Genomic DNA, 57,600 nt, shown 5'->3' with positions numbered 1-57,600 from the left:
GTCGGAACCGTCGAAATGGGCGAAGCCATCCTTACCGAGTTCAAGGCTCTTTCGGCCTGACCTTCGAAGGGCGCGCCCCCGGCGGGCGGCGCTTTTTTTCGGCACCTCCGGAGCGATCCGGAGGTGTTTTGCGTTCAGCAGTCTTGAATTTGGCCGCCGAGCCGTCACATGCAGGCAAATCCGGCGCGAGCCATGGGTATGGAGAAGGGGCCGGGCCACGTCGAGGCGCCTTTGCGCATGCAGACCGTTTGGAAAGGCAATCATGAATCGACCGCTCGCATCAACCGGATGGATCCTCGTGACGACGTTGGTCCTCGTGCTCGCCTTCATCCCGTTCGATCCGGTTCTCTCGACGCGGGCGCAGGCGCTGCCCGAGACCATCGTCGCCTTCAACCGCATGATTACCGACTTCGGCACCTTCGGCTGGATGATCTATCTCTCCGGCCTGGTGCTTGCAGTCGCCTTCATTCTGCGGCGTGCGGTTCGCCAGGCACCGCTTCAACGCAGGGTCCGCACCGTGCGCAACCTTGCCGCCTATTTCTTCCTGACGATCGGCACCGCGAGCGTGCTCGTGCATGCGCTGAAGTTCCTGATCGGGCGGGCTAGGCCCGAGCTTCTGGTCGATCTCGGCGCCTACAGCCTGACGCCGTTTACCGGCGACAATCTGTTCGAGAGCTTTCCATCTGGCCATTCGACGGCAGCCGGCGCCTTCTTCGGCGTCTTTGCCATACTGTTGCCGAAGCTGCGGTGGTTCTTTTTCGCCTTGGCGCTGGTGATCGGGATCTCGCGCGTCATCGTCGGCGCCCACTACCCGAGCGACGTCGCCGCCGGGCTGCTACTCGGCCTCTGGACATCGCTGATGGTGGCGTTTCTTTTTGCCAAGCGCGGCTGGCTTTTCCACGCCGACGAGGGCGGCTGGCCCATCCCCAAACGCTCAGGTTCCCGCCCATAAAAAAGCCGGCGCGGAAGACCGCGCCGGAGTCAGGAGAGCCGTGATGCCTCTCGGGGAAGTTTTTAGTCCATCGCGTGGATGTCGCGATCCTTGGTTTCCGGCAGGAACAGCATGCCGATGACCAAGGTGATGCCCGCAAAGATGATCGGGTACCAGAGACCGTAGTAGATATCGCCTTGGGCCGCGCTCATCGCGAAGGCCGTTGCCGGCAGCAGACCACCGAACCAACCGTTGCCGATGTGGTAGGGCAGGGACATGCCGGTGTAGCGGATGCGGGTCGGGAACATTTCGACCAGCAGGGCTGCGATCGGGCCGTAGACCATCGTTACGTAGATGACGAGAACGGTGAGAACCGCAATGATCGTCGTCCAGTTGACGTTGGCGGGATCCGCCGTCATCGCAAAGGTGCCACCGCCGGCAATCGTATAGACGGCCATTTCGGTTGCGGTGCCGACTTCGTCCTTCGTCAACAGCTTGTCGGAGACGAGCTTGTCGGCCGGAACCACGGTCTTTTCACCACCGCGAACGGCAACAGCATCAAGGGCGAGTTCCGGGTTGGCGGCAACGAAGCCGTCGAGCTTGGAGTCCGGAACCTTTGTTGCACCACGAACCAGCGGATAGCCGGCACCCTGGAGAGCCATGTTGGTCTGCTTTTCAAAGGTGGAGTTGGCAGCCTTGGCACCATCGCCTGCGGCAACGGCGTCGTAGCTGTTGATCGTCGTTTCGCCGATCTTGACCGTTGCCGGTGTACCGGCAGCTCCTGCCGTGACGACGTCATAGGGCACCGAGTTCTTGGTGAGGAACGCGGTTGCGATGTCGCACGAGGTCGTGAACTTCGCCGTGCCGGTCGGGTTGAACTGGAACTTGCAGTCGCCAGGTGCGGCAGTCACGGTTGCCCGAACCGATGCCTGGGCCTGAGCAAGTGCCGGGTTACCGGCCCATGTCAGCGCCTTGAACAGCGGGAAGTAGGTCAACATGGCCAGCAGCAGGCCCGCCATGATGATCGGCTTGCGGCCGATCTTGTCGGAAAGCCAGCCGAAGAACACGAAGAAGCCGGTACCGAGCAGCAGCGAAATGGCAACCATGATGTTGGCCGACTGGCCATCCACCTTGAGCACGCCCGTCAGGAAGAACAGGGCGTAGAACTGGCCCGAGTACCAGACGACGGCCTGGCCGACGACGGCGCCGAACAGGGCCAGAAGCGCAATCTTGGCGTTCTTCCACTGGCCGAAGGCTTCCGACAGCGGTGCCTTGGAGCCCTTGCCCTCTTCCTTCATCTTCTTGAAGGCCGGGGATTCGTTCATCTTCAGGCGGATCCAGACGGAAATGCCGAGAAGCACGCACGACAGCAGGAACGGAATGCGCCAGCCCCAGGCGGCAAAGGCTTCCTTGCCGAGAGCGAACTGCACGAGCAGGATCACCACCAGCGACAGGAACAGACCGAGCGTCGCCGTGGTCTGAATCCAGGAGGTGAAGTAGCCGCGCCGCCCATGCGGCGCATGCTCGGCCACATAGGTTGCAGCACCGCCATATTCACCGCCGAGCGCCAGGCCCTGCAGCATGCGCAGAACGATGAGCAGGATCGGAGCGGCGATACCGATCTGGGCAGCGCCGGGCAGGATGCCGACCAGGAAGGTCGAAAGACCCATGATCAGGATCGTCACGAGGAAGGTGTACTTGCGGCCGACGAGGTCACCCAGGCGACCGAAGACCAGAGCGCCGAACGGACGAACCAGAAAGCCAGCGGCGAACGCCAGAAGCGCGAAGATGTTCCGCGTCGTTTCCGGGTAGGAACTGAAGAAGGTCGCGCCGATGTAAACGGCAAGCGAACCGTAGAGATAGAAATCGTACCATTCGAACACGGTACCAAGCGACGAGGCGAAGATGACCTTCTTCTCCTCGCCGGTCATCGGACGCGTTTTTGCGTCGTCCGCAGTCGCGACATTTGCCATTTTGTTTATCCTCCACTCCAAAACAGCCCATTGGAGCGCCCATTGGCTGGTCCGGACATTCCTCCCAAGAACGTCCGAACGTGGTGCGCCTGATCACAGGATGTCAGAAAAAAAGGGCCCTAGGCAGGGATGCTTTGGGCTTATGACTTTCGTCTAAGAAACGGCGGCCCTCAGGCACGAAGCGCTGCCGCCGGCGATTGCCGGTACGCCAGCACGGCCGGCAGGACAGCGAGGACGGCGGCGAAAGCGAGAATGACGGAGACAAGAAATCCATCCCCCGCCGCAAACATCACCGGCATGGCAACACCGCTTTCGCCGGAAAGATATCCGGCTATGAATTTGGCGGCACAGAAGCCAAGCGCGAAACCGATCAGCACGCCCGCGGCGATCAACGCAAACAGTTCGCTCCAGACGATGATAAACACCGCCGTGCGCGGCGCGCCGAAGGCCCGCAGCGCCCCGATCTGCCGCCGGCGCTGGCCGACATGCAGGATGGTGACGAGGAGGATCGCGGCTGCGACCAGAACCTGAGCGCCTGAAGTCACCCCAACGAGCACCCGCTTGGCGTCGCCGAGCGTGGCATAGAGGTTCGTCAGCACCTCGCCGGGAAAGACCGCCAGCGTCGTGGTGTTCCGGTAGTCCTGGCGAAGTTTGTAGGCGTCGGCGATCGATTTCGGTTTGACGAGGATGGCGGGCAGGCCGGGCGTCGCGTGGCTCCAGTCTTCATCGAGCGCCGCATTGGCATCGATAGCGGGATGGTCCGCCGCGGCACCGGATGCCGCCTCATCGTGGTCGTGGTGTCCGTCAGCGTCGTCGTGTTCGGTTTCCATTCCATGCAGCGCCCAGACCGCCTGCATCGGTACCAGAATGGCCCGGTCCCAGGCGGTATCCGTCGGCTTGAGCCGTCCGACGATGCGATAGGCGAGTTCCGTGTGGGCGTGGCCGCCGAGCTCGGCGAGGCCGTGGGTGGGCTTGACGGCATAGCCGAGCGGCAGGTCGACCGCAGCACCGGCCACTGCTTCGCCGAGGGTGGCAAAGACACGCCCTTCGGTAAGCTGTTCGAGCTGGCCGATCAGTGCGGTGGACGTACCGACAACGGCATGGCCACCAAAACTGTCGCCGAAGCCGACGGGCGCTGCTGAGGCGACGCGCGGATCGGCAAGAAGGCGAGGGAGAACCCCTCCGTCCACCAAGGGTAGCGGCGAAGGCTGCAGGAAGATCGAGGAGAGAACAAGCTGCGTCTCGCTACCGGGGGCACCGATCACGAGATCGAACTTGTCGGCGGCACGGGCGCTGCCGAGCCGAAGGGCGCGCTCCTGCATGGTGACGGCAACGCCGAGCGCCGTTGCCAGCGCAATCAGCAGAACGACGACGAGCGAACCCGCCCACAGACGCCGCAGATCCGCAAGGACAAAGCCGATCATGCCGCACGCTCCTCGATCAACCGATCTTCGACGATACGCCCGGCGGCAAGCCGAATGCGACGGTCCAATCGTCGAGTAAGCGCCAGATCGTGTGTCGCAACGATCAGTGTGCAGCCATTTTCGCTTGAAAGCTCGAGCAGCAACTCGCAGACGGCATCGCCCGCTTCGCTGTCGAGACTGGCGGTCGGCTCGTCGGCGATCACCACGCCCGGCCTGCGCAACAAGGCACGGGCAATCGCCACGCGCTGCATCTCGCCACGCGACATGGTCTCGATCATCTGTTTCGGCCGGGCAAGCCCGACGCGCAGCAGCAGATCCTGCGCACGGGCACGGATATCACGGGTCATGGCACCGGAAAGCCTTGCCGGCAACAGAACGTTTTCGAGTGCGCTGAGACCGGGAAAGAGATGGAAATCCTGCAGGACGAGACCGATATTGGCACCGCGCCAGCGATCGCGGCCGCCTTCGGAGAGCCCACAGATATCGACGTCTCCCCAACGGATGCGGCCCTGTCCGACCCGCTCCAGGCCGGTCAGGATGCTGATCAGCGTACTCTTGCCGGACCCCGACGCACCGGTGAGCGCCACGCGGCTGCCGGCGGCGATGCTGAGGCTGTCGATTGCAAGCGCCGCGGCAGCCAGTCCGGGAAAGCGCACATCGATCCCTTGAAGCTGAAGACCAAGCATCGGCTAGACCGTATAAAATTCAGATGAGCGCAGGCGCAGCAGGCTGACGAAGCCGGTCTCCGGATCGGTCCAGGAGCCGACCTCCAGCGTCCCACGCACCTCGATCGTCTGGCCGGGCGGCACGAAGGTCTGCTTCTCGCCGAGGTAGACGACGACGATGTTGTCCGGCCAGTCGGAATCCGACGAACAGAACGGACAAAGCGCCATCGGAATTTCCGTCAGGACGAAGAACGCCGCCTCGGCTTTCAGCGGCGGCGCCATGAAGCCGCGCATGCGCACCTCCTGGCCGGCAAGGCTCTTCACCTTCCGCGAGAATTCCAGGCCGAGCACGCTGACCTTGCCATAGAGTTCATCGAAGGTGAGGCTGGCATCGGCGCGCGCAACGCGCCGGTCGATTGCAACAGCCGCGCCGGCAGCCAGCCCCAGCAGGGCGCGTCGACTCAAGGAGAGTGGGGTCGGTAAAGACATCGTCTTATAGCCATTTGGTATCCCGGCAGCACATGAACATCGGCAGGGAAAGACGTCAGCGCAAAACCTTCTCCCCGCTTCCGGGGAGAAGGCAAATCTTTGGACGATCAGTTTGTCTGCTTCACGCCGAGAGCAAGCGCGTCGACGAGAACGCGGTAGACGTCGCTCTGCTCCATGTAGCCTCTGAAGGCTTCGCTGCCGGGGCCTTCCGACTGCAGCACGACGTCATCGACCGTGTGCTGGCCGGTGCTTTCGTCCTTCGGCAGGATGCCGACGCGCAACACGGCGCCCGGCATGTCCTTGTAGGCTTCGTTTGCGACATACTCGTCCTTCTCGTTCTTCACCGCCGGCTCGAACGGGCCATCCAGCTTGGGGCTGAAGGTTTCGTAGTAGTCGGGGAAGTTGGAGACGAACATGGCGAGGCGGCGGCTCGCATCGATCTTGTCGGGGAAGCCGTCCTTGTTCGCGTCGGTGTAGTTCGGGAAGCCGGCCGAAGAGCCCGTCTTGACCTTGTCGCGGCCTTCCTTGCCCTCGACGGTATCGTCGATGATGCCGAGCAACGAGACGCCATGGGTATGGTCACCGGTGACGACAACAAGCGTATCCGGGTTGTTCTTGGCAAATTCGCGGGCAACGCCGATCGCCTGGTCGAACTCGATGGTCTCGACCACGGCGCGTTCCATATCGAGCGGATGGCTCATCTTGTCGATCGAGGCGCCCTCGACCATCAGGAAGAAGCCGTTCTCGTTCTTCGACAGCCGGTCAAGCGCCGTCTTCGTCATGTCGACCAGACCCGGCTGGCCTGGGAACTTTTCGGCCGTGCCCTTCTTCAGGAACTCGCGGTCGAGCGTCACGTCCATGTTGCCGGTGTGGAACAGGCCGAGAAGCTTGCCGTCGGCGGGCGCATTGGCCAGTTCGGTCTTGTCGGTGGCAAGCGCGTAGCCGGCGTCCTGGAAAAGCTTGATGTAGTCCTGGTTGTCCTTGCGCTTGGAACCGGGCGTTTCCTTGCCGAGGAAATAGGCCGATCCGCCGCCAAGAATGACTTCCGGCTTGATGTCGTAGATCATGCCGACGATCTCGGCCTTGTCGTTGCGATTGCGGGTGTGGGAGACGACGGCGGCCGGCGTCGCATCCTCGATTTCCGAGGTGGTCACGAGGCCGATTGACTTCTGCGTCTGGCGACGCAGCGCCTCGGCAATGGTTTCGACGCGCGGATCATCAAGGCTGTCGGGGGTGCGGTCGCCATAAACGCCGACGGCGTTGATCACGGTCTTGTGGCCGGTCATGTAGGCCGACATGGTGTTGGCGCTGTCCGTATCGATCGAGTTGGTGGCGGACGTGCCAATGAAGGCCATGCGCTCGAGATCGTCCATGTTGAGGCGGCCATTGGCCTTCCCCTCGGTCATGCCCTTCGACATGATGCGCGCAGCGGTGCGGTGGGCGACCGAGAGACCATCGCCAAGCAGGAAGATGACGTTCTTGGCCTTCGGCTGTTCGGCCGTGGCAAAGACGTCCCACGTCACCGACTTTGTCTGTTCGCCGGCCGTCACCTCGACCTTATAGCTGCCCGGCGCGCCGATGACGGCGTTGCGCAACACGAGGGCCGATCCGAGTTCCTTGTCTTCCTTGCCCTTTTCCATCGCGACATAGGTGGCCTCGGAGCCGAGCGCTGCCTTGTAATCCTCACCGTTCACGGTCACCTTGATGTCTTCAGCCTTGACCGCACCCTTGAGCTCGACCTTGAAGTCGAACGGCGAACCGGCAAGAATCGTCGCGCGATCAATTGGATAGACGTCCGCAGCCTGGGCTGACTGGGCCAAAACCGTTGTGGCAAAGAGGGTTACAAGAAGCGTGCGCATGGCGATCGTCCCTTTGAGGTATCGGATGGCGCGGTCCTAACGCCCGGCGATGACAGCGACATGACATAACGATCACGTTTGCGAGGCGCGGAGCATCGTACGCTTGACTCGCCGATAGAAACAATTATTAGGAGCCTCGGAAAGGAAGGCATTCCATGCTTCGCCGCGAACATAACTTCGCTGACAGCAGCATCCTGGCAGAAATCGCCGGGCAGGATATGCGTTTCCCAGCTTCCTTCAAAACAACGGCCAAAACGACGACGAAAACCGTCTGACGTCTCTGGCCCTCCGCTCTCTCCCCGGTTTGGCCGGGGACAGGAACCCTCGCGGCGGATCGCGCGGTTTCCCCCTCCACCCGACGAGGAGAGACAGAAAAGAGAGCTTAGATCATGGGTTTCAAGATTGCAGTCGCAGGCGCTACCGGCAATGTCGGCCGGGAGATGCTGAACATCCTTTCGGAACGCGGCTTTCCCGCCGATGAAGTGGTCGCCCTTGCGTCCGCCCGTTCCCAGGGCACGGAAGTTTCCTTCGGCGACAAGACGCTCAAGGTCAAGAACCTCGAAAACTACGACTTCTCCGACACCGATATCTGCCTGATGTCGGCCGGCGGCGCGGTTTCGCTGAAGTATTCGCCGAAGATCGGCCAGCAGGGTTGCGTCGTCATCGACAACTCTTCGGCCTGGCGTTACGATTCCGAAGTGCCGCTGATCGTGCCGGAAGTGAACCCGGACGCGATCTCGCTCTTCACCAAGAAGAACATCATCGCCAACCCGAATTGCTCGACCGCCCAGCTCGTCGTCGCGCTGAAGCCGTTGCACGACCACGCCAAGATCAAGCGCGTCGTCGTCTCGACCTACCAGTCGGTTTCCGGCGCCGGCAAGGACGGCATGGACGAACTCTTCAACCAGACCCGTGCGGTGTTCGTCGCCGACCCGATCGAATCGAAGAAGTTCACCAAGCGCATCGCCTTCAACGTCATTCCGCACATCGACGTCTTCATGGAAGACGGCTACACCAAGGAAGAGTGGAAGGTTCTGGCCGAGACCAAGAAGATGCTCGATCCGAAGATCAAGGTGACCTGCACGGCCGTGCGCGTTCCTGTCTTCATCGGCCATTCGGAATCGGTCAACATCGAGTTCGAAAACGAGATCACCGCTGACGAGGCACGCGATATCCTGCGCGAAGCGCCGGGTTGCCTTGTTGTCGACAAGCACGAAAACGGCGGCTACGTCACGCCTTACGAGTGCGCCGGCGAAGACGCCACCTACATCTCGCGCATCCGCGAAGACGCAACCGTCGAGAACGGCCTCAACATCTGGGTCGTTTCCGACAACCTGCGCAAGGGTGCGGCACTCAACGCGATCCAGATCGCCGAGCTGCTCGTCAACCGCGGCCTGATCCGCGCCAAGAAGCAGGCCGCCTGAACAAACAGACGGTAAGACACAAATAAGAACCCCGCCTGGCCCGTTATCGGCCTGCGGGGTTTGCTGTTTCACGGATCCGTGTGAAGATTTGATCGGATTCACGTGAAACCGTTAGGTATTTTCCGCCATTGAGTGGCGGGTGACAGAGCCGGCAAAGGCTGGCATCTTTGTAACGGCAACCAGATTCGGGCAATCACGGGGTTTTTCATGCACACGGCAAAGTGCGTAGCGATTGGGCTTGCGGCCCTGATTTCAACGGCGGTGCTTCCGGCGACCGCTTCCGCCGCACAGTGCGGCAACGACGGCAGCGGCTTTTCCGCCTGGATGACGCAGTTCAAGCAGGAGGCCGCCGGCAACGGCATCAGCCCCGCAGTCTTGAACAAGGCGCTCTCGAACGTCTCCTACAACAAGGCGACGATCCGCGCCGACCGCGGCCAGAAGAGCTTCAAGCTCTCGCTCAGCCAGTTCATGCAGAAGCGTGGCGGCCAGACGATCATTTCGCGCGGCAAGAAGATGAAGGCCCAGAACGCCGCGCTCTTCAACAGCATCGAGCGGCGCTATGGCGTGCCGGCCGGTCCGCTGATTGCCATCTGGGGCATGGAAACCGGCTTCGGCGGCTTCATGGGCAAGGAGCACACGCTCTCTGCCGTTTCGACGCTTGCCTATGACTGCCGTCGCTCCGACTACTTCACCAACCAGCTCTACGCGGCGCTCCAGCTCGTCCAGCGCGGCGATCTGAGCCCAGACGCCCGCGGCGCTGCCCATGGCGAAATCGGACAGACCCAGTTCCTTCCGGCAAACGTCTTGAAGTACGGCGTCGATGGCGACGGCAACGGCCATGTGGACATGGTCCGCTCGAAAGCCGACGCGCTCGCTTCGACCGCAAACTTCCTGCGTGGCCACGGCTGGCAGCCGGGCGCCGGATACCAGCAGGGACAGGCGAATTTCGCCGCAATCCAGGGCTGGAACGCCGCCAGCGTCTACCAGCAGGCGATTGCCATCATCGGCGCCGAAATCGACGGCGACTGATCGCGACCATTACAAGACTTGCAGATTGAGAAGCCCGGTTCGAAAGGACCGGGCTTCTTGCTTTGGCTGCTATCACATGCCCGGGCGGGCAAAATCACCGGTCTTCGGATCCATCACCCAGAGCTCACCGGTCGAAATATCGAACCATGCGCCATGCAGGTTGAGCTTGCCCTTGGTCTCGAGAATCTGGACGCAAGGGAACGTGCGCAGATTGGCGATCGAGTTGCGGATGGACACGCGCTCCAACGCCCGCTGCCGCTCGGCCTGGGTCATCACTTCGTTGCTCTGGATCTGCTCGGCCGAGGGTTTCAGCAGGTGCATCCAGCGGCCGATGAAATCACCCGGCGACAGAGGCTCGGCATCGAGATCGAGTGCCGCCTTGATGCCGCCACAGCGCCCATGGCCCATGACGACGATGTCGCTGACGCGCAGCGACTGCACGGCAAATTCCAGGGCGGCGGATGTCGAATGATAATGGCCGTCCGGCTCGTAGGGCGGCATCAGATTGGCGACGTTGCGCACGACGAAAAGTTCGCCCGGGCCGCTGTCGAAGATCGTCTCCGGTGCTGCGCGGGAGTCGCAACAGGCAATGACCATGGTCTTGGGCTTCTGCCCGCTGTCCGCCAATGTCTTGTAGCGCTGCTGCTGTTCGCTGAAGCGGCCATTCATGAAGTTATGATAGCCGTTCAGAAGGTGGTCCGGAAAACGCTGCATATCCATCGGTTACCCCGCTGTTGTCGAGAGTTCAATCCACCAAGCCATCCAACGGCAAGCCGTGAACAGCTTCTTCTATTTCCGGCGCATCTGGCTTGGATGCAGCAGACGCCGCATCTGCACCATCGCCATCGGCGTCGAGAGGCTCGACGCATCCTGTTCGAGCGTCAGTTCGTCGGCGCCGCGCTTGACCGTGCGCGCAATGATTTCAAAGACGCTGGCCGTGGCCATCTGCAGTGCACGCTCCTCCGAAAGCCCTTCGAGCAATCGCGCCAGGAACACCGCCGTCAGCAGATCGCCCGTACCGTTCGGCGGGTTCTCGATCAGCCGATGTTCGGCAAGCAGCGCATGGTTGCCGGAGAGATAGAGGTTTCCAGTGCCGCCGTTCATCATCGGGATCGCCGAGGTGACCAGCATGCGCGATGGGCCGAGCCCGAGCGCTGCGTCGAGGATGGCTGCGTTGGTCTCGAGCGCAGCGCCGGCAAGCCAGGCCAGTTCGAAGCGGTTGGGCGTGGCGAGACTTGCAAGCGGCAGCAGCCGGTCACGGATGGCAGTCGCCGTCGCTTCTGGCACGTAGAGGCCTTCGGCGTCGCCGATAACGGGGTCGCAGGCATAGACGAGATCGGGGTTGCGGGCGCGAAGCGCAGTCACCAGCCGGGCAACGCCGTCCGCCTGTCCCGCCGAACCGAGATAGCCTGAGAGCACCGCCCGAACCTCGCCGGCCCAGGGCGCCTGCGCCAGATCGTCGATCACCGAGTGGAATTCGGCATCGGGGATGGTGATACGGGTCGAGCGGCCATGGCCGGGATGCCAGGGCAGAATGACAGTCGGCAGGGCCCATACGGGATGACCAAGCGTCTCCAGGGCGAAGACAACCGCCCGATTGCCAACGGTACCGCGCACCACGTGACTAGAAATGACGATGACGGCACCAGGCAAGGAGGGCATTTCGGGCATCGGCCAGTCCAATCCTTCGATTTGACCTCTGATCACCGACTGTCACCGCCATGTCAACAGGCTATGGCAGAGAGGTTCCGCACGAGCCGCTGGCGTTTTCGTGCTTTTTCATCGAAATTCGAGCAATTTTCGCCAATTTGCCTTCGATTTAAATGGATTTAAGCTGTTTTCACGTGAGATTCTCCGATTTTGGGCTCGTTTTTGCCGAAATCGTCATAAAAAGCGGTCGCCATTAGCCATGGTTCTGATAGGGTCTAGCCTATCATGAATGGGAGAAACTTCATGGGCGTGAAATACAATCCGAAGCGGGACAGACACATCGACGCAGCGAAGGCGGCCGCCATCAAACTGGGCACCGACGCGCTGGCGCCGGAGATCCTCTTCGGCGGGGCCAGCAACGACGACCTCGACCTTTATTCGGCGGACATGCTGGCACTGACGGCGGCCCATGCGAGAAGTGAACTCGCACGCTGGGACGGCGGAAAACCTCAGGTTTCGGTCGAAACCGTGCCCGGCGTCGCGCCTGGCGGTACCGAGGTTTCGATCATCGCCGTCACCGAACACAACATGCCGTTTCTCTATGATTCGGTCATGGGCGAGGTGACGAGCACCCACCGCGACATCCATCTCGCGATCCATCCCATTCTGGTCCAGGAGCCGGGCAAGCCCGTCAAGCTGTTCGATCCGGACGAACCGAGCGACCCGGCGCACCGGGTCAGCCATATCCAGATCCACCTGGACAAGTTGACGCCGGTCGAGGCGCAGTCGCTGAGCAACCGTATCCGCGACGTTCTGGAGCAGGTTCATCAGGCCGTGCACGACTGGCCCGCGATGACGACGCTGCTCGATCAGGCGATGCAGGAACTTGAGGACTACAATGCCTCGCGCAAGAAGAGCGACCGCGACGAAGCGCTCGCCTTCCTCCGCTGGCTCCGGGACAACAACTTCACCTTCCTCGGCATGCGCGAGTACACCTATTCGGGCAAGGGCGGGAAGGCCTCCGTCGAGCGCGGCACGGGCAGGGGCCTCGGCATCCTTTCCAACCCCGATGTGCGCGTGCTGCGCCAGGGCAAGGACGCGGTTCTGACCACGCCGGAGATTTTGGCCTTCCTCGAAAGCCCGGATTTCCTGATCGTCACCAAGGCGAATGTGAAATCGGTGGTGCACCGCCGTGCCTATATGGACTACATCGGCGTCAAGCGTTTCGATGCCGACGGCAATGTCGCCGGCGAGCTGCGCATCGTCGGCCTGTTCACCTCATCGGCCTATACCCGCCAGGCGGCCGAAATCCCGTTGCTGCGCCACAAGATCGAGAAGATCGTCGACCACTTCGGCTACGATCCGCAGAGCCACTCCGGCAAGATGCTGGACAACACGCTCGAATCCTACCCGCGTGACGATCTCTTCCAGATCGACGTCGGCCTGCTCGCCGCCTTCTGCGAACAGATCAACGAGCTGGGCGACCGCCCGCGCATCCGCGTTCTGCCGCGCATCGACCATTTCGACCGCTTCGTCTCGGTCATCGTCTTCGTGCCGCGCGAACAATATGATTCCGACGTGCGCGAAAAGATCGGCGACTATCTGAAGACGGCCTATGACGGTCGCGTTTCGGCCTACTATCCGGCCTTCCCGGAAGGTGGCTTGGCGCGCGTGCACTTCATCATCGGTCGCACCAGCGGCAAGACCCCGCGCATCCCGCAGGCCAAGCTCGAAGAGGCCGTGCGCGGCATCGTCACGCGCTGGATCGACCGGTTCGACCTGCTTGCCCGCAAGGACGGCATCGAACTCGATGTCGACGGCGCCTACCAGTCGTTCTTCACGCCGGCCGAAGCCTATGCGGACCTCGCTGACATCGCTGCCTGCAAGGCGGAAGATCCGATCCGGATCTCGTTCTACAACTACAACCGCCCGGTCAACCGACCGGATACGGCCGAGCTGAAGATCTTCCATGCCGGCGAGCCCGTATCGCTGTCGCGCCGCGTGCCGCTGCTCGAAAATCTTGGCTTCCGTGTCATCAGCGAACAGACCTACGACCTCAATGTCGGCAAGCATGGCGAGGACAAGCACCGCGTCGTGCTGCACGACATGGAACTGGTCCATCGCGACGGTCTTGCGCTCAATCTCGACAAGTCGGGTGCAGCACTCGAGGAAGCCTTCCTCGCTGCCTGGAACGGCACGATCGAGGACGACAACTTCAACCGGCTCATCCTGCTTTCGGGTCTCAACGCCCGTGAAGTGACGGTGCTGCGCGCCTATGCCCGCTACCTTCGCCAGGCCGGCATCACCTATTCGCAAGGCTATATCGCTGATACGCTGAACAAATATCCGGCGATTGCCGCCGATATCTTCAAGCTGTTCGTCACCCGCATGGATCCGACGCTCGAAGAAAAGCCGCGCGCCAAGAAGTGCAACGCCCTGAGCGCCTCGATCGAAACCGCGCTGTCGTCGGTTCCGAGCCTCGACGAGGACCGGATTCTGCGCCGCTACGTCAACGCCATCGAGGCGACGCTCAGGACCAACTACTTCCAGAAGGATGCCGACGGAAAGCCGCGCGCGGTGCTTGCCCTCAAGCTTGACCCCAAGCAGCTCGAGGGCCTGCCCGAGCCGCGTCCGTTCCGCGAAATCTTCGTCTACGGCACCGAAGTCGAAGGCGTGCACCTGCGCTTCGGCAAGGTCGCCCGTGGCGGTCTTCGCTGGTCCGATCGGGCCCAAGATTACCGCACCGAAGTCCTGGGCCTGGTGAAGGCCCAGCAGGTCAAGAATGCCGTCATCGTCCCCGTCGGCGCCAAGGGTGGCTTCTATCCGAAGCAACTGCCGGTCGGCGGCAACCGCGACGAAGTGTTCAAGACCGGTACCGAGGCCTACAAGACCTTCATCCGCACCATGCTGTCGGTCACCGACAACATCGTCGGCCAGGATGTCGTGCCGCCGGCCGACACGCTGCGCCGCGACGGTGACGATCCCTATTTCGTCGTCGCCGCCGACAAGGGCACGGCGACCTTCTCCGACACTGCCAACGGTCTGGCGCAGGAAGCGGGCTTCTGGCTGGACGACGCGTTTGCTTCCGGCGGATCGGCCGGTTACGACCACAAGAAGATGGGCATCACCGCCCGCGGCGCCTGGGAAACTGCCAAGCGCCACTTCCGCGAGATGGACATCGACATCCAGACGACCCCCTTCACCGTCGCCGGCGTCGGCGACATGTCGGGCGACGTCTTCGGCAACGGCATGCTGCTTTCGGAAAAGATCCGGCTGCTTGCAGCCTTCGACCACCGCGACATCTTCATCGATCCCAATCCGGATACCGACGTGTCCTTCGCCGAGCGCAAACGCATGTTCGCGCTGCCGCGTTCGAGCTGGCAGGACTATGATCGCAAGACGCTGTCGGAAGGCGGCATGATCATCTCGCGCGCCGAAAAGTCCGTGACGCTGACGCCGGAAGCGATGGTGGCGATCGGGATCGACAAGCAAAAGGCGACGCCGTTCGAGATCATGAATGCGATCCTGAAAAGCCAGGTCGATCTCCTCTGGTTCGGCGGTATCGGCACCTATGTGCGCGGCAGCAACGAGACGGATGCCGAAGTCGGCGACCGTGCCAATGACGCGATCCGTGTGGCAGCAGAAGAGGTCCGCGCCCGCGTCATCGGCGAGGGCGCAAACCTCGGCGTCACCCAGAAGGGTCGTATTGGCTTCGGCCTTAACGGCGGTCGCTGCAACTCCGACGCCATCGACAACTCGGCGGGCGTCAACTCGTCCGACGTCGAGGTCAACATCAAGATCGCCCTGGCGTCTGCCATGCGCGACGGGCGCCTGACCCGGCCGAAGCGCAACACGCTGCTGGCGTCGATGACAGAGGAAGTCGGCCACCTGGTGCTGCGCAACAACTACGAGCAGTCCCTGGCGATCTCGCTGACCGCCATGCAGGGTGCAGGCAACCGCACGACGCTTGGCCGACTGATGACGCGGCTGGAAGCCGACGGCCATCTAAACCGCAAGGTCGAGACGCTGCCGACCGACCAGGCGATGACCGAGCGCTACCAGGCGGGCAAGCCCTTGACCCGTGCGGAAATCGGCGTGCTGCTCTCCTACTCCAAGCTGGTTCTGTTCGACGAGCTGATCGCCAGCGAGCTTCCCGACGACCCGTATTTCACGGCGACGCTGGAACGCTACTTCCCCGGCAAGATGCGCAAGACCTATGCCGGCGACATCCATGGCCACCGGCTGCGCCGCGAGATCATCGCGACGGTGCTGGCCAACGAGGTCATCAACCGTGGCGGACCTGCCTTCGTCTCGACCTTGACGGATGCGACCGGCTTCCTCTCGGCCGACGTCGTCAAGGCGGCTGTTCTGGCGCTCGACGGCTTCGATCTGCCGCGGATCTATGACGAGATCGACGCACTCGACAACAAGATTGGCGGCGGCCTGCAGAATGTCCTTTATCAGGAAGTCGGCCGCATCTTCACGCTCGTGACCGAGCGGGCGCTGCGCACCCACGCCGCAACCGGCTCCGTCTCCGAGGCCGTATCGCGGCTGCGCGACGGCCTTCAAAAGCTGCGCGGCACGATGCGGACCGCGGTCTCCGGCGAGAGCGCCGAAGAAGCACAGCTGAAGACGGCGGCCTTCGTCGAGGGTGGCGTACCCGCCAAGCTCGCCGAGGAGATCTCGGAACTGGCGCTGATGACCCTGGTGCCGGAAATCATGCAGATATCCGCCGAAACCGGCGAGACCTTGAGCCGCACTGCGCAGGGCTACTTCGCCGTCACCGACACGCTTCGGATCAACCGGCTGCTGGCCGCCTCCGATCGTGTTCCGGCAACCGAGCAGTTCGAGGCGATGGCGCTTTCGCGGGCCGTATCCGATATCGCCGCAGCGCGGCGCGATATCACTGCAGCGGCACTGCGCGAGCAGAAGAAGGAACGCAGCCCGGTCGCCGCTTGGGAGGAGAACGAGCGCGAGCGCGTCGCCCAGGCAACGGGCCAACTGCGTCTGTTGACCGAGAAGGGTGAAACCACGCTTGCCAAGATCACCGTTGCTGCGGGCCTTCTGAATGACCTTGCACGCGGACGGGCGAGGTGAGACAGTCCGCCCCGGACTGATCGACGCGGATCGGAATTGACCGGTTTGGCGCTATCAGATTTTACGATGCACTGCGCCGCGCGTTCGAGAGGACGCACGGCGCAGTCGTTTCCGGGGAGGGAAATGTGCAGGTTTCGGCCGAGAAAATTGACGCGCGACCGCGCACGTCACGCGCGGGCATAGCCGGCTGGATGCTGTTCGACTGGGCAGCGCAACCCTTCTTCACGGTCATCACCACCTTCATCTTCGGCCCTTACTTCGTCTCGCGACTGACGGAGGATCATGCTGTCGGCCAGGCGATGTGGGGCTACACGCTCACCGTTTCCGGCATCATCATCGCCATTCTCTCTCCGGTTCTCGGCTCGATCGCCGACGCTACCGGACCGCGCAAGCCCTGGATCGGTTTTTTCGCGGTCATCAAGATCGTATCTCTGTCGATGCTCTGGTTTGCCGCGCCCGGCTCGCCGATCATCTACGCCGCCTTCTTCATCGTGCTCGCCACGGTCGCCGCAGAATTTTCGATCGTCTTTAACGATTCGATGATGACGCGACTGGTGGACGAGAAGGATGTCGGCCGCATTTCCAACATCGCCTGGGGGCTCGGCTATCTCGGCGGCATGATCGTGCTGATCGCCGTCGTGGCGCTCCTGGCCGGCAGTCCGGAAACCGGCAAGACCGCGCTCGGCATCGATCCGCTGTTCGGTCTCGATCCGGCCAAGGGCGAGGACGCGCGCATCACCGGCCCGATATCGGCGCTCTGGTACTTCGTCTTCATCATTCCAATGTTCCTGTTCACACCCGATGCCACAAGGGCGACCATGTCGCTGCGCAAGGCCACCGCTACGGGCCTGCGAGAATTGAAGGGTACGCTCGGCGAACTCAGGGAAAGATCGGGCGTTCTCCGCTTCCTGATCGCCCGCATGATCTTCCAGGACGGTGTCAACGGGCTGTTGGCGCTCGGCGGCACCTTCGCCGCGGCCATGTTCGGTTGGCGAACCCTGGAACTAGGCATCTACGGCATCATCTTGAACGTCGTCGCGATCGGCGGCTGCCTCTATGCAAGCAGGCTCGACACGCGTCTCGGCTCCAAGGTCATCGTTACCGCGAGCCTCGTGTGTCTCATCATCGCCACGGTCGGCATCGTTTCGACCGGCCCGGGTTTCACTCTGTTCGGCCTCATGCCGCTATCGACAGACGATTCCGGCGGCCTGTTCGGCACCGCGGCCGAGAAAGCTTACATCCTCTACGGTCTGCTGGTCGGCATTGCCTTCGGCCCGGTTCAGGCCTCGTCGCGCTCCTATCTCGCCCGCAGCGTCAGCCTCGACGAGGCTGGCCGCTATTTTGGGCTCTACGCCCTTTCCGGCCGGGCAACGTCGTTCCTCGCCCCGGCATCGGTGGCCACGATCACACTCGCCACCGGGTCGGCGCGCATCGGCATGATGGCGCTGATCGCCTTCCTGGTCGCTGGCCTGCTGATCCTGCTGCGCACGCCTTATCCGGCGGATGACGGGCGCAAAAAAGCCGCCACATCCTTTGGACGCGACGGCTTCTGATGTTCTCGGGCAAGCTTTGAAAATCCGGGGCCGGCGTGAAGTGCCCGTCCCGGGCGATGTCAGTGGCGGAAATGGCGCATGCCGGTAAACACCATGGCCACGCCATGCGCGTCGGCGGCGGCAATCACTTCCTCGTCGCGCATCGAGCCACCCGGCTGGATCACAGCGGTGGCGCCCGCCGCGATCGCCGAGAGCAATCCGTCGGCAAACGGCAGGAAAGCTTCGGAGGCGACGGCCGAGCCGCGCGTCAGCGGCGTTGCCAGGCCGAGCGCCTTGGCGGCTTCTTCGGCCTTGATCGCGGCGATGCGAGCGGAATCGACACGGCTCATCTGTCCGGCGCCGATGCCGGCCGTCTGGCCATCCTTGGCGTAGACGACGGCGTTCGACTTGACGTGTTTTGCCACCTTGAAGGCAAACTTCATGTCGTCCAGTTCCTGTGCCGTCGGTGCGCGCTTCGTCACCACCTTCAGCTCCATGTCCTCGACCATGGCATTGTCACGGGTCTGCACGAGGAGACCACCCGATACGGTCTTGGCGGACAGGCCGGGGATGCGTGGATCGGGCAGGGCGCCGGTCGTCAGCAGCCGCAGGTTCGGCTTGCGCGCGATGACGGCCTTGGCCTCGTCGCTGACCTCAGGCGCGATGATGACCTCGGTGAAGAGCTTGACGATCTCTTCCGCCGTTTCTGCATCGAGCAGCTGGTTGAGCGCGATGATGCCGCCGAAGGCCGAGGTGGAATCGCAGGCGAGCGCCCGTCGGTAGGCTTCGACCAGCGTCGGTGCGGTTGCGACGCCGCAAGGGTTGGCATGCTTGATGATCGCAACCGCCGGCGCCTTTTCCGGCAGGAACTCGGCCACCAGTTCAAAGGCGGCATCGGTGTCGTTGATGTTGTTATAGGACAGCTGCTTGCCCTGCAGCAGCGTCGCTGTGGCAACACCGGGGCGGTTCTCGCCGGTGACGTAGAAGCCAGCCTTCTGATGCGGATTTTCGCCGTAGCGCATCTCTTCCTTCAAGACGCCGCCGAGAACGCGGTGGCGGGGCATCGGCGTGTCGAGCGCCTCGGCAAACCAGTTGGAGATGGCCGCGTCATAGGCTGCCGTGCGGGCATAGGCCTTGGCCGCCATCTTCTGCCGGAAGGCATAGGTCGTTGCACCCGACGCCAGCTCTTCGATGAGCACCGGATAGTCGGCCGGATCGGTGACGATCGTCACATAGGCGTGGTTCTTGGCCGATGCGCGGATCATGGCCGGGCCGCCGATATCGATGTTTTCGACCGTCGTCGGATAGTCGCCGCCCTGGGCGCGAACTTCCTCGAAGGGATAGAGGTTGATCACCGCCAGATCGATCGCAGTGATGCCATGGGCCGACATCGCCGCCTGGTGCTCGGCATCGTCGCGGATCGCAAGCAGGCCGCCATGGACACCCGGGTGAAGGGTCTTGACGCGACCATCCATAACCTCAGGGAAGCCCGTCAGTTCCGAAACGTCGCTGACCGGAAGACCTGCCTCAGACAACGCCTTGTGGGTGCCGCCGGTCGAAACCAGACGCACGCCTTTTTCATGCAGCGCACGGGCAAGCTCGACAACACCGGTCTTGTCGGACACGGAGAGAAGGGCGGTCCGGACTGGAACCTCGTTCGGGGCGGGAATTTTCTTGGAGGCGACAGCCATCAACCATGCTCCTTTGGCGGCGCCGGACGCGCGGGAGGATGCTCCGGCATTGGGATGGCTGCCCGTTAGCATAGCTTGCCGGCCGAAGGAACCTCGGCAAGCCAACATCCTAAAATAAGCTTACTTCGTGCGCGAGAAGGTCCACTGGATCTCGGGCTGCCGGGCGACAGTGAAGGTGACCGTCAGCTGTGACGAGGCGCGGATGCCCGAGGGATCGGCAAAGAAGATGTCTTCCTCGACTGCCAGCTCACCGTCCTGGCAGGCAAACAGCCAGACCTCGCCATCGGGTGCTGTCAGATAGATTTCGCGGCCGTTGTTCTGGCGAATGGTGACGGCCGGGTGGATATGGAAGCGGGCAACCGCGACGGCCGCGTTCGTATCGTCAGGGTCGCTGCCGTCGGCACGCGAAAGCCGGTCGCGGCCGCGGATCATCCGGCCGCCGTTCAGCACACCGATGTCGCGCTCATGCAGGAGCCCGAAGGACTGGAGATAACCATCATGATTTGCCGTGACGGATTCCAGACGGCCCGGTTCGTCCTTGCGCTTCACAACGACGCGCGAGACGCCGCTGGTCATGATCGGCCCCAGAAACCGTGACTGCGAGAAGCGCGACGACGACGTGTCGTTGACGGTCACGGTGGAGTGTGCGGCGGTCATCCGTGCCATCTGGCGGAATCGTTCGCCGGCGAACTTCGGCGCGCCCGAATTGATCACGAAACGCGTCTTGCCGGAGGACATTTCGAACGAGAGGCAGCCGGCATGGGCGCTGCGCGACAGGTCGACCGAAAGCGGCCGGCCGGTATCGACGATGACGACGGTGTTTTCGATCGACAGGCGCTCGTAATGGGCAAGCGGCAATGAGCGGAACGGCTCACCGGCGGTTTCGTCGTAGCGCAGCACCGAGGCAAGTTCATGCGCCAGCACCGAGGTCGCACCGTTGAAGAGCGCCAGTTCGCCCCCCTGGTGGCGAAAGAAACGCAAGGCCGGATACATCCGGTCGATGCACGGTATGAGGCGCGACGGCACGTCATGCCCGAGATTGACATAGGTCTGGCGCAGCGGCAGCAGGTCGAGCAGCAGTTCGAGCCCCGCGCGCGGACTGCGCGAAAAGTGGCTGCCATCGGCAAGGATCTGCCGGTCGAGTTCGAAATCAAGGTGACGCGACGCCTTGCGAATGGCCGAGGGCGTCGATGGCATCGAGACCGATGCCATGGCAAGCGCCATCCGGACACGCAGGCGCGCCTCGCCATCGCTGACCGTTTCGGCGATGTGGCGGAGATAACGGACCTGGAAAGCCAGGCTTTTCAGGAAACGGCGATAGAAGCCATGCTCCGCATTGCGCAGGACCACCGGCGAGTGTGAGAGCCACGCGATGATGCGTTGGGCAATGACGTCGGCATCCCACGCAATGCCACCCAAGTTGCGGCCGTGAGTGGCGATCCAGTCGTCGACGATCTGCCGCAGGCGCACGAAACCGGCATCTTCGCGGATGGCCCGCAAGTGCCTGAGCCAGCCGAACGAATGCAGACGGACCGCGAATTCAAGCGACGGCAGATCGATTTCAAACGGCGATTCGCCTTCGGTATCGAGCACGCGGCCGGCCAGAGGAAAACGGCCCTCGAGGATTTCTTCGGCAACGAAGGGATCGACAGCCCGGAGGTCCGTCGGCGCGACGATCAGGCGGTTGGGCGTCGAACCGGTAAAGCGCAGCGACGAGACGCGGCCGACCGAAAGCCGGCGCGACACGCGGCGCCAACCTTCACGCGCATACAGATAGGAAAGCCTTCGCCTGCCGGAAAACACCATCAACGCCCGCCGGTTCCCTCTTTCCTGAAGCAAGCCGCCAGAGACGTCCGAACGGATACGTCGGCTTCGCGCCAGTGCCGCTTGCGCAGGGTTGCCCGAAATCCGTTTTCGATTTTCGGGACGCACGATGCGCCGTTTCATAATGTCAGAGCGCTCTTGTCGGTCCCAACGGACGCGCGGCGCTCCGCGTGACTCCGGATGGTGCCGGAAAGATCATTAAACTTTTATCAATTTTATCGTCTTTGATAGGCTCGTGGCCTTAAAGCGTCAATTGACACGACAAAACAGCCCGCAGCCGAGGCTTTCCGGTCGCCAGTTCGACTTTTCCAGACTTATTTGCGACGAATCACTGCGGCGTAGAATCCATCGAGGCCGCTGGCAAAGGGTGGAGCGAGCGGGAACATCGATGGTACGGTGCGCACTTCGCCGAGAGGGGTAATCGCATCTTCGAGGCCCGGCCAATCCGTGGCCAGGATCGGCACCAACTCGTATGCATCACCGGTGCCAATCACCCGGGCAACGACCTCTTCGCCTTCGCGCGGATCCAGCGAGCAATTGGAAAAGACGACGATACCATCAGGCTTGACCACCGTCAGCGCATGGCGCAGCAGACGTTCCTGCAGCAGTGCAAGCTTCTCGATATCCTCTGGTCCCTTGGTCCAGAGCACGTCCGGATGGCGGCGGGTCGTTCCGGTCGATGAACAGGGAGCGTCCAGTAGGGCGGCATCGAAAAGCTCGTCAGGCCGGAAATCGGCCATGTTGGTTTCCTGCATCTGCGCCTGAAGACCCAGACGCTCGAGATTGCCCTTGAGGCGGCGCAAACGGCTTGCCGACTGATCAAGCGCGGTTACCTCGCCACCAGCGAGGATCAGCTGCGCCGTCTTGCCGCCGGGTGCGGCGCAGAGATCGACGACGCTCTTGCCGGCAAGAGGTCCGAACAGGCGGGCAGGGATCGACGCGGCCGCATCCTGGACCCACCATTCGCCATCGGAGAATCCGGCTAAGGAAGGGATGGAGCCAGAGAAATCGGCGAGGCGCACCGAGCCAGTCGGCAGCACGGTACCGTTGAGCTTTTCGGCCCAACCTTGCGGATCGGATTTGACGGTGACGTCGATTGCCGCTGGCGTCAGCTGCGCGTCGGCGATCTGGTCGGCCTGTTCGCGGCCATAACGCGCGACCAGCCGGTCGAAGAACCAGTCCGGCATGGCAGGAACGCTTCGTAGGCTTTCGAGGATCTCGTCTTTCTCCCGCGACAGACGGCGAAGGATGGCATTGACCAGATTGGCGAAACGACGATTGCGCGGATCGGCCTGAGCCTGCTCGACCGCAAGATCGACGGCGGAATGATCGGGAACGTCGAGATAGAGAATCTGTGCCGCCGCCACCGCCAGCACATGGTCGAGGGCGCGCGCACCTTCTGGAAGCGGCGTCTGCAGCATCGAACCGATCGCCGCCTGGATGCGCGGCAGGTGACGCAGGGCCGAATTGAGGATGGCACGCACCAGCGCCCGGTCGGCTTCGCTCAGCTCGCGATAGGCGGGATTGCCATGCTCATGATCGAGCATGCCATCAAGAGAGGTCTTGCGGTCGACGACCGCACCGAGAATCTTGGCCGCTGCCTGGCGCGTGCGCAAACCGGGCTTTTCCGGGCCACGCTCCTGTTGTTCAGGCTTTTTCGACCTTACCGGCTGCTTGTGCGAGCGGTTTTGTTTCGGACGTGAATCGTTGTTGTTTTCGGCAGACATCAGGACCAGGGACCTTTCGGCGGTTCGGAACCACCGCGACCCCAACCGGTAGAGGGAACAGAGCGCGATTTGCGCACCGGATTATCAGCCCGAACCGGCGGCGTCGACCCCATGGACATCCCCTGCGCCATCTGTTGCAGGGCGGCGATCCGGTTTTCGGTGTTCGGATGGGTGGAAAACAGGTTGTCCATGCGCTCGCCGGAAAGCGGATTGATGATGAACATATGCGCAGTCGCCGGATTGCGCTCGGCATCGTCATTGTGAATCCGGTGCGCGGCACCGGCGATTTTCTGCAAAGCCGAAGCCAGAGCCAAAGGCTTGCCGCAAATTTCGGCACCACGGCGATCGGCGGAATACTCTCGCGTACGGCTGATCGCCATCTGCACCAGCATGGCCGCAATCGGCGCGACGATCATCGCGATCAGCACGCCGACGAACCCCAACGGATTGTTGTTGTTTTCGCGATTGCCGCCAAACAGGAAGGCGAAATTGCCGAGCATCGAGATCGCGCCGGCGAGTGTCGCCGTCAACGTCATCGTCAGGGTGTCGCGGTTCTGGACGTGCGCGAGTTCATGCGCCATGACACCTGCAACCTCGTCATAGTTAAGGGCCTGAAGCAGGCCGGTGGAGGCGGCGACAGCGGCGTTCTCAGGGTTGCGCCCAGTGGCAAAGGCGTTCGGCTGTGGGCTGTCGATCACGTAGACACGCGGCATCGGCAGGCCGGCATTCGCGGCAAGATCGCGCACGATGCCGTAATATTCCGGCGCACTGCGTTCATCGACTTCCTGCGCACGGTACATGCGCAGCACCATGCGGTCTGAATTCCAATAGGAGAAAAAATTCATACCGGCCGCCATGACGAAGGCAATCATCATGCCGCCACGCCCACCGATGGCGAAGCCGACCGCCATGAACAGGGCGGTCATCACTGCAAGCAGCATGGCGGTGCGAACGAGGTTCATGGTGGGCTCCGGGTCGTCTACGTTTCACGTGAATCAGGGTTTCCGTTCGGGCAACGGCGCATTATATGATGGGTGCAAATGCCCCGTTCTTCAACAACAGATGCACGAATCCGGACCTGGCGAGATGCAGAACGACAACGACAATGCCCCCGACCGCCCGAAAAAGCCGCTACCGGCCGCCGCGCTGCGCGCGCTGAAGGAAGCCGAGGAGCGGCGCCAGGCAGAGGCAGACAAGGAGCTGCCGACGGAAATCGGCGGCCGCGGCGGTGTCGACCCGGCGCGCTTCGGCGACTGGGAAATCAAGGGTCGGGCGATCGATTTCTGAGAGATCTCGCCCGTTGAGCTTGTGAAACAGTTTGGTTCTTCCGCTAGCAAGCAGCCAAGGCCTGCCGCAAGCGATGCCTGATTTCGTTCGACATTTTTAATTAGAATCCGGCTCACAAAGCCGAGTCGGTGATTTGATCTACGGCCCGCATTCAAGGCCGCGGTCGGAAGAGAGCGTGAATCAAAAAGGGCGGCCCGATGCCGCCCTTTTCGCTATCTGTCGCTTGTTAAGCCTTGTTCTGCCGGTTGGCGATCAGGTCGTCGACAACTGCCGGATCGGCCAGCGTCGAGGTGTCACCGAGCGCGCCGAAATCGTCCTCGGCGATCTTGCGCAGGATGCGACGCATGATCTTGCCCGAACGGGTCTTTGGCAGACCCGGCGCAAACTGGATCTTGTCCGGTGTGGCAATCGGCCCGATTTCCGAACGCACGTGCTTGACCAGGGCCTGGCGCAGCTCGTCATTGCCGATTTCACCCGCCATCAGCGAGACGTAGCAATAGATGCCCTGTCCCTTGATCGGATGCGGATAGCCGACGACGGCGGCTTCCGACACCAGATGGTGCGAGACGAGCGCCGATTCGACCTCCGCTGTACCAAGGCGGTGGCCCGAGACGTTGAGCACGTCGTCAACGCGGCCGGTGATCCAGTAATAGCCGTCCTCATCGCGGCGGCAGCCGTCACCGGTGAAATACTTGCCCTTGTAGGTGGCGAAATAGGTCTGACCGAAACGCGCATGATCGCCATAGATCGTGCGCATCTGGCCGGGCCAGCTATCGGTGATGCAGAGGTTGCCGTCGGCAGGGCCTTCGAGCACGTTGCCTTCGTTGTCGACCAGCTGCGGCTGGACGCCGAAGAAGGGCCGCGTTGCCGAGCCGGGCTTCAGGTCAGTCGCGCCCGGCAGCGGCGTGATCAGGATGCCGCCGGTTTCCGTCTGCCACCAAGTGTCGACGATCGGCGACTTCTGATCGCCGACGACGTTGTAATACCATTCCCAGGCTTCGGGATTGATCGGCTCGCCGACCGAGCCGAGCAGGCGCAGCGACGAGCGCGAGGCGCGCTTGACGAAATCGTCGCCGGCACCCATCAGCGAGCGGATCGCCGTCGGCGCGGTGTAGAAGACATTGACCTTGTGCTTGTCGATCACTTCCCAGAAACGGCCGGCGTCGGGGAAGTTCGGAACACCCTCGAACATCACGGTGGTCGCGGCATTGGCGAGCGGACCGTAGACGATGTAGGAATGGCCGGTCACCCAGCCGACATCCGCCGTACACCAGTAGATATCACCGTCGCGATAGTCGAAGACGTATTCGTGGGTCATCGAGGCATAGACGAGGTAACCGCCGGTGGTGTGCAGCACGCCCTTCGGCTTGCCGGTCGAACCGGAGGTGTAGAGGATGAACAGCGGGTCTTCCGCCTTCATCTTCGCCGGCTCGCAATGCGGCTTCACGGTCGCAATTTCCTGGTGGTACCAGAGGTCGCGGCCCGGTGCCCAGCCGATCTTGCCGCCGGTGCGGCGCACAACCAGCACCTTGTTGACGATGACGTGCTGCTTGGCAGCGATATCGATGGCGGTGTCGGTGTTTTCCTTCAGCGGCACCGGCTTGCCGCCGCGCACGCCCTCGTCGCACGTGATGACGAAGGTGGATTCACAATCGACGATGCGTCCGGCAAGCGCATCCGGCGAGAAGCCGCCGAAGACGACCGAATGAATGGCGCCGATGCGGGCGCAGGCGAGCATCGCATAGGATGCTTCCGGGATCATCGGCATGTAGATGGTGACGCGATCGCCCTTCTTGACGCCATGCTTCTTCAGGACGTTGGCAAGGCGACAAACCTGCTCGTAAAGCTGGTTGTAGGTGATCTTCTTGTCGATATAGGGATTGTCACCTTCCCAGATGATCGCCGTCTTTTCGCCATGCGTCTTCAGGTGGCGGTCGATGCAGTTGTAGGAGACGTTGGTCAGGCCGTCCTCATACCACTTGATCGAGACCTTGCCCTTGAAAGAGGTGTTCTTGACCTTGGTATAAGGTTTGAACCAGTCGATCCGTTTGCCGTGTTTGCCCCAGAACTTGGCCGGGTCGGAGATGCTCTCCTCATACCACTTCAGATAGGTCGTGTTGTCGAGCAGCGTCCGGCTCTTGGCAGACTTCAACACCGGATAGATCTTGGCGGACATTCTTTCCTCCCTGCGCATTCCTGTCTGGGGTGCTCACTCCCGGAGACCCCGCCTCGGCGACGATACATAGCAGGTCAAAGCCAAGCCGCAATTAGACAAAAGGACATTTGGAACTGGAGAATTGCAATTTTGAGACAACGACGCTATAGAGGCGCTCAATTCCCGGAAATCAGTGGTAGACTCCACGGCCCGCGACACCGGCGCGGCGGACAAAAGGACTATATCCATGGCTCAGCAACTGCTTATGCCCAAGGCAACAGCCGTCTGGCTCGTTGACAATACCGCACTGTCGTTCGAACAGATTGCTACATTCTGCAAGCTGCATCCGCTCGAAGTGAAGGCAATCGCCGACGGTGAATCGGCGCAGGGCATCAAGGGTCTAGATCCGATCGGAACCGGACAGCTGTCGCGCGACGAGATCGCCCGCGCCGAGGGAAATCCGAACCACAAGCTGAAGCTTTCGGAGCCGAAAGTCCGCGTTCCCGATAGCAAGCGCAAGGGCCCGCGCTACACGCCGGTCTCCAAGCGCCAGGATCGTCCGAACGCCATTCTCTGGCTGGTTCGCAACCATCCCGAGCTGAAGGACGCACAGATTTCCCGCCTTGTCGGGACCACCAAATCGACGATCGAGCAAATCCGCGAGCGCACCCACTGGAACTCGACCAACCTGACGCCGATGGATCCGGTCACGCTCGGCCTGTGCTCGCAGATCGATCTCGACCTCGAAGTCGAACGCGCTTCCAAGGGCCGCCCGCTGCCGACAGCCGCCGAACTCGGTGCAACGCTGGAAGCAGCCCAGGAGACCGAAAAGCTCAACTTCAGCTACGAGCGCGAAGAAGAGAAGGAAATCGATGCCGATGCCGTCTTCGCCAAGCTCAAGTCGCTGAAGTCGGATCGCAAGGACGAGGACGAAGACGATCAGTATTGATCGCCTTGTCATGAGATGACGAAAAGCCCGGATCGCTCGATCCGGGCTTTTTTGTCTTCAGTAGGTCGAACCGGACTGATCCCTGAGATTATGGCGCTCGGTCCCCTTGAGCGGCGGATTGAAGATGCTGACGAGGATCAGATCCTCGTCCTTTCCACCCCGCAGGAAATGCTTGTCGTGCTGGTCGAGCACGTAGATGTCGCCCTGTTGGATCAGAAAGACATTGCCCTGCATATCCTCCACCTCGCCGTTCCCGGCGATGCAATAGCAGGCTTCCAGATGGTTGCGGTATTCCAGCAACGAGACGGTGTTGGCGCGAACGACGGTATGGCAGACCGTAAAACCCATTCCATCCCTTTCGGTCAGCAAACGATGGCTGGTGCCGCTTCCCCATTCGACGAAATGATCGGTGGCCTCGATATCTTGCAGACTGCGCACGAACATATGCTATTTCCTCCTATGAGAAATCCTTGCATCGCGAACGTCGGAATGCGCATTCGCTATGCTGAGGTCCTTATCCCGCCGAGACGTTCAACCGGCAAACGACGATTTCTCAAGGGATAGTTGAGGAGAACTTACAGATGCTTCCGCCGCTTGGCATGCTTCGCGCATTCGAAGCTGCCGCCCGCCTCGCCAGCTTCTCACGGGCTGCCGACGAGCTGCACGTCACCCACGCCGCGGTCAGCCATCAGATCCGGCTGCTTGAGGAATGGTTCGGCAGACCGTTGTTTGTACGGGAGAAACGCGGCGTCCGTCTCCTTCCTGATGCGGAGCGGCTGGCGGATGCCTTGACGTCGTGTTTTGCCCGGATCGCGGCAGAAACGGACATGCTGCGCGCAAGCGCCAAGGCGTCGATCACCGTCGCCTGCATCCCGTCGATTGCCACACGCTGGCTGATACCGGCGCTCAATGAATTTCTCGAACAGCACCCTGATATCGACGTGAAGGTGATCTATGCGCTGGCCGAGCAGCGACTTCGGCAAACGGGCTGCGATGTGCTGATAACCCTCGGTGCCGACGCGTCGGAGGGCGTGCAGAATGACCGCCTGTTTTCACGAGCGAACCGTCCGGTCGCCAGCCCGCGCTACATCGAGCGCAAGGGCGCACTCGACACCGCAGAGGCGATTGTCACGGCTGACCTGCTCCACGATGAAACGGTGACCCGCTGGCGAGACTGGTTTGTCAAAGCCGGCCAGCCCACGACCGGCCCGCCACGCGGCCCGGTCTTTCAAGACTTCAACCTGCTGGCAACAGCCGTGATTGCCGGCCACGGCGTTGCACTTTGCCCTGTCGAGGTCTTCCGCCGCGAGATCGACGGCGGTGACCTCGTCGTCCTCTCGTCGGTCGCGACGCTTGAAGACGAAAGCTATTTTCTCATCACCAGAACCACGCGCGGCAAAGGGGTGGCGGCATTCAGCGCATGGTTCAGTGCCGTCGTGGTGCGTTCGGTCGCGCGCTATAGCAACCTGCGCTGACTTCGCGAGGCGCGATCAGATGCCGATACCCTTGGCGTGAAGCACGGCCGCGATTTCGTCGAGGATCGCCGGATCGTCGATCGTTGCCGGCATCTTCCATGGCTGGCGATCGGCAATCTTCTGGATCGTCGCCCGCAGGATCTTGCCGGATCGGGTTTTGGGCAGCCGTTTGACGCACATGGCCGTGCGAAAAGCGGCGACCGGCCCGATGCGATCACGCACCAGGCTGATGACCTCGCGCTCGATCTCGGATGTTTCCCGTGAAACATTCGAGTTGATCACCAGAAACCCGGCGGGGATCTGTCCTTTCAGCTCGTCGGCAATGCCGATGACGGCGCATTCCGCGACGTCGGGATGGCTGGCGCACACTTCCTCCATCGCGCCCGTCGACAGCCTGTGGCCGGCGACATTGATGATGTCGTCGGTGCGGGCCATGATAAACACATAGCCATCGTCGTCGAGGTAGCCAGCATCGGCCGTCTTGTAGTAGCCGGGAAACTCCTCCAGATAGGCCGCACGAAACCGGTGATCGGCATTCCACAGCGTCGGCAGGCATCCTGGAGGCAGGGGCAGCTTGACCACGACATTGCCCAATGTTCCCGGTTCGACCGGATGACCGGCATCATCGAGGATCTGAACATCGTAGCCGGGTAACGGCACGGCAGGAGAGCCATACTTTACGGGCAGAAGCCCGAGCCCGAGCGGATTGCCGGCAACCGGCCATCCCGTTTCCGTCTGCCACCAATGGTCAATGACCGGAACGCCCAGTGCCCTCTCGGCCCAACGGATCGTATCGGGATCGGCCCGTTCGCCAGCGAGGAACAGCGCTCGAAACTGGGAAAGATCATAATTTGCCACCAGCGCCGCGTCCGGATCTTCCTTGCGAATGGCACGCAGCGCCGTCGGCGCCGTAAACATCACGGCCACGCCGTGCTCCGCTATGATGCGCCAGTAGGTGCCCGGATCCGGCGTGCCGACGGGCTTGCCCTCGAACAGGATCGAGGTGTTGCCGTTGAGAAGCGGGCCATAGACGATGAACGAATGCCCGACGACCCAGCCGATGTCGGACGCGGCCCAGAAGACCTCGCCGGGCTGGACGCCGAAGAAATTCTGCATCGACCACTTCAGTGCGACCATGTGGCCGCCATTGTCGCGGACCACGCCCTTCGGCTGGCCGGTGGTGCCGGACGTATAGAGCACGTAAAGCGGGTCGTTGGACGCGACCGGCGTGCAACCGGCTTCATCGCCAGCGTCCTTTGCCGCAGCAAGGGCCGAGGCATAGTCGATATCGCGCACCGGCGTCATGTCTGCCTTGAGCAAGTCGCGCTGGTAGACCAGGCAATGGGCCGGCTTGTGTTCGGCGATTGTCACCGCCGCATCAAGCAGCGGTTTGTAGGCAACGGTCCGGCCGGGCTCGATGCCGCAGCTCGCGGAAACGATGAGCTTGGCCCGGCAGTCGTCGATGCGCACGGCAAGTTCATTGGCGGCAAAGCCGCCAAACACCACCGAGTGCACGGCGCCGATGCGCGCGGCGGCAAGCATCGCGACAGCGGCCTGCGGGATCATCGGCATGTAGATGATGATGCGGTCGCCCTTGTCGACGCCGAGCTTGCGATAGACAGCAGCCAGAGCCTTGACGTCGTCGAGCAGCGCTCCATAGGAGATGCGCTCGATGCTGGATGTAACCGGACTGTCGTAGATAAAGGCGATTTGCTCGCCACGCCCCGCTTCGACATGTCGGTCGAGACAGTTGTAGCAGCTGTTGGTCAGCCCATCGGGAAACCAGTGGCCATAGATGCCGCGTTCGGCGTCGAAAGTCCGCTCCGGCCTCTCGAACCAGTCGATCGCCTCCGCGGCTTCAGACCAGAACCCCTCCGGATCCGTCTTCCACCCGCCGTACACTTCGGAATAGCGGCTCGCCATATCCGTTCTCCTCCCAATGCATGCCGGGCAATGCCCGGCCTCCTCATGCACAAGGATAGGCTAATGAGAACGAAGGTGAACCCCGACGAAAGCGTAATGCGACGTTTTCGCCTTCAACGCGAACCGAAGATCGCCGAACCGACACGCACGCTGGTGGCGCCGAACTGCACTGCGGTTTCGAAATCCCCGGACATGCCCATCGACAGGCGGTCGAGCTTGCACTCATGGCCAAGCTTCGCCAGCAGCGCGAAATGCGGACCGGGATTCTCCTCGACCGGCGGGATGCACATCAGCCCCTCGATCGCCATATCGAGTTCCTCACGGCAGAAGGTCACGAAGGCGACGGTGTCCTTGGGTGCAATGCCGGCCTTCTGCGGTTCCAGACCAGTGTTGACCTGGACGTGGAGGCGAAGCGTCTTGCCCTGGCGCTTCATCTCCGCCGAAATCGCCCGCGCGATCTTTTCGCGATCGACGGTCTCGATGACGTCGAACAATGCAACGGCTTCAGCCGCCTTGTTCGACTGCAACGGCCCGATCAGATGCAGCGTCAGGTCCGGCGTTTCGCCCTTCAGCAACGGCCACTTGCCCTGGGCTTCCTGCACGCGGTTTTCGCCAAACACGCGCTGGCCGGCCGTAATCACCGGACGGATCGCGTCGGCGTCGAATGTCTTGGAGACGGCAACGAGGCTGACGGCATGATTCGGGCGCTTTGCCGCCTTCTCCGCCGCATGAATCCGGCTCACGACATCCTGCAACCGCTCTTGAATTTCCATGGACCCATTCTCCAACATGACGACCTCGCGGACGGTGACTTAGCGGATTAGGCAAACTTGCGCACCTTGCCAAGGCCATCACCGCTCAAGCCGACCCAAATCCGCCAAAGTGTCGCGCCAAACCCTTCGAAAACTTGACCACCAAGCGGTTTCATGATGAAGGTCACCCCAACTATCATGAGGGCGCTCCCGTGCCCCGCAGAACTTCCGGAACACCAAAAAGACATGTCTACCGAACGATATAATCCGCGTGATGCCGAGCCGCGTTGGCAGCAGGAATGGGAAAACGGCCAGGTCTTCCAGACCGAGAACGACGACCCGCGCGAAAAGTATTACGTGCTCGAGATGTTCCCTTATCCGTCCGGGCGCATCCACATGGGCCATGTGCGCAACTACACGATGGGCGACGTCGTTGCCCGCTACAAGCGTGCCCGCGGTTTCAACGTGCTTCACCCGATGGGCTGGGATGCCTTCGGCATGCCGGCGGAAAACGCCGCCATGGAGCGCGGCGTGCATCCGGCGACCTGGACCTATCAGAACATCGCCTCCATGAAGGCGCAGCTGAAGGTCATGGGCCTCTCGCTCGACTGGAACCGCGAATTCGCGACCTGCGACCCTGAATACTACCAGCGCCAGCAGCATCTGTTCATCGATTTCCTCGAGAAGGGCCTGGTCTACCGCAAGCAGTCCAAGGTCAACTGGGACCCGGTCGACAACACCGTGCTTGCCAACGAGCAGGTCATCGATGGCCGTGGCTGGCGCTCCGGCGCGCTCGTCGAACAGCGCGAGCTGACGCAGTGGTTCTTCCGCATCACCGACTTCAGCCAGGAGCTGCTGGACGCACTGGACACGCTGGACCAGTGGCCGGAGAAAGTGCGCCTGATGCAGAAGAACTGGATCGGCCGCTCCGAAGGCCTGTCCATTCGCTGGCAGATCGTCGAAGGCACCGCCGACGCCGATACGACCGAGCTGACCGTCTACACCACCCGTCCGGACACGCTGTTCGGTGCATCCTTCCTGGCGATCTCCGCCGATCATCCGCTGGCCAAGCAGGCAGCCGCCAAGGATCCGGCAATCGAGGCTTTCTGCGAGGAGTGCCGCCGGGCCGGCACCTCGCTGGCAGCACTCGAGACCGCTGAAAAGAAGGGCTTGGACACCGGTATCCGCGCCAAACATCCGCTCGATCAAAGCTGGGAACTGCCGGTTTACGTCGCCAATTTCGTGCTGATGGACTACGGCACGGGCGCCATCTTCGGCTGCCCGTCCGGCGACCAGCGCGACCTCGACTTCGCCCGCAAATATGACCTGCCGGTCGTTCCGGTGGTCATGCCCAAGGATGGCGATGCCGCAAGTTTTGCGATCGGCGACGAGGCCTATATCGGCGACGGCGTGATGATTAACTCGCGCTTCCTCGACGGCCTGTCGACGGAAGACGCGTTCGAAACCGTTGCTTCGAAGCTGGAGAAAGAACAGCTGGCCGGTTCGCCGTGCGCCGAACGCAAGGTCAATTTCCGCCTGCGCGACTGGGGTATTTCCCGTCAGCGCTATTGGGGCTGCCCGATCCCGGTCATCCATTGCGATGACTGTGGCGTCGTTCCCGTTCCCAAGGCCGACCTGCCGGTGGTCCTGCCGCCGGATGTCACCTTCGACAAGCCGGGCAACCCGCTTGATCGCCATCCGACCTGGCGGCACGTGGCCTGCCCGCATTGCGGCAAGGACGCACGCCGCGAGACCGACACGATGGATACGTTCGTCGATTCGTCCTGGTATTTCACGCGCTTCACCGCACCGTGGGAGGACAACCCGACCGATCCGAAGGCAGCCAATCACTGGCTGCCTGTCGATCAGTATATCGGCGGCATCGAGCACGCGATCCTGCATCTGCTCTATTCGCGCTTCTTTACCCGCGCGATGAAGGCAACCGGCCACGTGGCGCTGGACGAACCGTTCAAGGGCCTGTTCACGCAGGGCATGGTCGTGCACGAAACCTACAGCCGTGGCGAGGGCGCACAGCGCGAATGGATCACGCCGGCAGAAATCCGCATCGACGAAGTCGACGGACAGCGGCGCGCCGTTCTGCTCGAGACCGGCGAAGACATCATCATCGGCTCGATCGAGAAGATGTCGAAGTCGAAGAAGAACGTCGTCGACCCCGACGATATCATCGCCTCCTACGGGGCCGACACGGCACGCTTCTTCGTTCTGTCCGATTCGCCCCCCGACCGTGACGTCATCTGGTCCGAGGCCGGCGTCGAAGGCGCCCATCGCTTCGTTCAGCGCGTCTGGCGCCTGATCGGCGAAGCGGCAGAGACGCTTCGCACGGTCGAGGCCGCACCGGCACACGACGGCGCCGGCCTGGCGGTCTCGCAAGCGGCCCACAGGACGCTGCGCGCAGTCGAGGCCGACTACGACAAGCTGGCCTTCAACAAGGCCGTGGCGCGCATCTATGAGCTCGTCAATGTACTTGCAGCCCCGTTGACCCAGGTTGCCGCCGACAAGGCCGATGCGGCGCTGAGCGCGGCCGCCAAGGATGCAACGTCGATCCTGATCAGTCTGATCGCGCCGATGATGCCGCACCTGGCCGAGGAATGCTGGCAGGCGATCGGCGGCAAGGGCCTGATCGCTGAAAGCGGCTGGCCGAAGTTCGATGCCGCGCTCGTCGTCGAGAATGAAGTCACGCTTCCGGTTCAGGTCAACGGCAAGAAGCGCGCAGATTTGACAATCGCGCGCGATGCAGATCAGACTGCAATCGAAAATGCAGTTCTCGCTCTCGATGCCGTCAAAACCATACTCAACGGCAGCAGCCCCAAGAAAATCATCGTCGTGCCTCAGAGGATCGTCAATGTCGTTGTCTGATAGAGCTGGCTCCCGCATGCGGTCGATCCCGATGCTGGCTGGTGTTCTTATGTTGACCGCGCTCGCCGGCTGCCAGGTCAGGCCGCTTTATTCCGATGCAGTCGGCACACCCGCCGCGCTGGCGTCGATCGAAATCTCCGACGCCGAAGAGCGCGTCGAGCAGGCAGTGCGCAACGCCCTGATCTTCCTCGTCGCCGGCGGCCAGGGAGAACCGGTCAACCCGCAGTATCATCTGGCTCTGACGGTTACGAGCCGCACCATGGGCGTACTCTACGATCAGGCGCGGGATCGGGCAGGCGCTGGCCGTATCGTCGTCAAGGCCGACTACAATCTCTCCAAGATCGGAACCGGCGAGACCATCAAGTCGGGCAATCGCAGCGCTGTCGCGCTTGTCGACTTCCCGGTGCAGGAATTTGCCAAGGTCCGCGCCGTGCGCGACGGCGAAAACCGCGCTGCAAAGGAACTGGCAGAGCTGATCCGGGCTGACATCGCCGCGGCCCTCAGCCGCTAGGCCGGTGGCGGAATGAGCGAAGTCAAGTCGCACGAGTTCGACTCTTTCCTTCAGAAGTCAGCGGGCCTCTATCGCCTCTTTGTCCTATACGGGCCAGACCGCGGTCTGGTCTCGGAGCGGGCAGGGGCGATCGCGTCGCGCAGCGGCGTTCCGCTCGACGATCCTTTCTCCATCACCAAGCTCGATGCCGGGGATCTGCAGCAGAGCCCCGGCCGGCTTCTCGACGAGGTCAACTCGATCGGCCTTTTCGGCGGTGAAAAGCTTGTCTGGGTGCGCGGAGCCGCCAACGAGAAGGCGCTCGTCGATGCGTTGCAGATCCTGGCCGGCGAACCTCCCACAGGTAGCTACGTCCTCGTCGAAGCGGGTGATCTCAAGAAGGGATCGGCGCTGCGCAAGGTCGCCGAGACCTCCCGTTCCATCGCGACCATCGCCTGCTATAGCGACGATGCCCGCAGTCTGCAGGCCCTGATCGACAAGGAACTCGGCGAGGAAAAGCTCGGCATAACACCGGCTGCACGGGAAAGACTGATGGAGGCGCTGGGCGGGGATCGACTGGCTTCGCGCAACGAAGTCCGCAAGCTGGCGCTCTATTGCCGTGGCAAGGCGACTGTCGATGAATCCGATGTCACCGATATCGTCGGCGATGCCAGCGCTATTTCCGTTGATGATGCGGTCGATGCCGTGTTGAAAGGTGATCTTGACGGCCTTCTGCACGCAATGCAGAAGATCACCACGTCGAAAACACCAGCTTTCCTTGTTTTGCAAGGGTGCTTGCGGCAGTTTCAGCAGCTGGATCTGATGCGCGCCGAGATGGATTCATCTCGCCAGCAGGCGGGTCAGGTGATCGCCACCATGGGTCGCCACCTGCACTTTCGCCGCAAACCCATCATTGAGGCAGCGCTTCGGCATTGGTCTTCGCCGGCGATCCGCCGCGAGCTCACGCGGCTGCAGAATACGATCTTTCAGAGCCGCACCCGCCAGAGCCTCGAGGAGAGCATGGTGCTGCAGAACCTGATGGCGATTGCCATACAGTCGGCAAAACGCTGAGAGGCCGCAAACGCGGGCCTAACTCAACCTGGTTCAATGGTGGTGAAAGCCGAAGGCAAGCGCTCTACCGGCGCTCAAGCAGCCGGCAGATCTCTTCGAGCTGATCAAGCGTCTTGTAGGAAATCCTGAGGTGGCCGCCGGAAGCCTTGTGGCTGACGGTCACGTCCAGCCCCAGGCTATCGGACAATGTCCGCTCCAGCGCCAGCGTATCGGCGTCCTTCTCGTCCCGGCGCGCGGCCTTGGCGTAATTGGGGTCGTTCTGGGCGCGGATATCGTTCTGCGCCAACCGTTCGGCGTCGCGAACGGAAAGCCCCTTCGCAACGATGTTTCGGGCGAGCGTTGCCGGGTCCGATGTCGGGATCAATGCGCGCGCGTGGCCAGCCGACAGGCTTCCTTCGGACAGCATGTCCCGCACGGGCTCTGGCAGTTTGAGAAGCCGCAGGCTGTTGGCGACATGGCTGCGGCTCTTGCCGATGATCTCGCCGAGGTCGTTCTGCGTGTAGCCGTGCTCGGCGATCAGCTGCTCGTAACCGAGCGCTTCGTCGAGTGGGTTGAGGTCAGAGCGCTGCACGTTCTCGACGATGGCAATCTCGAGCGCCGTCCGGTCGTCGACATCGCGGATAATAACCGGAATTTCAGTAAAACCCGCCAACTGCGCTGCCCGCCACCGGCGTTCCCCGGCGATGATCTCGTAGCGGTCCGTGCCAATCGTCCGGGCAACGACAGGCTGAACGATGCCGTGCTGTCGAATTGAGCTGGCAAGGTCCTGCAACTCACCTTCGTCGAACTGCCGACGGGGGTTTCTCGGGTTTCGTGACACAAACTCGATCGGCACCCGCCGATCCGGATTGACCGGGGCAGCGGCGGCACCCGCCTGGATCGGTTGGTCCATCTCGCCAATCAATGCAGCCAGTCCGCGACCAAGCCTTCTCTTCGAGCTATCGTCGTTCATAGTATCACCCGATTTAATTCCGGTACCGAAACAATTAAGCAGCCTTACGCTGCCGCTCGCGCTGGATCACTTCTGATGCCAATTGAAGATAAGCTTGACTGCCCGCGCATTTCAGATCGTAAAGGATGGCCGGCTTACCATAGGACGGCGCCTCGGAGACACGAACATTCCGCGGAATGAGTGTGTGATAGACCTTGTCCCCAAGATGGGTGCGAACATCGCTCACCACCTGCTGCGCCAAATTGTTGCGGGAATCGAACATCGTCAGCACGATGCCCTGGATATCAAGGCTGGGATTGACGGTTCTGCGAACCTGATCGACCGTTTCCAGCAGCTGACTCAGGCCTTCCAGTGCGAAGAACTCACACTGCAGCGGTACCAGCACCGAATGTGCAGCCGCCATAGCGTTCATCGTCAAAAGATTGAAGGAAGGCGGGCAGTCGACGAGAACGTAGGAGTATTCCAACGCTTCGGGGCTTTCCAGCGCCTTCCGCAGCCGATAGGCGCGATCAACCTCTCGCGAGATTTCCATCTCCACGCCGAGAAGATCCATTGTCGAAGGCACGATGGCAAGGTTCGGGACAGCCGTCTGCTGGGCGATCTCACCGATCGAATGCGAGCCGATCATCAATTCGTAAGAGGAGAGGTGGCGATCACGGCGCTGAATGCCGAGACCCGTGCTCGCATTACCCTGCGGGTCCAGGTCGACAATCAGAACCTTCTCGCCAATGGCCGCCAGCGCGGTTGCCAGATTGATTGCGGTCGTCGTCTTGCCGACGCCACCCTTCTGGTTTGCTATCGTGATGATCCGGTTTTTTGTGCCAAACATGTTCCGCTCGCCAATCACTGAGTTCTTCGCGAAAGATTTGCGATCTCGAGCACAACAGAATCTGGCTCGACAATGCTTGGATGTTTTACCAGATCAAACTCATAGCGGCCAACGGCTTTGTCGATCTCGCGCTGGTAATCCCGCCCTTTATGGAAGTAGGCGACGGTTTTGCCGCCCTCGGCCATCATCCAGGGTGACGAATAGTCCAGCAACAGGCTGAGATCCGCTAGCGCACGCGCTGAAATCGCGTCGCATTTCGGTGCAACGGAGCTCGCGTCCTCGATTCGAATCGGATGAACGGAGCCGCGCGCACCCGTTTCCGTCAGCGCGACACGCAAGAATGCAGCTTTCTTGTTGTTGCTCTCGATCAAGTGTACCCAGCCATCGGAGAATTCCTGCAGGTAGATGGCGGTGATGATGCCTGGAAATCCACCACCGCTACCGAGGTCGACCCAGGTTTTCGGGCCCGGGGACAACTGCACCAGCTGAAGGCTATCGACGATGTGGCGGCGCCACAGATCCTCGAGGGTTGAGGGGGCAATCAGATTGATGGACTTCGCCCATTTCTGAAACAGCGCTGCAAAGTGCTCGAGCCGTTCATTCGTTTCACGTGAAACACGCAGTCCGTTCAAGCCAGCGAAAGGACTCGTTTTCATTGCGCACTTACCTTCTCGTCCCGTCCCGCGGAGCGGTTCATTCGTTTCAACCAAGCCAGGATCAGCGAGGCCGCGGCCGGGGTCATCCCGTCGACCTTGAGCGCTTGCGCCAGATTTCGCGGCGCCTGCAGCGTCAGCTTCTGCTTCAACTCATTCGATAGACCAGCGAGGGCTGTAAAGTCAAAATCGGCAGGAATGACCATCGTCTCCTCGCGACGGATCCCGGCAATGTCCGATGCCTGACGATCCATGTAGACGGCGTAGGCCGCATCGATTTCAAGTGGCTCTACCACCGCGCGCGGAATATGCCGCAACTCGGGCCACAGAGGCAGGAGCGCATCGATTGTCTGGTCAGGATAGGACAAGATCTCAAACGCGGTTCGCCGTTGGCCATCCTGGTTCAGCTTGAGGCCGTGGCGGTTTCCTTCGGCAGGCGTGATCGACAATTGCTTGAGCAACGTCTGTCCGCTGTCAAACTGCGCTTTCCATTCGCCAAAGCGTTCCCGTCGGTCTTCAGAGACACAACCGATCTCGATTGCCTTCGGCGTCAGCCGCATGTCGGCATTGTCGGCCCGTAGAGACAAGCGGTACTCGGCTCGCGACGTAAACATCCGATAGGGCTCGGTAATGCCGCGAGAGGTTAGGTCGTCAACCATCACACCGATATAGGAATCGGTACGGCTGAAAATGACCGCCTCGCGTCCCATCGCGGCTTTCGCCGCGTTCAGCCCAGCGACCAGACCTTGAGCGCCAGCCTCCTCATAACCGGTAGTGCCATTGATCTGCCCAGCGAGGAACAGACCCGGCATCTTGCGCACCGCCAGTGTCGCGTCCAACTCACGTGGATCGACATGATCATACTCGATCGCGTAGCCCGGTTGCAGGATCGACACATCCTCCAGACCCGGGATTGTTCGGATGAACGCGTCCTGCACATCCGCCGGCAAGGAGGTCGAAATGCCATTTGGGTAGACCGTGTCGTCATCCAAGCCTTCCGGCTCGAGGAAGATCTGATGGCCGTCCCGCTCGCCGAAGCGAACGATCTTGTCTTCGATCGAAGGGCAATAGCGCGGACCGACCCCCTCGATCTGCCCGGAATACATCGCCGACTTGCCGATGTTATCGGCGATAATCTTGTGTGTCGCGTCAGTCGTGCGCGTCACGCCACAATCGATCTGCCGGTTGGTGATCCGATCGGTCATGAACGAGAAGGGCACAGGATCCTCGTCGGGCCCCTGACGGCCGACGCGGTCCCAATCAATTGTCTTGCCATCCAAGCGTGCCGGGGTCCCGGTCTTCAGTCGCCCCAGGCGAAGACCGTAACGCGCCAGAGTGGCGGAAAGACCAAGGGATGGCTCTTCACCGACACGGCCAGCTGGTATCTTTTGATCGCCAATATGGATCAGCCCTTTCAGAAAGGTGCCTGTTGTCAGAACGACGCCAGTCGCCCCGAAGGCACGACCATCTTTCATGACGACCCCGGCGATCTTTCCGTTCCGCTCTATGAGATCGAAAGCATCACCTTCGATCACGCTGAGGTTTTCAGTGGCGGCAATCTCGCGCTGCATGGCTTCGCGATAGAGTTTGCGGTCAGCTTGGGTGCGTGGGCCACGAACAGCCGGTCCCTTGCGACGATTGAGCAGGCGGAACTGGATGCCCGCAGCATCGGCGATGCGTCCCATCAGACCGTCAAGGGCATCGATCTCGCGCACGAGATGCCCCTTGCCGAGCCCGCCGATCGCGGGGTTGCAGGACATTACGCCAATCGTTGACGCCTTATGTGTGATCAGAGCGGTGCGTGCCCCAAGACGCGCTGAAGCCGCTGCGGCTTCGCAGCCAGCGTGACCACCCCCAATGACGATGACGTCAAAATGGACCATTGTTTCTATCTCCGATCAAACGCGTTCCGGCTTCGAATCGTTTCACGTGAAACACATCTCATGACTCGCTAGCGTTGCATTGTTTTAGTCAAGCGTCATTTACCGATACAGAATTCGGAAAATATCACATCCAACAGGTTTTCAACATCCACCCGTCCGGTGATGCGGCCGATCGCATCACCAGCAACGCGAAGCAGCTCGGCTCGTATGTCCAGTCCGTGCTGGTTCAGTGTCAGGCTCTCCGAGAGCGCGATACTGGCCTGGCGCAGGGCATCCACATGCCTGCGCCGCGAGGGAATGGAAAGCGCCGTAACGCCAGATAAATCAGGGAGATAACTGGCGATGGCGCTCAAAAGCTGTTCCACGCCGGCGCCGGTTCTGGTCGAAATCGAAACATCGGCACCAACATCGCTATCGCTGCCTTCAAGGTCGGACTTGGTCGCAACCTTCAAGACCGGCACCTCGGTCAGGTCAAGCTCCTGCAGCGTATCGAAGCCCATCTTCGTTTCCGACAGAAGAAGAACCAGATCAGCGCGGGAAATCACGTCGCGCGCGCGGCGAATGCCCTCGCGCTCAACCGTCTCTTCAGTCTCGCGCAGGCCGGCCGTGTCGAACAACTTGACAGAGAATCCGGCTAAGGAAAGGTCGACGGAAAGTACGTCGCGCGTGGTGCCAGCAATTTCGGTGACGATGGCGATATCACGTTTTGCCAGCGCATTGAGCAAACTGGATTTGCCGGCATTGGGTTCGCCGGCAATGACGATCTTCAAGCCGTCGCGAATGATCTCTCCAATTGGAGCCTGCGCGATATGAGCGTCAATCTCATCGCGCAGCAGTTCCATGTCGCTCCAGATCCGCTCGCTGACCGAGCCTGGTACATCTTCCTCATCAGCGAAATCGAGCTCCGCTTCGATCATCGCCCGAGCATGGATCAGGCGCTTGGCCCAGCCATCATAGACCTTCGACTGGCCACCGGCGGAATGCTCCAATGCCAGACGACGCTGCATTTCGGTCTCGGCAACGATGAGATCCGACAGACCCTCGATTTCGACCAGATCCATCTTGCCGTTCTGAAAGGCGCGCCGTGAAAACTCTCCGGCCTCCGCATGGCGCAGACCGGCAAAACCAGACAACTCATGCAATAACATCTGAACGACGGCGCGGCTGCCATGCACCTGCAGCTCGGCGCAGTCTTCGCCGGTAAAGGAGGCAGGGCCGCTGAAATAGAGGACCAGACCGCTATCGATCGTCAAACCGTTGCGGGAACGAATCGGTTTCAATGATGCAACGCGCGGCTCCGGAACGGCACCGCACAGCGACCTGACGACTTCGATCGTCCTCGGTCCACTGATGCGGATGACCGCCACGCCTGCCGGCAACGCCCCGCTGGAAAGCGCATAAATCGTATCCACGGATGGCATTGTTTTCACCTGCGCCCAAAATGAGACTGATCGCTCTTGCGCACGCCAGGCCCTGGAATTGAGTTCAGGCGCGTTTTTCTGACCCCCTTTGTCGGTAGCGGGATGAGACGCGACAATCGGCGTTCCCGGCAAGCGCAGAGGTGTAGAGCGGTTGGGAGCTTATGCCGGATAGTCAGGGAAAGATCAAGCCTGAGGCTGCTCGGCGATTGTGTTTCACGTGAATCACCAAACACGACGAACGATGATCTCAGGGAGAGTTGCCCGAAATTCGTTGCGACGGCGAATCAAAAAACGTCTTAGAAAATTTCAACCGGGGAATCCGGCTAATGAAAAACGCATGAAAATGAAAAGACCGGGCAGTCAGCCTGCCCGGTCATTAATTTGGTGAGGTCGTCTGACCGTATCAGGTGTTCATCGAATCGAAGAAGTCGCCGTTGTTTTTGGTCTGCTTCAGCTTGTCGATGAGGAACTCGATAGCGTCGGTCGTTCCCATCGGCGCCAGAATCCGGCGAAGGACAAAGATCTTCTGCAGATCCTGGCGCGGAACCAGCAGATCTTCCTTACGCGTTCCGGACTTGAGAATGTCCATCGCCGGGAAGATGCGCTTGTCGGCGACCTTACGGTCGAGCACGATTTCCGAGTTGCCGGTACCCTTGAACTCTTCGAAGATGACTTCGTCCATGCGGCTGCCGGTGTCGATCAGCGCCGTGGCGATGATGGTGAGCGAACCACCTTCTTCGATGTTACGTGCCGCACCAAAGAAACGCTTCGGACGCTGCAGGGCGTTGGCATCGACACCACCGGTCAGAACCTTGCCCGATGACGGAACAACGGTGTTGTAGGCGCGGCCGAGGCGGGTGATACTGTCGAGCAGGATGACGACGTCACGACCATGTTCGACCAGGCGCTTCGCCTTCTCGATGACCATTTCGGCAACCTGAACGTGGCGCGTCGCCGGCTCGTCGAAGGTGGAGGAGACAACTTCGCCCTTAACCGAGCGCTGCATGTCGGTCACTTCTTCCGGACGCTCGTCGATCAAGAGGACGATCAGATAACATTCCGGATGGTTGGCGGTGATCGAGTGGGCAATGTTCTGCAGGAGAACCGTCTTACCGGTGCGCGGCGGAGCGACGATCAGACCGCGCTGGCCCTTGCCGAGCGGGGCGACCAGGTCGATCACCCGCGCAGACAGGTCTTTCGACGTCGGGATCTCGAGTTCCATCTTGAAACGCTCGTTCGGATAGAGCGGCGTCAGGTTGTCGAAGTGAACCTTGTGACGGATCTTTTCCGGATCGTCGAAATTGATGGTGTTGACCTTGAGCAGCGCGAAGTAGCGTTCGCCTTCCTTCGGTCCGCGGATCGGTCCTTCGACCGTGTCGCCGGTCTTCAGCGAAAAGCGGCGGATCTGCGAGGGCGAGATGTAGATATCATCAGGACCGGGCAGGTAGTTGGCATTGGCAGAGCGCAGAAAGCCGAAACCGTCCTGCAGAACCTCGACGACGCCTTCACCGATGATTTCGATATCCTGGGCCGCGAGCATCTTGAGGATGGCGAACATCAGCTCCTGCTTGCGCATGGTGCTGGCGTTTTCCACCTCGAGCTCTTCGGCAAATGCCAGAAGATCGGTCGGCGTCTTGTTCTTAAGTTCTTGTAGCTTCATTTCAGCCATGAAGGATCCATGTTTCGTACGGGAATGGGAAGACGGCGTGTTTTCTGAAGGGAGCTGCGGCAGGGGGGCAGGCTCTGGTCTTTGTCACAAGCCATGAAGAGGAGATGGCAGAAAATAGCGATTCACGTGAAACGCCGCAAGGGGTTGTCGAAAATTAGCGACAACTCTTACAATTAGCAATCGATAAAATTCAAAACGGCTTCACCACGACCATGATGACGATCAGGATCATCAGCAGAGTCGGTGCCTCGTTCATCAAGCGCCAATACCGCGCCGTGCGACGATTCTCATCCCGCTGGAAGGCGCGGACGGCACGGCTGAAGCGCACATGCACCACGGTCAGCATCACCACGAACAGCAGTTTGGCGTGAAGCCAGCCGCCTTGAAAACCATAGACACTCCACGCAAGGTAAAGCCCGAGGACCCAGGAAATCATCATCGCCGGGTTCATGATGACCTTCAGCAGACGCTGTTCCATCATCTTGAAGGTCTCGGACTGTTCCGAGCCAGGGGCGGCGTCGGTGTGGTAGATGAACAGTCGCGGCATGTAGAGCAGCGCCGCCATCCACGACATCACCGCAATCACGTGCAGCGCCTTGATCCAGAGGTAGAGGCTCTCCGGCTGCCAGACGAAAAGTCCAACAAGCAGCGCGGCAAAACCGCCAAGCGCGATCATCGCCCGCAGCCGCGCCCTGTTTCCGGGAGCGCTATCCGTCTGCCGTTCGGCCATCAGCGTTCCCCGCGAACCCTGGACACCAGCGCCGAGACGTTATCCGGATCGGCCTGTGGCGTGATCCCGTGTCCAAGGTTGAAAATCAGCGGACCATTGCCGAGCGCATCGAGAATGCGATCGATCCCCTGATCCAGCGCAAGACCGCCGGAAACGACCCGCATCGGATCGAGATTGCCCTGCACCGGTCCGTCCTTCTGCAAATCGACAGCGAAGGACAAGGGAACGGTCCAATCGAGCCCGATGGCATCGGCACCCGTTTTCTGACGATACTGCTTCAGGAGAAGCCCTGCGCCCTTGGCAAAGGCGATTATCTTGGCCTGCGGGCGTCTCGCCTTGACCGAAGCGATCATTCGGGCGACCGGCGCGACCGCAAATCGCTCGAACTCGTCTTCGCCGAGAACACCTGCCCAGGAATCGAATATCTGCACCGCGTCGGCGCCCGCATCGATCTGCTCGACCAGATAGTCGGCGGAGACATCGGCGAGAAACGTCAAAAGCCGGTCAAACGCTTCCGGGTTCCGATAGGCGAACAGCCGGGCAGGGGCCTGATCCGGCGTTCCCTGACCGGCGATCATGTATGTCGCGACCGTCCAGGGGGCACCGCAAAAACCGAGCAGCGTCGTTTCCGTCGGGAGTTCCGTCCGCAAACGCGACACCGTTTCGAACACCGGTTTCAGGTGATTGGAGATACCTTCGGGCTTCAGCGCCTCGATGCCGTCGACGTCGATCGGATCCATTCTCGGTCCATGCCCTTCCTCAAAGCGAACGTTGCGCTTCAGGGCATCCGGGATCACGAGGATATCGGAAAAGAGGATGGCTGCATCAAAGGCATAACGTCGGATTGGCTGCAGCGTCACTTCGACAGCCAGATCCGGGGTGTAACAGAGATCGAGGAAACTTCCGGCAACGGCGCGCGTAGCGCGATATTCCGGAAGGTAACGGCCAGCCTGGCGCATGAGCCAGACGGGAGGAGGACTAACCGTCTTCCCCTCCAGAACCTCCAGAACTTTCCTTCGTGTCTCGGCCACGGATGGTCTCTCCCAATATATAAACAAAGGTATTTAGACTCTTTCTATTTCTTAGAGTCGGTGGGTATCAAGGATTAAAAGATGACCACACGTCATCCACGATGGCCCGATTGGATCGAACCGGGCGGGAGCCAGCACGGCACCTTGGCTGGCATTTCGTGGATAAGTCCAAAAAGGCAATAGGAATCAGCCGATTGCCGCGTTCGAAAAAGCGCGCATGCCTGTGGACAACGAACGGAAACACGTGACACTTTGTCATCGCCATGAGTCTTGTCCACAAGCTCCGCGAAGCTTTCTTCCGCGCTGCACCAATTGTGAATAAGTCGGCGGTTTTCCCGTCGCCCGAGCCAACGGGGCGTGATCGGCGGTTTTTATCCCGGTTTATCAACAGCACCCGGAGAATAGCGTGGAGAACAAGAAAAACTACTTCCACCTGCATCTGATCTCCGATTCGACAGGGGAGACGTTGATCGCCGCAGGGCGGGCGGCGGCCGCGCAATTCCAGGCGTCGCATGCGCTCGAACACGTCTATCCGCTCATCAGAAATCGCCGACAGCTGCTGCAGGTCCTCGACGCCATCGATGGAGCCCCCGGCATCGTGCTCTATACAATCGTCGATCGCGAGCTGGCCGGCATCATCGACCAGCGCTGCCGTGAGATGGGGGTCCCATGCGTCTCGGTGCTGGATCCGATCATCGAACTGTTCCAGTCCTATCTCGGCTCGCCGTCGCGGCGCCGTTCCGGCGCGCAGCATGTGATGGACGCCGACTACTTCGCGCGGATCGATGCTTTGAATTTCACCATGGACCATGACGACGGTCAGCTGCCGGCCGACTTCGACGACGCCGATGTGGTCCTGATCGGCATCAGCCGCACCTCGAAGACGCCGACATCGATCTATCTGGCCAACCGCGGCATCAAGACCGCCAACATTCCGATCGTCCCAGGTGTGCCGCTTCCCGATCGACTGATGGCGGCAACCAAGCCGCTGGTCGTCGGCCTGATCGCGACCGCCGATCGCATTTCGCAGGTTCGTCAGCACAGGGTACTGGGCACCACGCAGGGCTTTCACGGCGATCAGTATACGGATCGGGCCGCGATCGCCGAGGAGCTGAAATATGCCCGCGCACTCTGCGCGCGCAACAATTGGCCGCTCATCGACGTGACCCGGCGCTCTATCGAGGAAACCGCCGCTGCCATTGTTGCCCTGCGTCCGCGGCTGCGATAGAGCGAATCCGAACAATTCGGGAACTTCGATGATGACACCTTCACTCGTCCTGGCTTCGGCAAGCCCGTTCCGTCGCGCGCTTCTGGAAAATGCCGGGTTGGTGTTTTCCGCACGCGCTGCGGAGATTGACGAGCGGGAACTTGAAAAGCCGCTCGAGGAAGAAGGCGCTGCGCCTGAAGAGGTGGCGATGCGCCTCGCCGAAGCCAAGGCGAGAGATGTCGCCAGACATTTCCCTGGGGCATTGGTGATCGGCTCCGACCAGACCATGTCTCTGGGGCAAAGGGTCTACCATAAGCCGAAGGACATGGCGCAAGCCGGACAACATCTCCTGTCGCTGTCGGGCAAGACCCATCGCCTGAACAGTGCAGTCGTTCTCATGCGCGGCGACGCGGTACTCTGGCGCCACGTCTCGTCGGCGCAGATGTCGGTGCGCGCGTTGACGCCGGAATTCGTCGATCGCCATCTGCAGCGTGTCGGCAGCAAGGCGCTGTCCAGCGTCGGCGCCTATCAGTTGGAGGGCGAGGGCATCCAGTTGTTCGACAAAATCGACGGCGACTACTTCACCATCCTCGGTCTTCCGATGCTGCCGCTGCTCGCAAAACTTCGGGAATTGGGAACGATCGATGCGTGATTCACGTGAAACATTTGTTAACCACGCCTTCGTCACCGGCTACCCGATCAAGCATTCGAGGTCGCCGCTGATCCATGGCTATTGGCTGAAACAGCTCGGGATAGAGGGCAGCTATCGCGCACATGAAGTGAAGCCGGAAGACTTTCAAGCCTTCATTGCAGAGCTGAAGCAAGGCACATCAGGTTTTTGTGGCGGCAACGTCACCATTCCGCACAAGGAAATTGCCCATAGGCTGGCAGACCGGCCCGACGATCTCTGTCTGGAACTCGGCGCTGCCAATACGCTGTGGATCGAAGCCGGCGAAGTTCATGCAACCAACACCGATGGCCGCGGGTTCGTCGCCAATCTCGACGAGCGCGCGGACGGCTGGGATCACTGTTCGACCGCGGTCGTGCTTGGCGCCGGTGGCGCCAGCCGGGCGGTCATCCAGGCCGTGCGCGACCGTGGGGTCAAGACGATCCATGTCGTCAACCGCACGGTGGCAAGGGCGAAAGAGCTATCCGACCGGTTTGGTTCGACCGTGCATGCCCATCCGCTGGAGGCATTGGGCGACGTGATGAAGGGCGCCGGCCTCTTCATCAACACGACGTCGCTCGGCATGGACGGCCAGGATGCTCCTGCGATCGATTTCACCGACCTGGCGAGTGGTGCTGTGGTGACCGACATTGTCTATGTCCCGTTGAAGACGCCTTTGCTTCGCCAGGCGGAAGAGCAGGGCTTTGCCATCGTCGATGGACTTGGCATGTTGCTGCATCAGGCGGTGCCCGGTTTCGAACTCTGGTTCGGCCGCAGGCCTGTCGTCGACGCCAACCTTCGCCAAATCGTCATCGATGACATGGGGTCGCACGCATGATGATCGTTGGCCTGACCGGATCGATCGCCATGGGCAAGTCGACGACGGCGCAGATGTTTCGCGAGTTAGGGGTGCCGGTCAACGACGCCGATGAAGTCGTGCACGCGCTTTATCGCGGCGAAGCCGTAGAGCCGGTCGAAGCCGCCTTTCCTGGAACGGCGAGGGAAGGGGCGATCGATCGAGCCGAACTGTCGCGCCAGTTGTTGGCGGCGCCGGAAAGGCTGCGCGAGCTCGAGGGGATCGTGCACCCGCTCGTTCGCCAGAAAGAACGCGCGTTCCTCGACGCAAATGCGAAGGCAAACGTGCCCTTCGTTGTGCTCGATATTCCGCTGTTGTTTGAAACGGGGGCCGAAGCGCGGGTCGACAAAGTGGTCGTCGTCAGTTGCGCGCCTGACATTCAAAGAGAGCGGGCGTTGAAACGCCCGGGTATGACCGAAGAGAAATTTGCTATGATCCTGGCGCGTCAGGTGCCGGACAGTCAGAAGCGCGAACGCGCCGACTACATCGTTGATACCAGCGACAGCTTCGACAACACACGCCAACAGGTGAGGGCGATCGTCGACGATCTCACCAAAAATGGAGCGCCCGATGCGTGAGATCATCTTCGATACGGAAACGACCGGCCTCGACAACCGCGAGGACAGGGTGATCGAAATCGGCGGCGTCGAGCTGGAGAACCAGTTTCCGACCGGCCGTACGCTGCACATCTTCGTCAACCCGGGCAATCGCAAGGTTCATCCGGATGCGCTTGCCATTCACGGCATCACCGACGAGTTCCTGAAGGACAAGCCACCTTTTGCCGATGTCGCCCAGCAGATCATCGACTTCTTCGGCGATGCCCGCTGGGTGGCGCACAATGCGACCTTCGACATGGGCTTCATCAATGCCGAATTCGGCCGCATCGGGCTTCCCGCCATTGCCGGGGAACGGGTGACGGATACGCTCGCGCTTGCCCGCCGCAAGCATCCGATGGGTCCGAACTCGCTCGATGCGCTGTGCCGGCGTTACGGTATCGACAATTCCCATCGCGCCAAGCATGGCGCGCTTCTCGACTCCGAGCTACTTGCCGAAGTCTATATCGAGATGCTCGGCGGTCGTCAGGCCGCTCTCGGATTGGTGTCGAGCAACAAGGGTGGGGGACAAACAGTCGAACACGACGATGCGCCGATCGCCGTCGCGCAGCGACCACGACCATTGCCGAACCGCCTGTCTGAAGCGGATGAGGCGGCACATGCTGCGCTGGTCGCCAAGATGGGCGCGAAGGCGATCTGGGCCAAATACGATCTGCAGAAATGAAAAAAGCCCGGTCAAACCGGGCTTTTTCCTAGTTACGATCCAGACTGACCGAAATCAGTTGGCGGTCTCATTGGCGTTTGCCACCTGCGAGCGGACCTTTTCTTCGGCCATGCGCTGGGCGAACATCTGAGCGAAATCGATCGGATCGATCATCAGCGGCGGGAAGCCGCCGTTGCGGGTCGCGTCGGCAACGATCTGGCGCGCGAACGGGAACAGCAGACGCGGGCACTCGATGAAGAGCAGCGGCAGCATGTGTTCCTGCGGGAAGCCGGCAACACGGAAAACGCCGCCGTAGGAGAGCTCGACGTTGAACAGAACGCGCTCACCATCCTTGGCTTCCGCGTTCAGCGAGAGCACGACGTCGAAATCGTTCTCGGCAAGCGGGTTGGCGTTGACGTTGACGTTGATGTTGATCGACGGTGCATTGTCGCGGGCCTGCAGCGAACGCGGTGCGCCCGGGTTCTCGAACGAGAGATCCTTGACATACTGGGCGAGGATGTTGAGCGACGGGCTCTGCTGCGCGCTGCCGTTGCCGTTGGATGCGGTATCAGTCGTCATAAGGGTTTCCTCGACTTCAATTCGGTGAGGCCATCTAGCATTTCGTCATAGGGCTTACAACCCTGCGCCACAGGCCTTTGCTATTGCCGCCGGCGCTCTTCGGACGGGTTGGGTTCGTCGTCGTCGGTCCTTGAGAACTCGCCCTCGCCAAGGTCGATGACGCGTGGTTGGCTGCGCTCCTGCGGCGCATGGCTCGGCCCGTGCCAGGACTGGCTCGACGCGGCAGTCACGACAGTCATTCTTGACCGGAGATAGCTGGCGATCGCCTGCCGGACAGGTGGCACGAACAGAAGCAGACCGAAGATGTCGCTGATGAAGCCGGGCACCATGAGCAAAAGTGCTGCGACGAACATCAAGGCGCCGCCGAGGACCTCGCGTCCGGGGTCGCTGCCGGTGCGCGTTGCTTCCTGAACGCGCCTGATCACGGCAAAACCCTGAACGCGAAGCAGAATGACCCCGGCGATCGCGCTCAACAGAACGAGCAAAAGGGTCATGGCGAGGCCGATCTCGCGGCCGACGATGACGAAGCCGGCAATCTCGGCAAGGGGCAGTCCAAGAATGACCAGGGGAATTAACATTGAGCGCATTATCGGTGCCTGAAAGGGTCTTCGCATCGTCACCTCCGATCTAAGGGTGCGACAACGCAGTTTGAATGATCTATCCTTGCGGACTATATGGAATAGCTACGAGAAATTCTAACAGCGGTTTCAGGTGGAAATGGGCTCTTTCGACTTCATCACGTTTTTTTTCTTGATCGCCGCAGTGGTCATTTTCCTGCAGTTGCGCAGCGTTCTCGGTCGCCGGACCGGCAGCGAGCGACCACCGTTTGATCCCTATTCTCCGCGGGATATGAGCCAGGGGCCGGAAAAGGCCGACAATGGCAAGGTCGTCCAACTGCCGCGCCGCGACAATGTCGAGGATGATTCGGCGCGCTACGCTGCGATCGACGCCTTCGCAAAGGCGGGAACGCCGCTCAACGATCAGCTCCGCTCGCTGACCGACGCCGACAATGGCTTCGACCCGAAGGAGTTCGTCAACGGCGCGAAGATGGCCTATGAGATGATCGTCATGGCTTTTGCCGACGGCGACCGCAAGACGCTGAAAAACCTTCTGTCGCGCGAGGTCTATGAAGGCTTCGACGCCGCGATTGCCGAGCGCGAGCGCAAGGGCGAAGTGGTGAAATCCACCTTCGTCGGCATCGAGAAGGCCGACATCGTCCACGCCGAAGTCAAGGACAGCGAAGAAAACATCACGATCCGGATCGTCAGCCAGCTGATCTCGGCGACCTACGACAAGCAAGGCGCCATCATCGATGGCGACGCGGAGTCGGTGGCCGAAGTCAACGATCTCTGGACCTTCTCGCGCGACATTCGCTCGCGTGATCCGAACTGGAAGCTGATCGCGACCGAATCCGAAAACTGATCGGAAGGGGCGACCATGACGCTTCGACTTGAGCCTGTCACCTTCTCCGATCTACCGGGGTGGCAGGACGACGATCCGACCGCGGTGATTGAAGCGCTGCGGCGCTGTCATCACCATGTTTCGACGGCCAAGCCCTATCGCACGGGTTCGCTTGGCATTTCCGTCGATGACTTGATACCCGCATTTTCGGCTGCAAGCGTGAACGTCGCCGATGCGGCTGCGGCGCGTGCCTTTTTCGAGCAACAGTTCGTCGCCTTCAGGATCATGCCGGAAACGGGCAAGACCGGTTTCGTGACCGCGTTCTACGAGCCCGAGATCGAGGTGCAGGCGACACCGGACGATGTCTTCCGATATCCGATCTACCGCCGTCCGATTGATCTCGTCGATATCGACGATACCAACCGGCCCGTGGACATGGATCCCTATTTCGCCTTCGGACGCCTGCATGACGGCGTGGTCGGCGAGTATCCCGATCGCCCCGCGATCGAGCAGGGCTTTTTGGCGGGACGCGGTCTGGAGATCGCCTATGCCAAATCCAAGGTCGATGTGTTCTTCGTCCACGTCCAGGGTGCCGCGCGGCTCGTCTATCCCGACGGTTCGCGCCGGCGCATCACCTATGCCGCCAAGACCGGCCACTATTTTTCTCCGATCGGCAAGCTGCTGATCGATCGCGGCGAAATCGATGCCGCTACCGTTTCGATGATGAGCATAAGAGGTTGGCTGGCTGCCAATCCGGATCAGGTCGACGAGGTGCTTTGGCACAATCGCTCCTTCATCTTCTTCCGCGAGGCTGATGTGCATGACGAGCGGCTGGGGCCGGTCGCCGCCGCCAAGGTTTCGTTGGAACCGGGACGGTCCCTTGCCGTCGATCGGCTGATCCATACCTTCGGTGTACCGTTCTTCATCTCCAGTGACAGCCTGACGCGTCTTGATGCCGGACAGCCGTTTAGACACCTGATGCTGGCGCTCGACACCGGATCGGCGATCGTCGGCCCGGCTCGCGGCGACATCTTCACCGGATCGGGCGACGTGGCAGGCGAGCGTGCGGGTGCCGTTCGCAACGACGCCGACTTTTACATCTTCATCCCCCGTGCGGCTGCGGCAAGATACGGCAATGGCTAGGGGCAAGAAGCTTTCAGCCGAAGAGCGGATTCTGTGGGGAAAGGTCGCGCGCACGACCAGGCCCATGCCCGGCCGTCTCGACGATCTCCGGGAGTTTCTCGGCGAGGACGTTCCAGCCGCGCCGAAGGATGAGCCGCAAAAGATGCAAGCTGCGGCCCCGGCGGTTGGGGCCGACGAACAGCTGGGAATTGCGCTCGCCAACACCTCGAATGGCCGACACCACTACCCGCTGGAAAAACCGGTCAAGCGCAAGCTGTCGAAGGGGCATCTGGCGCTCGAAGCGCGGATCGATCTGCATGGTATGATCCAGAGCCAAGCCCATGGCTTCCTGCTGCATTTTCTTCTGAGAGCCCATGAGCGCGGGCTGCGCCATGTTCTCGTGATCACCGGCAAGGGAACGTCGATCGGCAGCGATGGCGCCTTGAAACGCGCCGTTCCGCTCTGGTTCTCGCTGCCTGAGTTCCGGTCGTTGATCTCGAGCTACGAGCCGGCTGCGCGCAACCATGGCGGCGATGGCGCGCTTTATGTCCGCCTGGCACGCAAAGGGAGCGCGACGTGACCCCCTTCGGCGCGGCGGTGCGCGATTTGCGGCGCAAGAAGGGCGTGTCGCAGAAGCAGATGGCCGCGGCGATTGGCGTGTCGGCCGCCTATCTGTCGGCGCTCGAGCATGGAAAACGCGGCGCTCCGAGCTTCGATTTCCTGCAAAGGGTGGCCGGCTATTTCAACGTCATCTGGGACGAGGCCGAGGAACTGTTCCAGATCGCCCATGTCTCCGCCCCGAAAGTCGTGCTGGATACGTCGGGACTGGCGCCCGAATATACCGCCTTTGCCAACCGGTTGAGCGGGCAAATCCGCGATTTGTCCGTCGACACGATCCGCGCCCTGGAAGATGTTTTGGAAAAAGCCACATTTCCTGCTAATGACAGGGGATGAACAGCTGTTTTCCGGCCGCTCCGCGCGGTCCGGGATTTGGAACCGTGGACAAATTTTCTATAGTCCGCGAGGCGTCCGAGACGTGATTCGCAACGAATCACCACGTCCGAAGAACCTGGAAAGACCCGAAGCCGAATGACCGATATTCCTGAAACCGATACCGGCGCCGCCGCCGAATATGGTGCCGACTCCATCAAGGTGTTGAAGGGCCTGGATGCCGTGCGCAAGCGGCCGGGCATGTATATCGGTGACACCGACGACGGCTCCGGTCTGCACCACATGGTCTATGAGGTGGTCGACAACGCGATCGACGAGGCGCTGGCGGGCCACGCCGATATCGTCACGGTGACGCTCAATGCCGATGGCTCGGTGACGGTCACCGACAACGGCCGCGGCATACCGACCGATATCCACAAGGAAGAGGGCGTCTCGGCGGCTGAGGTCATCATGACGCAGCTCCACGCCGGCGGTAAGTTCGACCAGAACTCCTACAAGGTTTCCGGCGGTCTGCACGGCGTCGGCGTTTCGGTGGTCAACGCACTGTCCGTCATGCTGCGGCTGAAAATCCGCCGCGCGGGCAAGATCCACGAGATGAGCTTCACCCATGGTGTCGCAGACGCTCCGCTGAAGGTGATCGGCGACGCCGGCAGCGATACGGGCACCGAGGTGACGTTCCTGCCGAGCACGGACACTTTTACCAAGACGGACTTCGACTACGGCACGCTCGAACACCGGCTGCGCGAACTCGCCTTCCTCAATTCCGGCGTGCGCATCGTCTTGACCGACAAGCGCCATTCGGACGTGCGCCAGGACGAGATGATGTACGACGGCGGCCTCGAGGCCTTCGTCGCCTATCTCGACCGCGCCAAGAAGCCGCTGGTACAGAAGCCGGTTTCGATCCGCGGCGAAAAGGACGGCATTACCGTCGAAGTCGCGATGTGGTGGAACGACAGCTACCACGAGAACGTGCTCTGCTTCACCAACAACATCCCGCAGCGCGATGGCGGCACGCACATGGCCGGCTTCCGTGGCGCGCTCACGCGGCAGGTCACCTCCTATGCCGATTCCTCTGGCATCACAAAGAGGGAAAAGGTCACGCTTCAGGGTGAGGACTGCCGTGAAGGCCTCACGGCCGTGCTCTCGGTCAAGGTTCCCGATCCGAAGTTCTCGTCGCAGACCAAGGACAAGCTGGTTTCCTCAGAAGTCCGTCCTGTTGTCGAAAGCCTCGTCAACGAGGCCTTGAGCACCTGGTTCGAAGAGCATCCGAGTGAGGCCAAGATCCTTGTCGGCAAGGTCGTCGAAGCCGCGGCCGCTCGCGAGGCGGCGCGCAAGGCACGCGAACTGACACGCCGCAAGGGTGCGCTCGACATCTCCTCGCTGCCAGGCAAGCTGGCCGACTGCTCCGAACGCGATCCGGCAAAATCCGAAGTCTTCCTGGTGGAGGGCGATTCGGCCGGTGGTTCGGCCAAGCAGGGACGTTCGCGTGAAAACCAGGCGATCCTGCCGCTGCGCGGCAAGATCCTGAACGTTGAGCGCGCGCGTTTCGACAAGATGCTTTCGAGCCAGGAAATCGGTACGCTGATCACCGCGCTCGGCACGTCGATCGGCAAGGACGAGTTCAACGCCGACAAGCTGCGCTACCACAAGATCATCATCATGACGGACGCAGACGTCGACGGCGCCCACATCCGCACCTTGCTGCTCACCTTCTTCTTCCGGCAGATGCCGGAGCTGATTGAGCGCGGCCATCTCTACATTGCCCAGCCACCGCTCTATAAGGTGACGCGCGGCAAGTCCGCCCAGTACCTGAAGAACGAGCAGGCGCTGGAAGACTATCTGATCTCGATGGGTCTCGAGGAAGCGACGCTCCAGCTTGCTTCCGGTGAGGTTCGCGCGGGTCAGGATCTGCGCGAAGTCATCAATGATGCGCTTCGACTGCGTAACCTGACGGATGGCCTCCATTCGCGCTACAATCGTTCGATTGTCGAACAGGCGGCGATTGCCGGCGCCCTGAATGTCGAACTGAACGGCCAGCGCGAGCAATACGAGCAGGTCGCGATCGAGGTGGCTCGCAGGCTGGATGTGATCGCCGAAGAGACAGAACGCGGCTGGACCGGAACGGTTACGGCCGAAGGCGGCCTCAAGCTCGAGCGCATGGTTCGCGGCGTCAAGGAAGTCGCTATCGTCGACATCGCGCTGATCGGCTCGTCCGACGCCCGCCATATCGACCAGCTGACATCGAAGCTCAAGGAGATCTATTCGGCACCTCCGGTGCTTCGCCGCCGTGATGGGGCGCAGGATATCAGTGGCCCGCGCGCGCTTCTGGATGCGATCTTTGCGGCAGGCCGCAAGGGCCTTTCGATGCAGCGCTATAAGGGGCTGGGCGAAATGAATGCCGAGCAGCTTTGGGAAACGACACTCGATCCGAACGTGCGCTCGCTACTGCAGGTGCGGGTGAACGATGCGACCGACGCCGATGGACTGTTCTCGCGTCTGATGGGCGACGAGGTCGAGCCGCGCCGCGACTTCATCCAGGAAAACGCGCTGAACGTTGCCAACCTCGACATCTGATCGAAAGATCATCGCTGCGTTTTACAGATCCCGGCACCGCAAGGCGCCGGGATCTTTTTTTGTTTATTCCGCCTTGAAGCGGCCTTCGAACGCGAGCTCTGCAAGCGGCTTGCGCAGGCTCGGCTTTTCCCGTTCGCGCAGGTCGTCCGGCAGCGTCGAGGGGTCGGCCAGCCTGCCGATGGCCACCGCTGCCTCGACCCGGTAATGCTCGGGCACGCCAAGGGTGGTCATTGCCTTGTCGCGATCGATGCCGGCCATCGCGTGCGCGTGCCAGCCGGAAACGGTCGTCTGCAGCGCCAGGCTGAACCATGCGGCACCGGTGTCGAAGGCATGGGTGTAGGCCGCCCGCATCTCGCCTGTGGCCGCCTGCGTGTGGGTCTTGGAAATGACGATCACCAGCGCGGCGGCATGCTTCGCCCAGCGCTGATTGCTCTCGTTGAGAATATCGAGCAGGCTCTTGAAGTGTTCGGTGCCGCGGCGGGCATAGACGAACCGCCAGGGCTGGTTGTTGCTCGCAGACGGCGCCCACCGGGCGGCTTCGAGCAGCAAGAGCAGGTCTTCCTCGCTGATTTCCTCCTGGGTAAACGCACGCGGCGACCAGCGCTTCAGGAACATGGTGTCGATCGGGTGGTCGGCGGTTCTGTGGTTGCTTTCCGTCATGAACATACCTCTTTTATCGTATCGGGAATCCCGTGGGAGGCGCGCAGCCATTGGCGAAGACCGTGCCGCAAAGCGAGGCGGTTGGCGAGATTCGCCGCCGACGCTATATGGGATCAGGCGCCGATGAAACCGGCTTTGCGCCCGCACCGTTGATCGTTTTTCCGGCTCGATCCGCTCGCTAACGGAATATGCAGAAACGGTGTTTCGGGTGATTGTCGAGTTTGATAAAAAAGTTGTATAAGTTCTGTAGATTTTTCGGAGAGAGGACGTGCGATGACTTTTAAGGACCCGTCACTGTTTCGCCAGGCTGCCCTGATTGGTGGCGAATGGATCTTTTAAGGACCCGTCACTGTTTCGCCAGGCTGCCCTGATTGGTGGCGAATGGATCGAAGCGGATGCCGCCAATGCGATCGATGTAACCAACCCGGCGACGGGCGAACTCGTCGGACGCGTGCCGAAGCTTGGAGGCAAGGAGACGAAGGCGGCGATCGAAGCGGCGCGTCTGGCGCAAAAGGGCTGGGCTGCTCGCACTGCCAAGGATCGCGCTGGTGTGCTTCGCCGCTGGTTTGACCTGATGATCGAGAACAAGGACGATCTCGGCCGCATCCTCACGCTCGAACAGGGCAAGCCGCTGGCCGAAGCGACCGGCGAAATCGTCTATGGCGCCAGCTTCGTCGAATGGTTCGCCGAAGAGGGGCGCCGCATCTATGGCGACCTGATCCCCGGCCACCAGCCGGACAAGCGCATCATGGTGATGAAGCAGCCGATCGGCGTCGTCGCCGCGATCACGCCGTGGAACTTCCCCAATGCGATGATCACCCGCAAGGCCGGCCCGGCCTTTGCCGCCGGTTGCGCCATGGTGCTGAA

The 57,600-nt window shown here is 61.3% G+C and carries 48 protein-coding genes; 22 read left to right on the top strand and 26 right to left on the bottom strand.

The annotated features are described in order from the left end of the window. Window positions 1-262: 262 nt before the first annotated feature. Window positions 263-952, top strand: a complete 690-nt coding sequence (locus tag BLJAPNOD_RS35310; RefSeq protein WP_115418901.1) for a phosphatase PAP2 family protein — start codon at window positions 263-265, stop codon at window positions 950-952. Window positions 953-1,014: 62 nt separating this feature from the next. Here BLJAPNOD_RS35310 and BLJAPNOD_RS03350 read toward each other — a convergent pair whose 3' ends face one another. From BLJAPNOD_RS03350 to BLJAPNOD_RS03330, 5 genes are all read right to left on the bottom strand, one after another. Further along, on the bottom strand, window positions 1,015-2,904 hold the full coding sequence (locus tag BLJAPNOD_RS03350) for an MFS transporter (RefSeq protein WP_077504746.1): 1,890 nt from the start codon (window positions 2,902-2,904) through the stop codon (window positions 1,015-1,017). Between the two features lie 170 nt (window positions 2,905-3,074). Then, window positions 3,075-4,328, bottom strand: coding sequence for an ABC transporter permease (locus BLJAPNOD_RS03345; protein ID WP_115418900.1), 1,254 nt, complete (start codon window positions 4,326-4,328; stop codon window positions 3,075-3,077). Beyond that, window positions 4,325-5,014 (bottom strand): ATP-binding cassette domain-containing protein, encoded by a 690-nt coding sequence (locus BLJAPNOD_RS03340; RefSeq protein WP_115418899.1) that lies wholly within the window; start codon window positions 5,012-5,014, stop codon window positions 4,325-4,327. The genes BLJAPNOD_RS03345 and BLJAPNOD_RS03340 overlap by 4 nt, the downstream gene beginning before the upstream one ends. 3 nt (window positions 5,015-5,017) lie before the next feature. Then, window positions 5,018-5,482 (bottom strand): hypothetical protein, encoded by a 465-nt coding sequence (locus tag BLJAPNOD_RS03335; protein ID WP_115418898.1) that lies wholly within the window; start codon window positions 5,480-5,482, stop codon window positions 5,018-5,020. Window positions 5,483-5,589: 107 nt separating this feature from the next. Continuing rightward, window positions 5,590-7,341, bottom strand: a complete 1,752-nt coding sequence (locus tag BLJAPNOD_RS03330) for an alkaline phosphatase (RefSeq protein WP_115418897.1) — start codon at window positions 7,339-7,341, stop codon at window positions 5,590-5,592. Window positions 7,342-7,730: 389 nt separating this feature from the next. On the opposite strand from BLJAPNOD_RS03330, the gene BLJAPNOD_RS03325 reads away from it, so the two are divergent. Both BLJAPNOD_RS03325 and BLJAPNOD_RS03320 read left to right on the top strand, forming a co-directional pair. Further along, window positions 7,731-8,765, top strand: coding sequence for an aspartate-semialdehyde dehydrogenase (locus tag BLJAPNOD_RS03325; protein WP_077504742.1), 1,035 nt, complete (start codon window positions 7,731-7,733; stop codon window positions 8,763-8,765). Between the two features lie 207 nt (window positions 8,766-8,972). Beyond that, window positions 8,973-9,794, top strand: a complete 822-nt coding sequence (locus BLJAPNOD_RS03320) for a lytic transglycosylase domain-containing protein (RefSeq protein ID WP_077504754.1) — start codon at window positions 8,973-8,975, stop codon at window positions 9,792-9,794. 72 nt (window positions 9,795-9,866) lie between these two features. On the opposite strand, the gene BLJAPNOD_RS03315 is transcribed toward BLJAPNOD_RS03320, so the two are convergent. Further along, window positions 9,867-10,514: a carbonic anhydrase gene (locus BLJAPNOD_RS03315; RefSeq protein WP_115418896.1), complete on the bottom strand. Its 648-nt coding sequence runs from the start codon at window positions 10,512-10,514 to the stop codon at window positions 9,867-9,869. Between the two features lie 69 nt (window positions 10,515-10,583). Next, window positions 10,584-11,465 (bottom strand): pyridoxal kinase PdxY, encoded by an 882-nt coding sequence (pdxY, locus tag BLJAPNOD_RS03310; protein ID WP_115418895.1) that lies wholly within the window; start codon window positions 11,463-11,465, stop codon window positions 10,584-10,586. 282 nt (window positions 11,466-11,747) lie between these two features. Between pdxY and BLJAPNOD_RS03305 the strand changes: the two genes are divergently transcribed. After that, entirely contained in the window at window positions 11,748-16,541 is a 4,794-nt protein-coding gene (locus BLJAPNOD_RS03305; protein WP_115418894.1) for an NAD-glutamate dehydrogenase, read from the top strand. 125 nt (window positions 16,542-16,666) lie between these two features. Further along, window positions 16,667-18,094 carry an MFS transporter gene (locus tag BLJAPNOD_RS03300; protein WP_115418893.1) on the top strand — a complete coding sequence of 476 codons (1,428 nt, stop codon included), beginning with the start codon at window positions 16,667-16,669 and terminating at the stop codon, window positions 18,092-18,094. A gap of 59 nt (window positions 18,095-18,153) precedes the next feature. Here BLJAPNOD_RS03300 and purH read toward each other — a convergent pair whose 3' ends face one another. The 4 genes from purH to htpX form a co-directional block, all read right to left on the bottom strand. Beyond that, window positions 18,154-19,764 (bottom strand): bifunctional phosphoribosylaminoimidazolecarboxamide formyltransferase/IMP cyclohydrolase, encoded by a 1,611-nt coding sequence (gene purH / locus BLJAPNOD_RS03295; RefSeq protein WP_115418892.1) that lies wholly within the window; start codon window positions 19,762-19,764, stop codon window positions 18,154-18,156. 120 nt (window positions 19,765-19,884) lie between these two features. Next, window positions 19,885-21,570, bottom strand: coding sequence for a heparinase II/III family protein (locus BLJAPNOD_RS03290; protein WP_115418891.1), 1,686 nt, complete (start codon window positions 21,568-21,570; stop codon window positions 19,885-19,887). A 332-nt stretch (window positions 21,571-21,902) separates the two neighbouring features. Next, window positions 21,903-23,315 carry an RsmB/NOP family class I SAM-dependent RNA methyltransferase gene (locus BLJAPNOD_RS03285; RefSeq protein ID WP_115418890.1) on the bottom strand — a complete coding sequence of 471 codons (1,413 nt, stop codon included), beginning with the start codon at window positions 23,313-23,315 and terminating at the stop codon, window positions 21,903-21,905. Beyond that, entirely contained in the window at window positions 23,315-24,277 is a 963-nt protein-coding gene (gene htpX, locus BLJAPNOD_RS03280; RefSeq protein WP_115418889.1) for a zinc metalloprotease HtpX, read from the bottom strand. Before htpX ends, BLJAPNOD_RS03285 begins: the two co-directional genes overlap by 1 nt. A 124-nt stretch (window positions 24,278-24,401) precedes the next feature. Here htpX and BLJAPNOD_RS03275 point away from each other — a divergent pair, with 124 nt between their 5' ends. Further along, on the top strand, window positions 24,402-24,602 hold the full coding sequence (locus BLJAPNOD_RS03275) for a DUF1674 domain-containing protein (RefSeq protein WP_077504752.1): 201 nt from the start codon (window positions 24,402-24,404) through the stop codon (window positions 24,600-24,602). A 226-nt stretch (window positions 24,603-24,828) separates the two neighbouring features. Here BLJAPNOD_RS03275 and acs read toward each other — a convergent pair whose 3' ends face one another. Continuing rightward, on the bottom strand, window positions 24,829-26,778 hold the full coding sequence (gene acs, locus BLJAPNOD_RS03270) for an acetate--CoA ligase (protein WP_115418888.1): 1,950 nt from the start codon (window positions 26,776-26,778) through the stop codon (window positions 24,829-24,831). 226 nt (window positions 26,779-27,004) lie between these two features. Here acs and BLJAPNOD_RS03265 point away from each other — a divergent pair, with 226 nt between their 5' ends. Beyond that, window positions 27,005-27,706: a DUF1013 domain-containing protein gene (locus BLJAPNOD_RS03265; RefSeq protein WP_115418887.1), complete on the top strand. Its 702-nt coding sequence runs from the start codon at window positions 27,005-27,007 to the stop codon at window positions 27,704-27,706. Window positions 27,707-27,763: 57 nt separating this feature from the next. On the opposite strand, the gene BLJAPNOD_RS03260 is transcribed toward BLJAPNOD_RS03265, so the two are convergent. Further along, window positions 27,764-28,150 (bottom strand): ectoine synthase, encoded by a 387-nt coding sequence (locus BLJAPNOD_RS03260; RefSeq protein ID WP_115418886.1) that lies wholly within the window; start codon window positions 28,148-28,150, stop codon window positions 27,764-27,766. A gap of 137 nt (window positions 28,151-28,287) precedes the next feature. Here BLJAPNOD_RS03260 and BLJAPNOD_RS03255 point away from each other — a divergent pair, with 137 nt between their 5' ends. Next, entirely contained in the window at window positions 28,288-29,181 is an 894-nt protein-coding gene (locus BLJAPNOD_RS03255) for a LysR substrate-binding domain-containing protein (protein WP_115418885.1), read from the top strand. Between the two features lie 15 nt (window positions 29,182-29,196). On the opposite strand, the gene BLJAPNOD_RS03250 is transcribed toward BLJAPNOD_RS03255, so the two are convergent. Further along, window positions 29,197-31,104: a propionyl-CoA synthetase gene (locus tag BLJAPNOD_RS03250; protein WP_115418884.1), complete on the bottom strand. Its 1,908-nt coding sequence runs from the start codon at window positions 31,102-31,104 to the stop codon at window positions 29,197-29,199. A 113-nt stretch (window positions 31,105-31,217) separates the two neighbouring features. Next, a complete protein-coding gene (locus BLJAPNOD_RS03245) occupies window positions 31,218-31,877 on the bottom strand; it encodes a YggS family pyridoxal phosphate-dependent enzyme (protein ID WP_115418883.1) in 660 nt (219 codons plus the stop codon). A 225-nt stretch (window positions 31,878-32,102) separates the two neighbouring features. Here BLJAPNOD_RS03245 and leuS point away from each other — a divergent pair, with 225 nt between their 5' ends. The 3 genes from leuS to holA are packed head-to-tail and all read left to right on the top strand — an operon-like array spanning window position 32,103 to window position 36,291. Beyond that, window positions 32,103-34,733, top strand: coding sequence for a leucine--tRNA ligase (gene leuS / locus BLJAPNOD_RS03240; RefSeq protein ID WP_115418882.1), 2,631 nt, complete (start codon window positions 32,103-32,105; stop codon window positions 34,731-34,733). Next, window positions 34,720-35,244, top strand: a complete 525-nt coding sequence (gene lptE / locus BLJAPNOD_RS03235) for an LPS assembly lipoprotein LptE (protein WP_115418881.1) — start codon at window positions 34,720-34,722, stop codon at window positions 35,242-35,244. Before leuS ends, lptE begins: the two co-directional genes overlap by 14 nt. Before the next feature lie 12 nt (window positions 35,245-35,256). Continuing rightward, entirely contained in the window at window positions 35,257-36,291 is a 1,035-nt protein-coding gene (gene holA, locus BLJAPNOD_RS03230) for a DNA polymerase III subunit delta (protein ID WP_115418880.1), read from the top strand. Between the two features lie 64 nt (window positions 36,292-36,355). Here holA and BLJAPNOD_RS03225 read toward each other — a convergent pair whose 3' ends face one another. From BLJAPNOD_RS03225 to hemE, 8 genes are all read right to left on the bottom strand, one after another. Then, window positions 36,356-37,243: a ParB/RepB/Spo0J family partition protein gene (locus BLJAPNOD_RS03225; RefSeq protein ID WP_115418879.1), complete on the bottom strand. Its 888-nt coding sequence runs from the start codon at window positions 37,241-37,243 to the stop codon at window positions 36,356-36,358. 34 nt (window positions 37,244-37,277) lie between these two features. Then, window positions 37,278-38,072 (bottom strand): ParA family protein, encoded by a 795-nt coding sequence (locus BLJAPNOD_RS03220; RefSeq protein ID WP_077504751.1) that lies wholly within the window; start codon window positions 38,070-38,072, stop codon window positions 37,278-37,280. A 14-nt stretch (window positions 38,073-38,086) separates the two neighbouring features. Then, window positions 38,087-38,728, bottom strand: a complete 642-nt coding sequence (gene rsmG, locus BLJAPNOD_RS03215; RefSeq protein ID WP_115418878.1) for a 16S rRNA (guanine(527)-N(7))-methyltransferase RsmG — start codon at window positions 38,726-38,728, stop codon at window positions 38,087-38,089. Beyond that, window positions 38,725-40,608 carry a tRNA uridine-5-carboxymethylaminomethyl(34) synthesis enzyme MnmG gene (gene mnmG / locus BLJAPNOD_RS03210; protein ID WP_115418877.1) on the bottom strand — a complete coding sequence of 628 codons (1,884 nt, stop codon included), beginning with the start codon at window positions 40,606-40,608 and terminating at the stop codon, window positions 38,725-38,727. The genes rsmG and mnmG overlap by 4 nt, the downstream gene beginning before the upstream one ends. Before the next feature lie 95 nt (window positions 40,609-40,703). Next, window positions 40,704-42,029: a tRNA uridine-5-carboxymethylaminomethyl(34) synthesis GTPase MnmE gene (gene mnmE, locus BLJAPNOD_RS03205; protein WP_115418876.1), complete on the bottom strand. Its 1,326-nt coding sequence runs from the start codon at window positions 42,027-42,029 to the stop codon at window positions 40,704-40,706. A 403-nt stretch (window positions 42,030-42,432) separates the two neighbouring features. Next, window positions 42,433-43,698: a transcription termination factor Rho gene (gene rho / locus BLJAPNOD_RS03200; RefSeq protein ID WP_115418875.1), complete on the bottom strand. Its 1,266-nt coding sequence runs from the start codon at window positions 43,696-43,698 to the stop codon at window positions 42,433-42,435. Window positions 43,699-43,888: 190 nt separating this feature from the next. Next, complete coding sequence (hemJ, locus tag BLJAPNOD_RS03195; protein WP_115418874.1) at window positions 43,889-44,431, bottom strand: protoporphyrinogen oxidase HemJ; 543 nt, start codon at window positions 44,429-44,431, stop codon at window positions 43,889-43,891. After that, window positions 44,428-45,459: a uroporphyrinogen decarboxylase gene (hemE, locus tag BLJAPNOD_RS03190; protein WP_115418873.1), complete on the bottom strand. Its 1,032-nt coding sequence runs from the start codon at window positions 45,457-45,459 to the stop codon at window positions 44,428-44,430. Before hemE ends, hemJ begins: the two co-directional genes overlap by 4 nt. A gap of 406 nt (window positions 45,460-45,865) precedes the next feature. Between hemE and BLJAPNOD_RS03185 the strand changes: the two genes are divergently transcribed. The 5 genes from BLJAPNOD_RS03185 to dnaQ are packed head-to-tail and all read left to right on the top strand — an operon-like array spanning window position 45,866 to window position 49,467. Beyond that, window positions 45,866-46,687: a pyruvate, water dikinase regulatory protein gene (locus BLJAPNOD_RS03185; RefSeq protein ID WP_077504721.1), complete on the top strand. Its 822-nt coding sequence runs from the start codon at window positions 45,866-45,868 to the stop codon at window positions 46,685-46,687. A gap of 31 nt (window positions 46,688-46,718) precedes the next feature. After that, entirely contained in the window at window positions 46,719-47,318 is a 600-nt protein-coding gene (locus tag BLJAPNOD_RS03180; RefSeq protein ID WP_115421112.1) for a Maf-like protein, read from the top strand. Next, window positions 47,311-48,171, top strand: a complete 861-nt coding sequence (locus tag BLJAPNOD_RS03175) for a shikimate dehydrogenase (RefSeq protein WP_115418872.1) — start codon at window positions 47,311-47,313, stop codon at window positions 48,169-48,171. Before BLJAPNOD_RS03180 ends, BLJAPNOD_RS03175 begins: the two co-directional genes overlap by 8 nt. After that, the gene (gene coaE, locus BLJAPNOD_RS03170) at window positions 48,168-48,767 is read left to right on the top strand and encodes a dephospho-CoA kinase (RefSeq protein ID WP_077504719.1); all 600 of its coding nucleotides are present in this window, start codon (window positions 48,168-48,170) and stop codon (window positions 48,765-48,767) included. The genes BLJAPNOD_RS03175 and coaE overlap by 4 nt, the downstream gene beginning before the upstream one ends. Further along, entirely contained in the window at window positions 48,760-49,467 is a 708-nt protein-coding gene (gene dnaQ / locus BLJAPNOD_RS03165) for a DNA polymerase III subunit epsilon (protein WP_077504749.1), read from the top strand. Before coaE ends, dnaQ begins: the two co-directional genes overlap by 8 nt. Before the next feature lie 54 nt (window positions 49,468-49,521). Here the strand turns inward: dnaQ and secB are convergent, their stop codons facing one another. Then, the gene (secB, locus tag BLJAPNOD_RS03160; protein ID WP_077504718.1) at window positions 49,522-50,025 is read right to left on the bottom strand and encodes a protein-export chaperone SecB; all 504 of its coding nucleotides are present in this window, start codon (window positions 50,023-50,025) and stop codon (window positions 49,522-49,524) included. A gap of 80 nt (window positions 50,026-50,105) precedes the next feature. After that, on the bottom strand, window positions 50,106-50,612 hold the full coding sequence (locus tag BLJAPNOD_RS03155) for an FxsA family protein (RefSeq protein WP_077504717.1): 507 nt from the start codon (window positions 50,610-50,612) through the stop codon (window positions 50,106-50,108). 130 nt (window positions 50,613-50,742) lie between these two features. Between BLJAPNOD_RS03155 and BLJAPNOD_RS03150 the strand changes: the two genes are divergently transcribed. The 5 genes from BLJAPNOD_RS03150 (at window position 50,743) to gyrB (ending at window position 56,073) form a co-directional block, all read left to right on the top strand. After that, window positions 50,743-51,447 (top strand): Tim44/TimA family putative adaptor protein, encoded by a 705-nt coding sequence (locus BLJAPNOD_RS03150; protein ID WP_077504716.1) that lies wholly within the window; start codon window positions 50,743-50,745, stop codon window positions 51,445-51,447. A gap of 15 nt (window positions 51,448-51,462) precedes the next feature. After that, a complete protein-coding gene (locus BLJAPNOD_RS03145) occupies window positions 51,463-52,569 on the top strand; it encodes a murein transglycosylase A (RefSeq protein ID WP_115418871.1) in 1,107 nt (368 codons plus the stop codon). Further along, the gene (locus BLJAPNOD_RS03140; RefSeq protein ID WP_115418870.1) at window positions 52,562-53,128 is read left to right on the top strand and encodes a Smr/MutS family protein; all 567 of its coding nucleotides are present in this window, start codon (window positions 52,562-52,564) and stop codon (window positions 53,126-53,128) included. The genes BLJAPNOD_RS03145 and BLJAPNOD_RS03140 overlap by 8 nt, the downstream gene beginning before the upstream one ends. Continuing rightward, window positions 53,125-53,502, top strand: coding sequence for a helix-turn-helix transcriptional regulator (locus BLJAPNOD_RS03135; protein ID WP_077504713.1), 378 nt, complete (start codon window positions 53,125-53,127; stop codon window positions 53,500-53,502). The genes BLJAPNOD_RS03140 and BLJAPNOD_RS03135 overlap by 4 nt, the downstream gene beginning before the upstream one ends. Window positions 53,503-53,637: 135 nt before the next feature. Next, window positions 53,638-56,073 carry a DNA topoisomerase (ATP-hydrolyzing) subunit B gene (gyrB, locus tag BLJAPNOD_RS03130; RefSeq protein WP_115418869.1) on the top strand — a complete coding sequence of 812 codons (2,436 nt, stop codon included), beginning with the start codon at window positions 53,638-53,640 and terminating at the stop codon, window positions 56,071-56,073. Between the two features lie 63 nt (window positions 56,074-56,136). Here the strand turns inward: gyrB and BLJAPNOD_RS03125 are convergent, their stop codons facing one another. Continuing rightward, on the bottom strand, window positions 56,137-56,733 hold the full coding sequence (locus BLJAPNOD_RS03125) for a nitroreductase family protein (protein WP_115421111.1): 597 nt from the start codon (window positions 56,731-56,733) through the stop codon (window positions 56,137-56,139). A 319-nt stretch (window positions 56,734-57,052) separates the two neighbouring features. On the opposite strand from BLJAPNOD_RS03125, the gene BLJAPNOD_RS03120 reads away from it, so the two are divergent. Further along, window positions 57,053-57,600: aldehyde dehydrogenase family protein (locus BLJAPNOD_RS03120; protein ID WP_115418868.1), on the top strand; the 548-nt coding region annotated here is incomplete at its 3' end.

It is taken from the genome of Ensifer sp. M14 (genome assembly GCF_003355565.1).
In the GTDB taxonomy this organism is placed as follows: domain Bacteria; phylum Pseudomonadota; class Alphaproteobacteria; order Rhizobiales; family Rhizobiaceae; genus Ensifer.
Note: the sequence above shows the minus strand (reverse complement) of the source record. Positions and strands in the feature narration are given on the sequence as shown.

Bases quoted from the DNA above. Each gene is read 5' to 3' on its own strand.
- BLJAPNOD_RS03340 (WP_115418899.1), bottom strand. From the start codon at position 5,014: ATGCTTGGTCTTCAGCTTCAAGGGATCGATGTGCGCTTTCCCGGACTG.
- BLJAPNOD_RS03255 (WP_115418885.1), top strand. From the start codon at position 28,288: ATGCTTCCGCCGCTTGGCATGCTTCGCGCATTCGAAGCTGCCGCCCGC.
- mnmG (WP_115418877.1), bottom strand. From the start codon at position 40,608: ATGGTCCATTTTGACGTCATCGTCATTGGGGGTGGTCACGCTGGCTGC.
- rsmG (WP_115418878.1), bottom strand. From the start codon at position 38,728: ATGAAAACGAGTCCTTTCGCTGGCTTGAACGGACTGCGTGTTTCACGT.
- acs (WP_115418888.1), bottom strand. From the start codon at position 26,778: ATGTCCGCCAAGATCTATCCGGTGTTGAAGTCTGCCAAGAGCCGGACG.
- holA (WP_115418880.1), top strand. From the start codon at position 35,257: ATGAGCGAAGTCAAGTCGCACGAGTTCGACTCTTTCCTTCAGAAGTCA.
- BLJAPNOD_RS03315 (WP_115418896.1), bottom strand. From the start codon at position 10,514: ATGGATATGCAGCGTTTTCCGGACCACCTTCTGAACGGCTATCATAAC.
- pdxY (WP_115418895.1), bottom strand. From the start codon at position 11,465: ATGCCCGAAATGCCCTCCTTGCCTGGTGCCGTCATCGTCATTTCTAGT.
- BLJAPNOD_RS03345 (WP_115418900.1), bottom strand. From the start codon at position 4,328: ATGATCGGCTTTGTCCTTGCGGATCTGCGGCGTCTGTGGGCGGGTTCG.
- gyrB (WP_115418869.1), top strand. From the start codon at position 53,638: ATGACCGATATTCCTGAAACCGATACCGGCGCCGCCGCCGAATATGGT.
- secB (WP_077504718.1), bottom strand. From the start codon at position 50,025: ATGACGACTGATACCGCATCCAACGGCAACGGCAGCGCGCAGCAGAGC.
- BLJAPNOD_RS03145 (WP_115418871.1), top strand. From the start codon at position 51,463: ATGACGCTTCGACTTGAGCCTGTCACCTTCTCCGATCTACCGGGGTGG.
- BLJAPNOD_RS35310 (WP_115418901.1), top strand. From the start codon at position 263: ATGAATCGACCGCTCGCATCAACCGGATGGATCCTCGTGACGACGTTG.
- BLJAPNOD_RS03325 (WP_077504742.1), top strand. From the start codon at position 7,731: ATGGGTTTCAAGATTGCAGTCGCAGGCGCTACCGGCAATGTCGGCCGG.
- BLJAPNOD_RS03275 (WP_077504752.1), top strand. From the start codon at position 24,402: ATGCAGAACGACAACGACAATGCCCCCGACCGCCCGAAAAAGCCGCTA.
- purH (WP_115418892.1), bottom strand. From the start codon at position 19,764: ATGGCTGTCGCCTCCAAGAAAATTCCCGCCCCGAACGAGGTTCCAGTC.
- BLJAPNOD_RS03250 (WP_115418884.1), bottom strand. From the start codon at position 31,104: ATGGCGAGCCGCTATTCCGAAGTGTACGGCGGGTGGAAGACGGATCCG.
- BLJAPNOD_RS03245 (WP_115418883.1), bottom strand. From the start codon at position 31,877: ATGGAAATTCAAGAGCGGTTGCAGGATGTCGTGAGCCGGATTCATGCG.
- BLJAPNOD_RS03330 (WP_115418897.1), bottom strand. From the start codon at position 7,341: ATGCGCACGCTTCTTGTAACCCTCTTTGCCACAACGGTTTTGGCCCAG.
- BLJAPNOD_RS03350 (WP_077504746.1), bottom strand. From the start codon at position 2,904: ATGGCAAATGTCGCGACTGCGGACGACGCAAAAACGCGTCCGATGACC.
- BLJAPNOD_RS03225 (WP_115418879.1), bottom strand. From the start codon at position 37,243: ATGAACGACGATAGCTCGAAGAGAAGGCTTGGTCGCGGACTGGCTGCA.
- BLJAPNOD_RS03125 (WP_115421111.1), bottom strand. From the start codon at position 56,733: ATGACGGAAAGCAACCACAGAACCGCCGACCACCCGATCGACACCATG.
- dnaQ (WP_077504749.1), top strand. From the start codon at position 48,760: ATGCGTGAGATCATCTTCGATACGGAAACGACCGGCCTCGACAACCGC.
- BLJAPNOD_RS03220 (WP_077504751.1), bottom strand. From the start codon at position 38,072: ATGTTTGGCACAAAAAACCGGATCATCACGATAGCAAACCAGAAGGGT.
- lptE (WP_115418881.1), top strand. From the start codon at position 34,720: ATGTCGTTGTCTGATAGAGCTGGCTCCCGCATGCGGTCGATCCCGATG.
- coaE (WP_077504719.1), top strand. From the start codon at position 48,168: ATGATGATCGTTGGCCTGACCGGATCGATCGCCATGGGCAAGTCGACG.
- BLJAPNOD_RS03305 (WP_115418894.1), top strand. From the start codon at position 11,748: ATGGGCGTGAAATACAATCCGAAGCGGGACAGACACATCGACGCAGCG.
- BLJAPNOD_RS03320 (WP_077504754.1), top strand. From the start codon at position 8,973: ATGCACACGGCAAAGTGCGTAGCGATTGGGCTTGCGGCCCTGATTTCA.
- BLJAPNOD_RS03175 (WP_115418872.1), top strand. From the start codon at position 47,311: ATGCGTGATTCACGTGAAACATTTGTTAACCACGCCTTCGTCACCGGC.
- mnmE (WP_115418876.1), bottom strand. From the start codon at position 42,029: ATGCCATCCGTGGATACGATTTATGCGCTTTCCAGCGGGGCGTTGCCG.
- rho (WP_115418875.1), bottom strand. From the start codon at position 43,698: ATGGCTGAAATGAAGCTACAAGAACTTAAGAACAAGACGCCGACCGAT.
- BLJAPNOD_RS03180 (WP_115421112.1), top strand. From the start codon at position 46,719: ATGACACCTTCACTCGTCCTGGCTTCGGCAAGCCCGTTCCGTCGCGCG.
- htpX (WP_115418889.1), bottom strand. From the start codon at position 24,277: ATGAACCTCGTTCGCACCGCCATGCTGCTTGCAGTGATGACCGCCCTG.
- BLJAPNOD_RS03285 (WP_115418890.1), bottom strand. From the start codon at position 23,315: ATGTCTGCCGAAAACAACAACGATTCACGTCCGAAACAAAACCGCTCG.
- leuS (WP_115418882.1), top strand. From the start codon at position 32,103: ATGTCTACCGAACGATATAATCCGCGTGATGCCGAGCCGCGTTGGCAG.
- BLJAPNOD_RS03265 (WP_115418887.1), top strand. From the start codon at position 27,005: ATGGCTCAGCAACTGCTTATGCCCAAGGCAACAGCCGTCTGGCTCGTT.
- BLJAPNOD_RS03155 (WP_077504717.1), bottom strand. From the start codon at position 50,612: ATGCGCTCAATGTTAATTCCCCTGGTCATTCTTGGACTGCCCCTTGCC.
- BLJAPNOD_RS03140 (WP_115418870.1), top strand. From the start codon at position 52,562: ATGGCTAGGGGCAAGAAGCTTTCAGCCGAAGAGCGGATTCTGTGGGGA.
- BLJAPNOD_RS03290 (WP_115418891.1), bottom strand. From the start codon at position 21,570: ATGGTGTTTTCCGGCAGGCGAAGGCTTTCCTATCTGTATGCGCGTGAA.
- BLJAPNOD_RS03335 (WP_115418898.1), bottom strand. From the start codon at position 5,482: ATGTCTTTACCGACCCCACTCTCCTTGAGTCGACGCGCCCTGCTGGGG.
- BLJAPNOD_RS03150 (WP_077504716.1), top strand. From the start codon at position 50,743: ATGGGCTCTTTCGACTTCATCACGTTTTTTTTCTTGATCGCCGCAGTG.
- BLJAPNOD_RS03260 (WP_115418886.1), bottom strand. From the start codon at position 28,150: ATGTTCGTGCGCAGTCTGCAAGATATCGAGGCCACCGATCATTTCGTC.